At 70.5% G+C, this 56,543-nt stretch carries 55 protein-coding genes, 1 tRNA gene and 1 pseudogene (2 of these 57 only partly in view); 39 read left to right on the top strand and 18 right to left on the bottom strand.

Annotated elements, in window-relative coordinates:
- From galU to ACWC09_RS06435, 7 genes are all read left to right on the top strand, one after another.
- On the top strand, positions 1 to 782 hold the 3' portion of the coding sequence (gene galU / locus ACWC09_RS06465) for a UTP--glucose-1-phosphate uridylyltransferase GalU (RefSeq protein WP_450849092.1). Its footprint begins 121 nt before the window's first position; 782 of the gene's 903 nt are visible here — the last part of the coding sequence; its start codon lies off the left edge, out of view; the stop codon is at positions 780 to 782.
- Between the two features lie 5 nt (positions 783 to 787).
- Positions 788 to 2,110 (top strand): molybdotransferase-like divisome protein Glp, encoded by a 1,323-nt coding sequence (glp, locus tag ACWC09_RS06460; RefSeq protein ID WP_450849090.1) that lies wholly within the window; start codon positions 788 to 790, stop codon positions 2,108 to 2,110.
- A gap of 130 nt (positions 2,111 to 2,240) precedes the next feature.
- Complete coding sequence (gene moaC, locus ACWC09_RS06455) at positions 2,241 to 2,753, top strand: cyclic pyranopterin monophosphate synthase MoaC (RefSeq protein ID WP_450849088.1); 513 nt, start codon at positions 2,241 to 2,243, stop codon at positions 2,751 to 2,753.
- Positions 2,738 to 3,286 carry a MogA/MoaB family molybdenum cofactor biosynthesis protein gene (locus ACWC09_RS06450; RefSeq protein WP_450849133.1) on the top strand — a complete coding sequence of 183 codons (549 nt, stop codon included), beginning with the start codon at positions 2,738 to 2,740 and terminating at the stop codon, positions 3,284 to 3,286. Before moaC ends, ACWC09_RS06450 begins: the two co-directional genes overlap by 16 nt.
- A gap of 20 nt (positions 3,287 to 3,306) precedes the next feature.
- Positions 3,307 to 3,963, top strand: a complete 657-nt coding sequence (locus ACWC09_RS06445) for a GNAT family N-acetyltransferase (RefSeq protein ID WP_450849086.1) — start codon at positions 3,307 to 3,309, stop codon at positions 3,961 to 3,963.
- 196 nt (positions 3,964 to 4,159) lie between these two features.
- Positions 4,160 to 5,422 (top strand): divisome protein SepX/GlpR, encoded by a 1,263-nt coding sequence (gene sepX / locus ACWC09_RS06440; RefSeq protein ID WP_450849084.1) that lies wholly within the window; start codon positions 4,160 to 4,162, stop codon positions 5,420 to 5,422.
- Between the two features lie 97 nt (positions 5,423 to 5,519).
- Positions 5,520 to 5,593 (top strand) — tRNA-Ala (locus tag ACWC09_RS06435).
- Positions 5,594 to 5,698: 105 nt separating this feature from the next.
- On the opposite strand, the gene ACWC09_RS06430 is transcribed toward ACWC09_RS06435, so the two are convergent.
- Positions 5,699 to 6,175 carry a GNAT family N-acetyltransferase gene (locus tag ACWC09_RS06430; RefSeq protein ID WP_450849083.1) on the bottom strand — a complete coding sequence of 159 codons (477 nt, stop codon included), beginning with the start codon at positions 6,173 to 6,175 and terminating at the stop codon, positions 5,699 to 5,701.
- A gap of 67 nt (positions 6,176 to 6,242) precedes the next feature.
- Between ACWC09_RS06430 and ACWC09_RS06425 the strand changes: the two genes are divergently transcribed.
- Complete coding sequence (locus ACWC09_RS06425; RefSeq protein WP_450849081.1) at positions 6,243 to 7,046, top strand: exodeoxyribonuclease III; 804 nt, start codon at positions 6,243 to 6,245, stop codon at positions 7,044 to 7,046.
- 55 nt (positions 7,047 to 7,101) lie between these two features.
- On the opposite strand, the gene ACWC09_RS06420 is transcribed toward ACWC09_RS06425, so the two are convergent.
- Positions 7,102 to 7,737 (bottom strand): DUF6518 family protein, encoded by a 636-nt coding sequence (locus tag ACWC09_RS06420; protein ID WP_450849079.1) that lies wholly within the window; start codon positions 7,735 to 7,737, stop codon positions 7,102 to 7,104.
- Positions 7,738 to 7,889: 152 nt separating this feature from the next.
- Complete coding sequence (locus ACWC09_RS06415) at positions 7,890 to 8,534, bottom strand: MerR family transcriptional regulator (RefSeq protein ID WP_450849077.1); 645 nt, start codon at positions 8,532 to 8,534, stop codon at positions 7,890 to 7,892.
- A 150-nt stretch (positions 8,535 to 8,684) separates the two neighbouring features.
- Between ACWC09_RS06415 and ACWC09_RS06410 the strand changes: the two genes are divergently transcribed.
- From ACWC09_RS06410 to ACWC09_RS06395, 4 genes are all read left to right on the top strand, one after another.
- On the top strand, positions 8,685 to 10,217 hold the full coding sequence (locus ACWC09_RS06410; RefSeq protein ID WP_450849075.1) for a flavin-containing monooxygenase: 1,533 nt from the start codon (positions 8,685 to 8,687) through the stop codon (positions 10,215 to 10,217).
- Entirely contained in the window at positions 10,214 to 11,131 is a 918-nt protein-coding gene (locus ACWC09_RS06405; RefSeq protein WP_450849073.1) for an alpha/beta fold hydrolase, read from the top strand. The genes ACWC09_RS06410 and ACWC09_RS06405 overlap by 4 nt, the downstream gene beginning before the upstream one ends.
- Entirely contained in the window at positions 11,128 to 12,012 is an 885-nt protein-coding gene (locus ACWC09_RS06400; RefSeq protein WP_450849072.1) for an SDR family oxidoreductase, read from the top strand. Before ACWC09_RS06405 ends, ACWC09_RS06400 begins: the two co-directional genes overlap by 4 nt.
- Positions 12,013 to 12,099: 87 nt before the next feature.
- The gene (locus ACWC09_RS06395; protein ID WP_450849070.1) at positions 12,100 to 12,294 is read left to right on the top strand and encodes a hypothetical protein; all 195 of its coding nucleotides are present in this window, start codon (positions 12,100 to 12,102) and stop codon (positions 12,292 to 12,294) included.
- Between the two features lie 148 nt (positions 12,295 to 12,442).
- On the opposite strand, the gene ACWC09_RS06390 is transcribed toward ACWC09_RS06395, so the two are convergent.
- Positions 12,443 to 15,712 (bottom strand): S41 family peptidase, encoded by a 3,270-nt coding sequence (locus ACWC09_RS06390; protein WP_450849068.1) that lies wholly within the window; start codon positions 15,710 to 15,712, stop codon positions 12,443 to 12,445.
- Between the two features lie 168 nt (positions 15,713 to 15,880).
- Here ACWC09_RS06390 and ACWC09_RS06385 point away from each other — a divergent pair, with 168 nt between their 5' ends.
- From ACWC09_RS06385 to ACWC09_RS06345, 9 genes are all read left to right on the top strand, one after another.
- Complete coding sequence (locus ACWC09_RS06385; RefSeq protein WP_450849066.1) at positions 15,881 to 16,471, top strand: TetR/AcrR family transcriptional regulator; 591 nt, start codon at positions 15,881 to 15,883, stop codon at positions 16,469 to 16,471.
- A 131-nt stretch (positions 16,472 to 16,602) separates the two neighbouring features.
- A complete protein-coding gene (locus ACWC09_RS06380; RefSeq protein ID WP_450849064.1) occupies positions 16,603 to 18,825 on the top strand; it encodes an MMPL family transporter in 2,223 nt (740 codons plus the stop codon).
- Positions 18,826 to 19,018: 193 nt separating this feature from the next.
- Positions 19,019 to 19,447, top strand: a complete 429-nt coding sequence (locus ACWC09_RS06375; protein ID WP_450849063.1) for a hypothetical protein — start codon at positions 19,019 to 19,021, stop codon at positions 19,445 to 19,447.
- 10 nt (positions 19,448 to 19,457) lie between these two features.
- On the top strand, positions 19,458 to 20,012 hold the full coding sequence (locus tag ACWC09_RS06370; RefSeq protein WP_450849061.1) for an isochorismatase family protein: 555 nt from the start codon (positions 19,458 to 19,460) through the stop codon (positions 20,010 to 20,012).
- A gap of 366 nt (positions 20,013 to 20,378) precedes the next feature.
- The gene (locus ACWC09_RS06365) at positions 20,379 to 20,888 is read left to right on the top strand and encodes a YbaK/EbsC family protein (protein WP_450849059.1); all 510 of its coding nucleotides are present in this window, start codon (positions 20,379 to 20,381) and stop codon (positions 20,886 to 20,888) included.
- Positions 20,885 to 21,730, top strand: a complete 846-nt coding sequence (locus ACWC09_RS06360) for an EamA family transporter (protein ID WP_450849057.1) — start codon at positions 20,885 to 20,887, stop codon at positions 21,728 to 21,730. The genes ACWC09_RS06365 and ACWC09_RS06360 overlap by 4 nt, the downstream gene beginning before the upstream one ends.
- Positions 21,731 to 21,863: 133 nt before the next feature.
- The gene (locus tag ACWC09_RS06355; RefSeq protein ID WP_450849055.1) at positions 21,864 to 22,493 is read left to right on the top strand and encodes a DUF3887 domain-containing protein; all 630 of its coding nucleotides are present in this window, start codon (positions 21,864 to 21,866) and stop codon (positions 22,491 to 22,493) included.
- Positions 22,490 to 22,681, top strand: a complete 192-nt coding sequence (locus ACWC09_RS06350; RefSeq protein ID WP_450849053.1) for a PLDc N-terminal domain-containing protein — start codon at positions 22,490 to 22,492, stop codon at positions 22,679 to 22,681. Before ACWC09_RS06355 ends, ACWC09_RS06350 begins: the two co-directional genes overlap by 4 nt.
- A 92-nt stretch (positions 22,682 to 22,773) precedes the next feature.
- Positions 22,774 to 23,049, top strand: a complete 276-nt coding sequence (locus ACWC09_RS06345) for a DUF1876 domain-containing protein (protein ID WP_450849051.1) — start codon at positions 22,774 to 22,776, stop codon at positions 23,047 to 23,049.
- 45 nt (positions 23,050 to 23,094) lie between these two features.
- Here ACWC09_RS06345 and ACWC09_RS06340 read toward each other — a convergent pair whose 3' ends face one another.
- From ACWC09_RS06340 to ACWC09_RS06315, 6 genes are all read right to left on the bottom strand, one after another.
- Positions 23,095 to 24,261: a serine hydrolase domain-containing protein gene (locus tag ACWC09_RS06340; protein ID WP_450849049.1), complete on the bottom strand. Its 1,167-nt coding sequence runs from the start codon at positions 24,259 to 24,261 to the stop codon at positions 23,095 to 23,097.
- A gap of 34 nt (positions 24,262 to 24,295) precedes the next feature.
- The gene (locus tag ACWC09_RS06335) at positions 24,296 to 24,763 is read right to left on the bottom strand and encodes an organic hydroperoxide resistance protein (protein WP_450849047.1); all 468 of its coding nucleotides are present in this window, start codon (positions 24,761 to 24,763) and stop codon (positions 24,296 to 24,298) included.
- Positions 24,764 to 24,954: 191 nt separating this feature from the next.
- Positions 24,955 to 25,425 (bottom strand): MarR family winged helix-turn-helix transcriptional regulator, encoded by a 471-nt coding sequence (locus ACWC09_RS06330; RefSeq protein ID WP_450849045.1) that lies wholly within the window; start codon positions 25,423 to 25,425, stop codon positions 24,955 to 24,957.
- A 10-nt stretch (positions 25,426 to 25,435) separates the two neighbouring features.
- Complete coding sequence (locus ACWC09_RS06325; RefSeq protein ID WP_450849043.1) at positions 25,436 to 26,212, bottom strand: energy-coupling factor ABC transporter ATP-binding protein; 777 nt, start codon at positions 26,210 to 26,212, stop codon at positions 25,436 to 25,438.
- The gene (gene cbiQ, locus ACWC09_RS06320) at positions 26,200 to 26,961 is read right to left on the bottom strand and encodes a cobalt ECF transporter T component CbiQ (RefSeq protein ID WP_450849041.1); all 762 of its coding nucleotides are present in this window, start codon (positions 26,959 to 26,961) and stop codon (positions 26,200 to 26,202) included. Before cbiQ ends, ACWC09_RS06325 begins: the two co-directional genes overlap by 13 nt.
- Position 26,962: 1 nt before the next feature.
- On the bottom strand, positions 26,963 to 28,021 hold the full coding sequence (locus tag ACWC09_RS06315; RefSeq protein ID WP_450849039.1) for an energy-coupling factor ABC transporter permease: 1,059 nt from the start codon (positions 28,019 to 28,021) through the stop codon (positions 26,963 to 26,965).
- Positions 28,022 to 28,190: 169 nt separating this feature from the next.
- On the opposite strand from ACWC09_RS06315, the gene ACWC09_RS06310 reads away from it, so the two are divergent.
- Complete coding sequence (locus tag ACWC09_RS06310) at positions 28,191 to 28,538, top strand: SsgA family sporulation/cell division regulator (protein ID WP_450849037.1); 348 nt, start codon at positions 28,191 to 28,193, stop codon at positions 28,536 to 28,538.
- A gap of 6 nt (positions 28,539 to 28,544) precedes the next feature.
- Here ACWC09_RS06310 and ACWC09_RS06305 read toward each other — a convergent pair whose 3' ends face one another.
- From ACWC09_RS06305 to ACWC09_RS06295, 3 genes are all read right to left on the bottom strand, one after another.
- Positions 28,545 to 30,221, bottom strand: a complete 1,677-nt coding sequence (locus tag ACWC09_RS06305; RefSeq protein ID WP_450849035.1) for a penicillin-binding transpeptidase domain-containing protein — start codon at positions 30,219 to 30,221, stop codon at positions 28,545 to 28,547.
- Between the two features lie 95 nt (positions 30,222 to 30,316).
- Entirely contained in the window at positions 30,317 to 31,936 is a 1,620-nt protein-coding gene (locus tag ACWC09_RS06300; RefSeq protein WP_450849034.1) for a penicillin-binding transpeptidase domain-containing protein, read from the bottom strand.
- 108 nt (positions 31,937 to 32,044) lie between these two features.
- A complete protein-coding gene (locus ACWC09_RS06295; RefSeq protein WP_450849032.1) occupies positions 32,045 to 33,778 on the bottom strand; it encodes a dolichyl-phosphate-mannose--protein mannosyltransferase in 1,734 nt (577 codons plus the stop codon).
- A 108-nt stretch (positions 33,779 to 33,886) separates the two neighbouring features.
- On the opposite strand from ACWC09_RS06295, the gene rsmI reads away from it, so the two are divergent.
- From rsmI to ACWC09_RS06265, 6 genes are all read left to right on the top strand, one after another.
- On the top strand, positions 33,887 to 34,747 hold the full coding sequence (gene rsmI, locus ACWC09_RS06290; RefSeq protein ID WP_450849030.1) for a 16S rRNA (cytidine(1402)-2'-O)-methyltransferase: 861 nt from the start codon (positions 33,887 to 33,889) through the stop codon (positions 34,745 to 34,747).
- Between the two features lie 246 nt (positions 34,748 to 34,993).
- On the top strand, positions 34,994 to 35,413 hold the full coding sequence (locus ACWC09_RS06285) for a hypothetical protein (protein WP_450849028.1): 420 nt from the start codon (positions 34,994 to 34,996) through the stop codon (positions 35,411 to 35,413).
- 46 nt (positions 35,414 to 35,459) lie between these two features.
- Complete coding sequence (locus tag ACWC09_RS06280) at positions 35,460 to 36,380, top strand: TatD family hydrolase (protein WP_450849026.1); 921 nt, start codon at positions 35,460 to 35,462, stop codon at positions 36,378 to 36,380.
- Positions 36,381 to 36,497: 117 nt separating this feature from the next.
- Positions 36,498 to 37,919, top strand: coding sequence for a ubiquitin-like domain-containing protein (locus ACWC09_RS06275; protein WP_450849024.1), 1,422 nt, complete (start codon positions 36,498 to 36,500; stop codon positions 37,917 to 37,919).
- A 77-nt stretch (positions 37,920 to 37,996) separates the two neighbouring features.
- Positions 37,997 to 38,872 (top strand): 16S rRNA (adenine(1518)-N(6)/adenine(1519)-N(6))-dimethyltransferase RsmA, encoded by an 876-nt coding sequence (rsmA, locus tag ACWC09_RS06270; RefSeq protein ID WP_450849023.1) that lies wholly within the window; start codon positions 37,997 to 37,999, stop codon positions 38,870 to 38,872.
- Positions 38,869 to 39,768 carry a 4-(cytidine 5'-diphospho)-2-C-methyl-D-erythritol kinase gene (locus ACWC09_RS06265; RefSeq protein WP_450849021.1) on the top strand — a complete coding sequence of 300 codons (900 nt, stop codon included), beginning with the start codon at positions 38,869 to 38,871 and terminating at the stop codon, positions 39,766 to 39,768. Before rsmA ends, ACWC09_RS06265 begins: the two co-directional genes overlap by 4 nt.
- A 91-nt stretch (positions 39,769 to 39,859) precedes the next feature.
- Here the strand turns inward: ACWC09_RS06265 and ACWC09_RS06260 are convergent, their stop codons facing one another.
- Positions 39,860 to 40,075 (bottom strand): hypothetical protein, encoded by a 216-nt coding sequence (locus ACWC09_RS06260; RefSeq protein WP_450849019.1) that lies wholly within the window; start codon positions 40,073 to 40,075, stop codon positions 39,860 to 39,862.
- Here ACWC09_RS06260 and ACWC09_RS06255 point away from each other — a divergent pair.
- From ACWC09_RS06255 to ACWC09_RS06230, 6 genes and pseudogenes are all read left to right on the top strand, one after another.
- Positions 39,990 to 40,232, top strand: a pseudogene (locus ACWC09_RS06255) (ATP-binding protein); the annotation flags it as partial. The gene ACWC09_RS06260 and the pseudogene ACWC09_RS06255 overlap by 86 nt on opposite strands.
- Positions 40,233 to 40,554: 322 nt before the next feature.
- A complete protein-coding gene (locus tag ACWC09_RS06250) occupies positions 40,555 to 41,670 on the top strand; it encodes a peptidoglycan recognition protein family protein (protein WP_450849017.1) in 1,116 nt (371 codons plus the stop codon).
- 97 nt (positions 41,671 to 41,767) lie between these two features.
- Positions 41,768 to 43,585 (top strand): ABC-F family ATP-binding cassette domain-containing protein, encoded by a 1,818-nt coding sequence (locus ACWC09_RS06245; protein ID WP_450849015.1) that lies wholly within the window; start codon positions 41,768 to 41,770, stop codon positions 43,583 to 43,585.
- Positions 43,586 to 43,788: 203 nt separating this feature from the next.
- The gene (locus ACWC09_RS06240) at positions 43,789 to 45,621 is read left to right on the top strand and encodes an outer membrane protein assembly factor BamB family protein (protein WP_450849014.1); all 1,833 of its coding nucleotides are present in this window, start codon (positions 43,789 to 43,791) and stop codon (positions 45,619 to 45,621) included.
- Between the two features lie 106 nt (positions 45,622 to 45,727).
- The gene (locus ACWC09_RS06235) at positions 45,728 to 47,515 is read left to right on the top strand and encodes an outer membrane protein assembly factor BamB family protein (protein WP_450849012.1); all 1,788 of its coding nucleotides are present in this window, start codon (positions 45,728 to 45,730) and stop codon (positions 47,513 to 47,515) included.
- Between the two features lie 254 nt (positions 47,516 to 47,769).
- Entirely contained in the window at positions 47,770 to 48,471 is a 702-nt protein-coding gene (locus tag ACWC09_RS06230; RefSeq protein WP_450849010.1) for a helix-turn-helix transcriptional regulator, read from the top strand.
- 89 nt (positions 48,472 to 48,560) lie between these two features.
- Here ACWC09_RS06230 and ACWC09_RS06225 read toward each other — a convergent pair whose 3' ends face one another.
- Complete coding sequence (locus ACWC09_RS06225) at positions 48,561 to 48,908, bottom strand: hypothetical protein (protein WP_450849008.1); 348 nt, start codon at positions 48,906 to 48,908, stop codon at positions 48,561 to 48,563.
- A 21-nt stretch (positions 48,909 to 48,929) separates the two neighbouring features.
- Entirely contained in the window at positions 48,930 to 50,609 is a 1,680-nt protein-coding gene (locus ACWC09_RS06220) for a sodium:solute symporter family protein (RefSeq protein WP_450849006.1), read from the bottom strand.
- A gap of 148 nt (positions 50,610 to 50,757) precedes the next feature.
- On the opposite strand from ACWC09_RS06220, the gene galT reads away from it, so the two are divergent.
- The 3 genes from galT to galK are packed head-to-tail and all read left to right on the top strand — an operon-like array spanning position 50,758 to position 53,957.
- Positions 50,758 to 51,840, top strand: a complete 1,083-nt coding sequence (gene galT / locus ACWC09_RS06215) for a galactose-1-phosphate uridylyltransferase (RefSeq protein ID WP_450849004.1) — start codon at positions 50,758 to 50,760, stop codon at positions 51,838 to 51,840.
- Complete coding sequence (gene galE, locus ACWC09_RS06210; RefSeq protein WP_450849002.1) at positions 51,840 to 52,802, top strand: UDP-glucose 4-epimerase GalE; 963 nt, start codon at positions 51,840 to 51,842, stop codon at positions 52,800 to 52,802. The genes galT and galE overlap by 1 nt, the downstream gene beginning before the upstream one ends.
- The gene (galK, locus tag ACWC09_RS06205) at positions 52,803 to 53,957 is read left to right on the top strand and encodes a galactokinase (RefSeq protein WP_450849000.1); all 1,155 of its coding nucleotides are present in this window, start codon (positions 52,803 to 52,805) and stop codon (positions 53,955 to 53,957) included.
- On the opposite strand, the gene ACWC09_RS06200 is transcribed toward galK, so the two are convergent.
- Entirely contained in the window at positions 53,950 to 54,405 is a 456-nt protein-coding gene (locus ACWC09_RS06200; protein ID WP_450849131.1) for a GNAT family N-acetyltransferase, read from the bottom strand. The two genes, galK and ACWC09_RS06200, sit on opposite strands and share 8 nt — an antisense overlap.
- A gap of 255 nt (positions 54,406 to 54,660) precedes the next feature.
- On the opposite strand from ACWC09_RS06200, the gene ACWC09_RS06195 reads away from it, so the two are divergent.
- Entirely contained in the window at positions 54,661 to 55,428 is a 768-nt protein-coding gene (locus ACWC09_RS06195; RefSeq protein ID WP_450848998.1) for a LuxR C-terminal-related transcriptional regulator, read from the top strand.
- On the opposite strand, the gene tamR is transcribed toward ACWC09_RS06195, so the two are convergent.
- Positions 55,387 to 55,884 carry a MarR family transcriptional regulator TamR gene (gene tamR / locus ACWC09_RS06190; protein ID WP_450848996.1) on the bottom strand — a complete coding sequence of 166 codons (498 nt, stop codon included), beginning with the start codon at positions 55,882 to 55,884 and terminating at the stop codon, positions 55,387 to 55,389. The two genes, ACWC09_RS06195 and tamR, sit on opposite strands and share 42 nt — an antisense overlap.
- Positions 55,885 to 55,973: 89 nt before the next feature.
- On the opposite strand from tamR, the gene ACWC09_RS06185 reads away from it, so the two are divergent.
- Positions 55,974 to 56,543, top strand: the 5' portion of a protein-coding gene (locus tag ACWC09_RS06185; RefSeq protein WP_450848994.1) for a trans-aconitate 2-methyltransferase. It continues 255 nt past the right edge of the window; 570 of the gene's 825 nt are visible here — the first part of the coding sequence; the start codon lies at positions 55,974 to 55,976; its stop codon lies off the right edge, out of view.

The following is a 56,543-nucleotide window of genomic DNA, read 5'->3' as shown; positions in this document are numbered from 1 at the left end:
CGATCCAGTACGTGGTCGAGGAGGCCGTCTCCGCCGGCCTCGACGACGTCCTCATGATCACAGGCCGCAACAAGCGCCCCCTCGAGGACCACTTCGACCGCAACTACGAGCTCGAGTCCGCCCTCCAGAAGAAGGGCGACGCGGGCCGGCTCGCCAAGGTCCAGGAGTCCAGCGACCTCGCCACCATGCACTACGTGCGCCAGGGCGACCCCAAGGGGCTCGGTCACGCCGTGCTGTGCGCCGCCCCGCACGTGGGGCATGAGCCCTTCGCCGTTCTGCTCGGCGACGACCTGATCGACCCGCGCGACCCGCTGCTCGCGCGCATGGTCGAGGTCCAGGAGCAGCACGGCGGCAGCGTCATCGCTCTGATGGAGGTCGCGCCGGAGCAGATCCACCTCTACGGATGTGCGGCCGTGGAGACCACCGAGGCCGGCGACGTCGTCAAGGTGACCGGCCTGGTGGAGAAGCCCGACGAGGCGGACGCGCCGTCGCACTACGCGGTCATCGGCCGTTATGTCCTCGACCCGCACATCTTCGACATACTGCGCAAGACCGAGCCGGGCCGCGGCGGCGAGATCCAGCTCACCGACGCCCTCCAGCAGCTCGCGCAGGACGAGAAGGTCGGCGGCCCCGTGCACGGCGTCGTCTTCAAGGGCCGCCGCTATGACACCGGTGACCGCGGCGACTACCTGCGTGCCATTGTCAGACTCGCGTGCGAACGTGAAGACCTGGGCCCGGACTTCCGGACCTGGCTTCGCAGTTACGTAGCCGAGGAGATGTAGCAACGTTGAGCAGCGCCGCGCCCCGCACCACCGGCCCGGACCATCTGTGGTCGGTGGACGAACACCTGGAGGACATCCTCGCGACCGTCCGCCCCCTGGAACCCATCGAGCTGCAACTCCTCGACGCACAGGGCTGCGTCCTGGTCGAGGACGTCACGGTGCCGGTCTCACTGCCGCCGTTCGACAACAGCTCCATGGACGGGTACGCGGTGCGGGTCGCGGATGTCGCGGGCGCGAGCGAGGAGTTCCCCGCCGTCCTGGACGTCGTCGGGGACGTCGCGGCGGGCCAGGCCGAGCTGCTCCACGTGGGCCCCGGCCAGGCCGCCCGCATCATGACCGGAGCCCCGCTGCCGCCCGGCGCCGAGACCGTCGTACCCGTGGAGTGGACCGACGGGGGCCTCGGCGAGGGCCCGGTGACCGGGATGCGCGCCCGCAGCCTCGCGCCCGAGGGCGCCGAAGGGCATGTGCACGTGTACCGGTCGGCCGAGGCACGCGCGCATGTGCGCGCGAAGGGCAGCGACGTGAAGGCCGGGGACCGGGCCCTCGACGCCGGTACGGTCCTCGGGCCGTCGCAGATCGCGCTGCTGGCCGCGATCGGACGCGGCACGGTACGCGTGCGCCCGCGCCCGCGCGTGGTCGTCATGTCCACCGGCAGCGAGCTCGTCCAGCCCGACGAGAAGCTGGGCAGCGGCCAGATCTACGACTCCAACAGCTTCGCCCTCACCGCCTGCGCCCGGGACGCCGGCGCCATCGCCTACCGGGTGGGCGCCGTGGCCGACGACGCCCAGACGCTCCGCTCCACCATCGAGGACCAGCTCGTCCGTGCCGACCTCCTGGTCACCACGGGAGGCGTGAGCGTCGGGGCGTACGACGTGGTCAAGGAAGCCCTGTCCTACGTCGGCGACGAGGACGAGGCGGGCAGCGGCATCGACTTCCGCAAGCTCGCCATGCAGCCCGGCAAGCCCCAGGGCTTCGGCTCCATCGGCCCCGACCACACCCCGCTGCTCGCGCTCCCGGGCAACCCGGTGTCGTCGTACGTCTCCTTCGAGCTGTTCGTCCGCCCGGCGATCCGCACCCTCATGGGGCTCGACGACGTCCACCGGCCGCGCACGCGCGCGACCCTCACCACCGGCAAGGCGCTGACCTCGCCGAAGGGCCGCCGGCAGTTCCTGCGCGGGAGGTACGCCGACGGCGCTGTCACCCCGGTCGGCGGCGCCGGATCGCACCTGGTCGCCGCCCTCGCGCAGGCCGACGCGCTGATCGTCGTCCCCGAGGACGTGGAGTCCGTCGAACCCGGCACCGAGGTCGAGGTCGTCCTGCTCGGCTGAGTCCACGCGCGCGGAGCGGTTCGTGGGGCGGTCCTGGTCAGTTGTTTGCGCCGACTTGGGGGTACCGTGTCGCGCACAACAGGCCCACGCGCCGCACCGCGAGGGGCCCGGACCGGGAGCGCCACACAGCATGACTGTTCCTTCCCGGGGGAATCCCCCCGGACCCCCTGCGCAGGACCGACTGACGCACATCGACGAGGCGGGCGCCGCCCGCATGGTCGACGTGTCCGAGAAGGACGTGACCGCGCGCACGGCGCGCGCCAGCGGACGTGTCCTCGTCTCACCGCGCGTGGTCGAGCTGCTGCGCGGCGAGGGGGTTCCCAAGGGCGACGCCCTCGCCACCGCGCGCATCGCGGGCATCATGGGTGCCAAGCGCACCCCGGACCTCATTCCGCTCTGTCACCCGTTGTCGGTGTCCGGTGTGAGACTGGATCTGTCGGTCGCGGACGACGCCGTGGAGATCCGGGCCACCGTGAAGACCACGGACCGCACGGGCGTCGAGATGGAGGCCCTCACCGCGGTCTCCGTCGCCGCGCTCACCGTGATCGACATGGTCAAGGCGGTCGACAAGGGAGCGGTCATCACGGACGTGCGCGTGGAGGAGAAGACGGGCGGCAAGTCCGGCGACTGGAGCCGGGCGTGAGCGCCGGGGCGCACGCCGAGAACCGCGCGCCGTACCGCGCGCTGGTCGTGACCGCCTCCAACCGCGCCGCCGCCGGTGTCTACGAGGACAGAGGCGGTCCACTGATCGCCGCGGGCCTCGCAGGCTTCGGCTTCGCCGTCGAAGGCCCGCAGGTCGTCCCCGACGGCGACCCGGTGGAGACCGCGCTGCTGGTCGGCGCCGAGGCCGGGTACGACGTGATCGTGACCACCGGCGGCACCGGAATCTCCCCCACCGACCGCACACCCGAGGCCACGCGCGCGGTGATCGACTACGAGGTGCCGGGCATCGCGGAGGCCATCCGGGCGTTCGGACGGGAGAAGGTGCCGACCGCCGCGCTGTCCCGGGGACTGGCCGGAGTCGCGGGGCGAACGCTCATCGTCAATCTGCCGGGTTCCACCGGCGGGGTGAAGGACGGACTGGCCGTCCTGGAGCCCCTCCTGGTCCACGCCGTCGACCAGATCCGCGGCGGCGACCACCCCAGACCCGGCGCCACCAGTGGGGGTGCGAGCTGAACAGCCCATCCTGGCCCGTCGTGCTGGCGGACGGCGACATCGTCCTCCGGCCGATAAAACTGCGCGACCAGCGGGCGTGGCGCGAGGTCAACCGGCGCAACCGGGACTGGCTGCGCCCCTGGGAGGCGACCATTCCGCCCCCCACGCCCAGCGGGCCGATCGCGCACCGGCCGACCTACCGGCAGATGGTCCGCCATCTCAGGTCCGAGGCGAACGCGGGCCGGATGCTGCCGTTCGTCATCGAGTACCAGGGGCGGCTCGTCGGGCAGTTGACGGTCGCGGGAATCACCTGGGGCTCGATGTGCTCGGGGCACATCGGCTACTGGGTGGACGAGTCGGTGGCCGGCCGCGGTGTGATGCCGACGTCCGTGGCGCTCGTCGTGGACCACTGTTTCCGCGCCGTCGGTCTGCACCGCATCGAGGTCTGCATTCGCCCGGAGAACGGGCCCAGCCGCCGGGTCGTGGAGAAACTCGGATTCCGCGAGGAGGGCCTCAGGCCGCGTTATCTCCACATCGACGGAGCCTGGCGCGACCACCTCGTGTTCGCACTCACCGCGGAAGAGGTTCCCGACGGGTTGCTCAACCGTTGGCAGCGGGCACGCTCTCAGCAGGCCTCGCACGACGCGCCGCGCACCACCCCGCGGAACCCGCAGAACACGCCGGGGAATCCCGGATAGCCGTCTCAAGGTCCAGGAAATTGAATAAGTGTTCGAAATTGATCGATCGGTGACCGGCTCAAGCCATTAAATTCGCGGCCTCGGCGGGCTGCTGATCGCATCGGTCACAAAAAAAGTTCGAAATATCAGCCAGATCGTGCGACACACCGGCTCAATTGGCAGATGGCCTCACGCAAACCCCTCTACCGTGTGAGGCGTGAGCAGCAGCGGCCTCATCTACGCAGTCATTGTCGGGGCCTGGGCCGCCTACTTGGTGCCGATGTGGCTCCGTAGGCAGGACGAGCTGAACGAGGCCCGTCCGACGGAACGCTTCAGCACCGCCATCCGGCTACTGTCCGGACGGGCGGGCATGGAGCGCCGGTACGCCAAGGACCTGCGCGCGCGCTCCACCGACGAGGGGGAGTCCAGCGCCGACGACCCGGACGCGGTCACCGACTCGGTGGACGTCCGGGCCTTCGCCATGCCTCCGACGCGCCCGCAGGCGCGCGCGGAGGTGCAGGCGCCGGTGCCTGGGCGTGCGCAACCGGCGCGCGAACAGGCGGAAGCGCCGGCGCCCGCGCCCAGTTCCAAGCCCGCACCCTCATCCGGATCCGCTCCCGCGCGCACATCGGCCCCCGCGCCGGCGCGCAAGCGCGTCCCGGCCGCGCGGCGCACGCCCTCGGAGGAAGCCGCCGCGGCGCGCGCCCGGCGTACGAAGGCGCTCGCGCGCCGTCGGCGCACAACCGCCATGCTCTTCTTCGCCTTCACGCTCGGCGCGATCGTCGCCGCGGTCGGGGGGCTCGCGTTCCTGTGGGCGCCCGGCGTGCCCGCCGTGCTGCTCAGCGCGTACATCGCCCATCTGCGCTCCCAGGAACGCAGGCGCTTCGCCTATCAGATGGACCGGCGCCGGGCCGAGGCCGCCGCGCAGCGGCTGCGGGAGCGGGCGCGTCAGCCGCGTCGGCGTGCGACCGCGGAGGCGGATGCCGACGAGCCGGACGAGGGACCAGAGACCGAGACCGACACCGGGTTGTCCGCGCTGGCCGCCGACCGGCGGGCCCTGGTCGAGCAGACCGACCATGCCGAGTGGGTGGACCAGCAGCGTGAGCGGCAGCGGCGGCCCGGGCACGGGGACAGCTGGGATCCGGTTCCGGTGCCGTTGCCGACGTACGTGACGGCGCCGGTTGCTCCGCGGGCCACCGCGGACGTGGATCTCGGGGCGCCGGACGCGTGGAGTTCGGCGCGGTCGAGTTCCGTCGCGCGGGAGCAGGAGGCGCAGGCCGGCTCCGGTGGCGAGAGGCGGGAGGAGGCGGCGTCGGAAGAGGCCGCCTCCGAGGATGACCCCGCGGAGGCGAAGGCGGACGACGACGGGCGCAGTGACGCCCGCCGGGCGGCTTCCGCACGGCGGGCGCGGGAGCGTGGGCGTACGCCGTTGTTCGACCAGTACGAGGACGGCGAGCGGCCGCGGGCCGCCAACGAGTAGCGCGCCCACCCGCCCCACCTGTGCTGCTGCCGTCTACCGGGCCGGGAACGGATTTCCAAGCACGCGGATCGGGGTGCTAGAGTTTCACTCGTTGCAAGGGCCTGTGGCGCAGTCCGGTAGCGCACCTCGTTCGCATCGAGGGGGCCAGGGGTTCAAATCCCCTCAGGTCCACCGCAACAACTGACCAGGGAAACCTGAGGCAGTTGACGAGATCCCGTCCGATCGGAAGATCGGGCGGGATCTTTGCTGTGGCTGACGCCTTGTCAGAGCGGACTGTCACAGCTCCTTCGCGAAGCAGCAGCTGTCCTCGTGGTGGCGGTAGTAGCCGAACTTCGCGCACGGCTCGTACCCGCTGGACGTGTAGAGGGCGATGGCCTCGGGCTGCTTGGTGCCGGTCTCCAGGACCATCCGGACCCGGCCCGCCAGGCGGGCATCCTCCTCCAGGGCGGCCAGGACGCGCCGGGCGAGACCGCGCCCTCGGGCCGGCGCCACCACGAACATCCGCTTGAGCTCGGCGTCGCCGTCGAGGTTGCCCTCGTCGTTCAGGTCCTGGGCGCGCCAGCCGCCGGTGGCGACCGGGGCGTCGTTCTCGTCGTAGACGATCAGGTACACGCCGTTCGGCGGATCGAAGTCCGTCGGGTCGAGGGCGGTGGCGTCTCCGCCGTCGCCGTAGCGGACGTGGTATTCGGCCTGGACCTCGTCGTTCAGCTTGACGGCGTCCGGGTGGTCGAAGGAGACGCGTCGTATATTCATGTCGAAGATCGTACACCTATGCATGCGGAGGAATCGGTCTTCACCAGTGTGCCGGTATCGTTCCCGCGTGCTCACTGTGACCTCCGCCAATGTGAACGGACTGCGCGCCGCCGCGAAGAAGGGCTTCGTGGAGTGGCTCGCCGAGACCTCCGCCGACGTCCTCTGCCTGCAGGAGGTGCGTGCCGAGCCGCAGCAGCTGCCCGAGGACGTGCGTACGCCCGAGGGGTGGCATGTCGTGCACGCGCCCGCCGCCGCGAAGGGCCGCGCCGGCGTCTCCCTCTACACCCGCCGCGAGCCCGACCGTATCCAGGTCGGCTTCGGATCGGACGAGTTCGACGGCAGTGGGCGCTACGTCGAGGCCGATCTGCCGGGTGTGACGGTCGCCTCCCTCTACCTCCCCTCCGGCGAGGTCGGCACCGAGCGGCAGGACGAGAAGATCCGCTTCATGGGTGAGTTCCTCGCCCACCTCAAGGGGTTGCGCGAGCGTGCCGCCGCGGACGGGCGCGAGGTTGTCGTCTGCGGCGACTGGAACATCGCCCACCAGCCCGCCGACCTCAAGAACTGGCGCGCCAACCAGAAGAACTCAGGGTTCCTGCCGGAGGAGCGGGCGTGGCTGAGCCAGGTCTTCGACCCGGAGGACGGGGGGTACGTCGATGTCGTACGCGCCCTGCAACCGGACGTGGAGGGGCCGTACTCGTGGTGGTCGTACCGCGGGCGGGCCTTCGACAACGACGCCGGCTGGCGCATCGACTACCAGGTCGCGACCCCCGGGCTCGCCGCCCGGGCCGTCAAGGCGGTCGTGGAGCGGGCGGCCACTCACGCGGAGCGGTGGTCGGACCATGCTCCCGTGACCGTGACCTTCGAGAGGTGAGGCCTCGTCGGCCTCAGTGGCCTCGGCCGCCCTCACGCCGAGATTCTCGGCAGCCTCACGCCGACACGTGCTGCAACGGCAGTTCGACGACGACGTAGGCGACCACCGACAGGGGCAGCGCCACGAGCAGCGTCAGTGCGCGCTCGCTGTGCCCACGCGCCATCACCAGCGGGATGAGGACGAGCAGCGCCGCGCAGGTCCAGGCCTGTCCCGCGTAGTGCAGCACCTGTCCGGCCAGGATGGCCTCCGTCCCGAACACGCCCGCGAGCGCGGCCAGTCCGACGACCCGACGGCGTGCGGTGTGCCCACGTCGCCACCATGCCCCCGCGGCACCGAACAGCGGTCCGCTGACGAGAGCCATCACCAGCCACACCGCCGGCCAGAACGGGCCGCCCATGCCGCTGCGGCCGAACTCCGCGCAGCCGTAGTAGCCGACGACCAGGCCGATCGTCGTGCCCAGGCCGGCCAGCACCGACTTGCGCAGGGCCAGGTGCCCGGCGGCCGCCAGCGCGCCGGCCGTGAACGCCGGTACGCACCACACCGCACCGGAGTTGGCGATCTGGTTCGAGGCGCCGGGGAGTCCGCCCTGGGCGAGGTTGGTGAGAACACCGAGCGCGATTCCCGCCACCGGCGCGGAGATCCACCACCGGTTGAGCCCCGGGACCGAGCCGATGGCTGTGCCGATCGTCATGCGGGTGACTATACGCATCGGCTATACATGCTGTCTATACATGTCGTCTATACGTGCTGTGTATAGCAGCGTATGGCCCTGCGCGGTCGTGTGTAGCCGCGTGCAGCCGTGTGTGACTCTCGTTGGGGGCAGGGAGAGGTCCCGGGAGTGCCCTACCCCTGCTTCCGCAACCGTCGATCCAGCGCCAGCGACAGCTCCGCCTCCACCACGCTCCGCGCCAGCGGGCGCAGTCGCTGCAGGTCATCGTCCGTGCCGTGGCGGAGGACCAGTTCGGCGAACATCTCGGCCATGTCGTCGACGTGTTCGCGGACTCGTTTGCCGGCCGCCAGGACCTCGGCCAGCGGGATGCCCTCGCGGACCAGGGCCGAGGAGACGTCCAGGAGGCGGCGGCTGATGTGGACGATCTCCTCGCCGTCGGTGCCGAGGTAGCCGAGATCGAGGGCGGCGGCGAGGTTCTCCGTGGTGACCTGGCCCTCGAAGCGGGCGGCGAGTTCCTCGGGCGTGAGACGGACCGGCTCCTCCTCGGTGGGCGGAGTGACGCCCAGGAGGTCGGCGACGTCGCGGCCGTGATCCAGGGCCTCCGCCAGCTCCGCGATGCCGGTGAGGGTGTGGCCGCGTTCCAGGAGTGCCGCGATGGTGCGCAGACGGGCCAGGTGGTGGTCGTCGTACCAGGCGATACGGCCCTCGCGGCGGGGTGGCGGGATCAGCTTGCGTTCGCGGTAGAAGCGCAGGGTGCGCACCGTGATGCCGGCCAGGCGGGCCAGTTCCTCCATGCGGTACTCGCGCTTCTCGGTCACCACCGCACCTTATGTCGTACCGCCGGTACCCGCGGCGGAGCCGCCGGTGCGAACGCCTTCCCCTCGCCCTCTACCCATCGGTACGGACCTGCTCTACGCTCCCATTGCGCCAGTGTTCACTGGCGCGGTCGCGCGAGGAAGGGCGTCGGCATGGCTGAACGGGAGCATGTGCGGGTGGCGGTGATCGGGTCCGGGTTCGGCGGACTCGGGGCCGCCGTACGGCTGCGGCGCGAGGGCGTCACCGACTTCGTCGTCCTCGAACGCGCCGACAGTGTGGGCGGGACCTGGCGGGACAACAGTTACCCCGGGTGCGCCTGTGACGTGCCTTCCCATCTCTACTCCTTCTCCTTCGCGCCCAACCCCGACTGGCCCCGCACGTTCTCCGGGCAGGAGCACATCCGCGCCTATCTGGAGCATGTGGCGGACGTCTTCCGCCTCCGCCCCCACATCCGCTTCAACTCCGAAGTGAAGATGATGACCTGGGACGTGGAGAAGCTTCGCTGGGACATCGAGACCAGTGGCGGGAGGCTTTCGGCGGACATCGTCGTGTCCGCCACCGGGCCCCTCTCCGATCCCAAGATCCCCGACATTCCGGGGCTCGACTCCTTCCCCGGCAAGGTCTTCCACTCCGCCCGCTGGGATCACGACTACGACCTGCGCGGCAAGCGCGTCGCCATGGTGGGGACGGGTGCGTCCGCCATTCAGATCGTGCCCGCCATCCAGAAGCAGGTCGGCCGCCTCACCGTCTTCCAGCGCACGCCGGCCTGGGTCATGCCCCGAGTCGACCGTGCCATCAGCGGCGCCGAGCGGGCGCTGCACCGGACCCTGCCCTTCACCGCGCAGGCCCGGCGCGGACTGCTGTGGGGCATCAGGGAGTTGCAGGTCCAGGCGTTCACGAAGCACCCCGACGAGCTCGGTTTCGTCGAGCAGTTGGCCAAGCGGAACATGGCTCGGGCCATCAAGGACCCGGCGCTGAGGGCCAAGTTGACCCCCGACTACCGCATCGGCTGCAAGCGGATCCTGCTGAGCAGCGCGTACTACCCGGCGCTCGTCCAGCCCAATGTCGATGTCGTGGCCAGTGGGTTGGGTGAGATCCGGGGGTCCACCGTGGTCGCGGCCGACGGGAGTGAGGCCGAGGTCGACGCCATCATCTTCGGTACGGGCTTCCACGTCACCGACATGCCCATCGCCGAGCGGGTCGTGGGCGCGGAGGGGAAGACCCTGGCCGAGGCCTGGGAGGGCGGTATGGAGGCGCTGCGCGGCGCGTCCGCGGCCGGGTTCCCCAACTGGATGACGATCATCGGACCCAACACCGGGCTCGGGAACTCCTCGATGATCCTGATGATCGAGTCCCAGCTCAACTACATGGCCGACTTCGTACGGCAGTTGGGGGTCCTCGGCGGTCGTGCCGCCCTGGACGCCCGGACGAGCGCCGTCGCCGCCTGGAACCGGCGCGTCCAGAAGCGCATGGAGCGGACGGTGTGGAACACCGGCGGCTGCACCAGCTGGTACCTCGACGCGAGCGGTCGTAACACCACCATCTGGCCCGGCACGACCACGGAGTTCCGGCGGGCGACACGGCGCGTGGACCTGAGCGAGTACGAACTCCTGCGCGCACCCGCCGAGGAGAAGACCGCGGCGAAGGCGGAGGCAAAGGAGGAGGCGGAGGTGGTGGACGCGTGAGTCGTCTGATGCACGTCAGGACCGGGCCCTACGCGCCCCCCGCCCCCGCCCGCGAACTCGTCGCCGTCTCCGCCGACGGCGCCCGGCTGCACGTCGAGATCCACGGCGCCGAGGGCGCCCCCGCCGTCGTCCTCGCCCACGGCTGGACCTGCTCGACCGCCTTCTGGGCGGCGCAGATACGCGACCTCGCCGTCGACCACCGGGTCATCGCCTACGACCAGCGCGGCCATGGACGCAGCCCGGCGAGCCCGGCATGCAGTACGCGGGCCCTCGCCGACGACCTCGAAGCCGTACTGGAAGCGACCCTCGCGCCCGGTGAGAAGGCCGTGATCGCCGGTCACTCCATGGGCGGTATGACGGTGATGGCGGCGGCCGAGCGGCCCGCGTTCCGGGAGCACGCGGTCGCCGTCCTGCTGTGCAGCACCGGTTCGTCGCGGCTGGTCGCCGAGTCGACCGTCGTACCGATCCGGCCGGGGCGTCTGCGGACCTGGCTGACCGAGCAGATCCTCGGGGCGCGGGCGCCGCTCGGGCCGGTCACGCCGATCGCCCGCCGAATCCTCAAGTACGGGACGATGGGGCCGGGTTCGGCTCCGCACATGGTGGAGGCGTGCGCGCGGATCGTGCACGCGTGTCCGCGCAAGGTGCGGTATGCCTGGTCGCAGGTGCTGGCTCTGCTCGATCTCGACCACGGCGTACGGGAGTTGAGGGTGCCGACGGCCGTTGTCGTCGGTACGGCGGACCGGCTCTCGCCGCCCGTGCACGCGCGGGCGTTGGTCGCCGCGCTGCCGAACTGCGTGGGCTCGACCGAGCTGCCGGGCGTCGGCCACATGAGCCCGGTGGAGGCGCCCGAGCTGGTGAGCAGCCGGATCCGGGAGCTTGTGACGACGTACGCAACGATCAAGGAGGGCGCATGAGCAAGGTCAGCCTCGAAGGACAGGTCGCCGTCGTCACGGGCGCCGCGCGCGGTGTGGGCGAGCTGCTCGCGCGGAAGCTGTCGGCGCGGGGGGCGAAGGTGGCGCTGGTGGGGCTGGAGCCGGATGCGCTGAAGCAGGTGTCCGAGCGGCTGCACGGCGACAGCGATCACTGGTACGCCGACGTGACCGATCACGAGGCGATGGCGCGGGTGGCGGGGGAGGTGAAGGAGCGCTTCGGGAAGGTGGACATCGTGGTCGCGAACGCCGGTGTCGCCACCGGAGGGCCGTTCGTGGACTCCGATCCGGAGGCATGGCGGCGGGTGATCGAGGTGAACCTGATCGGGTCCGCCGTGACCGCCCGTGCGTTTCTGCCTGTTCTGATGGAGAGCAGGGGATATCTGCTGCAGATCGCGTCGCTGGCCGCCATGACGCCCGCGCCGATGATGACCGCGTACTGCGCGTCCAAGGCGGGGGTCGAGGCGTACGCGCACAGTCTGCGGGCCGAGGTCGGGTACAAGGGCGTGCGGGTCGGGGTCGGGTATCTGTCGTGGACCGACACGGACATGGTGCGCGGGGCCGACCAGGACGAGGTCATGCGGGAGCTGCGGCAGCGGCTGCCCTGGCCGGCCAACAGGACGTATCCGCTGGGGCCGGCGGTGGACCGGATCGTGGCCGGGATCGAGCGGCGGGCCGGCCATGTGTACGGGCAGGGGTGGCTGCGCGGGATGCAGGGCGTGCGGGGCTATCTGCCGGGGCTCATCGGGACGGTCGGGCAGCGGGAGATGCGGCGGTTCGGGGCACGGTTGGAGGGCATGCGGTCGGGGCTCGTCGGTGCAGGTGGGGCGGCTGATGAGGCGGCTCGGGCTACGCACCGTAACTGATCGAAATGCGCGCATTGTTCCGACGTGTGAATCTGGTCGAGGCCCCGAACAGGGGCTCTTCCCCCACCCCCACGGGAGTGAACCCACATGGGTATGAAGGACAAGTTCCAGGACCAGTCGGAGCAGTGGCAGCAGCAGGCCAAGCAGAAGGCCCAGCAGGGCAAGGAGCAGGGCCAGCAGCGCGGCCGACAGGGCCAGGACCGCGACCGTATGCGTGACGAGGAGCCGGAGCGACTCCAGCGGGAGGAGCAGGACCGGTTCGACGAGGACTACGACGCGTAGCCGGTGCACTTGGCTTTGGCCGAGTTGACGTGGGGCGCCCTGTGTTTTGGGGCGCCCCACGTTCGGTTGAGGCAAGAGGCAAGAAGCAAGAAGCAAGAAGCAATAAGCAAGAGGCAAGAGGCAAGAGGCAAGAGACTGCTGGGCGCCCTCAGGGAGTGGTGCGGGGCGGTAGCTTCGGCCTCGACCGGTCCGGCACATTGCTGTAGTCCGGTGGCGTCGCCGGAGGGTTCGTTTCCAGTAGGTCCACCGCCAACCGCACCGCGTCGTCCAGTTGGGCGTGTCTGCCCTCCGCCCAGTCCAGGGGGGTGCGGAGGATTTCCAGGTCCGGGGTCACCCCTCTGTTCTCCACGCCCCAGCCGTACGCGTCGAACCACGCCGCGTTCATCGGCACCGTGATCACCGTGCCGTCGCCCAGACGGTGGCGGCCGGTCATGCCGACCACTCCGCCCCAGGTGCGCTGGCCGATGACCGGGCCCAGTCCGAGGAGCTTGAAGGCTGCGGTGATCATGTCGCCGTCGGAGGACGTTGCCTCGTCCGCGAGAGCGACCACCGGGCCGCGTGGGGCGTTCGAGGCGTACGACACCGGCTGAGCGTTTCTCGTCAGGTCCCAGCCGAGGATCGTGCGGGTGAGCTTCTCCACCACCAGTTCGCTGATGTGGCCGCCCGCGTTGCCGCGTACGTCCACGATCAGGGCGGGGCGCGAGACCTCCATGCGCAGGTCCCTGTTGAACTGGGCCCAGCCCGAACCGCCCATGTCCGGGATGTGCAGATAGCCGCAGCGGCCGCCGCTCAACTCTCGTACGACCGCACGGCGTTTGGCCACCCAGTCCTGGTAGCGGAGGGGACGTTCGTCGATCAGGGGGACCACCGCCACGCGGCGTGAGCGGCCTGCCCCGCCCTCGGCGGGGGTGAAGGTGAGCTCCACCGTTGTGCCGCCCGCGCCGGCCAGCAGAGGGTACGGGCCCGTCAACACGTCCACCGGGCGGCCGTCCACATGGGTCAGGACGGCGCCCTCGCGGATTCCCGTGCCCGCCAGTGGTGATCGTGCCTTCGAGTCCGACGAGTCGCCCGGGAGGATCCGCTTGACCACCCAACCCTCCTCCCTGCGCACGAAGTTGGCGCCCAACAGGCCCTGCCGGCGCTGGTAGTGGGGTGGGCCCTCGTCGCGGCGGGCCGCGGTGACGTAGGCGTGGGAGGTGCCCAGTTCGCCCAGGACCTCGCGGAGCAGGTCCGCGAACTCGTCGGGGGAGGCGACCCGTTCGACCAGCGGGCGGTACTGGTCCAGCACCGCGTCCCAGTCGACCCCGCACATCCCCGGGTCCCAGAAGTACGCCCGGATCAGCCGGCCCGCCTCCTCGTACGACTGGCGCCACTCCGCCGCCGGATCGACCTCGTGCAGGATGCGGCGCAGGTCGATCCAGACCGTCGTGTCGCCGTCTCCGGATTCGGCGGAGGGGACCGCGCGGAGGTCGTCCTCGTCGACCACCACCAGCCTGGTGCCGTCGCCGCTCACCGCGAACCAGTCCAGGTGGTCCACGAGTTCGGACTTCTTCGCCTTGCTGATGTTGAAGTACTCCAGCGTCGGCCGGCCGCTGGTGTCGTCCGGGTTGGCGAACGTCTCGCCGAGCGCGCCCGAGATGGGCCAGCGCAGCCAGACCAGACCGCCGCCCGCCACCGGGTACAGCGCCGAGTACTTGGAGGCGGTGACCGGGAAGGGGGTGACCCGGTTCTCCAGGCCCTCGATCTCGACGGTCACCGCGCCGTCGCCCTCCTCTTCCTCCACCGGGTCCAGGCCTCCGGCGGCCGGCCGGCCCTCCGGCGTCAGCGCGAAGGGGGAGGGCGTGGCCGAGGACAGGGGGACGAGGTACGGGCGGCAGCCCAGCGGGAAGGACAGGTCGCCGGTGTGGACGTCGTAGACGGGATCGAAGCCGCGCCACGACAGGAACGCCAGGTAGCGGCCGTCCCGTGTGAACACCGGATTCTCGTCCTCGAAGCGGCCGTTGGTCACGTCCACGATCAACCGGTCCTTTATGCGGGCCATCTTGATCTGGCGCAGGGAGCGGCCGATCCCCGGGTGCGACCATGTCAGCCATGCCCCGTCCGGCGAGAACGCCAGGTCCCGTACCGGGCCGTTGATCGAGCGGATGAGCTCGGTGACCTCGCCGCTGGAGTCCTCCGTGCCCGCGGCGGCAGCCGCATCGTCGGACACAGTGATCAGAAGCACCCGTCCGTCGTGCGCGGCGATGGCGATGCGCTCGCCCTGCGGGTCGGAGACCAGCTCCAGCACCCGGCCCAGTTCGCCGGAGGCCAGGCGGCGAGGCTCCCGGTCGCCGGTCGCGCGGGGCAGGTGGGCGATCTCGACCGCGTCCTCGCCCTCCGCGTCGGTCACGTACGCGACCTGGCCGACCGAGCCGAGCATCTCGGGGAGCCGGACCCGTACCCCGGGAGTGTCCGTGATCGTACGAGCGGGTCCGTCGCGGTGGGTCAGCCAGTACAGGCTGCCGCGTACGACGACGGCGCTCGCACGGCCCGTCTCGTCGACCGAGATGCCGTCCACGTGCTGGGCGGCCGGGACCTGGTACGGCCGGCGTCCCGCGCGCGGACCGCTCGGCCGTACGTCGAGCTTCCGTGCCTCGGCGGTCAGGTCGTCGACGATCCACAGGTCGCCGGCGCACTGGTAGATCACCCGGGTACCGTCGCTCGCGGCGTGCCGGGCGTAGAAGGCGTCGTGGTCGGTGTGGCGGCGCAGGTCGGAGCCGTCGTGGGCGCAGGAGTAGAGGTTGCCGACGCCCTCGTGGTCGGAGAGGAAGGCGATCCGGCCGCCCACGAACATGGGGGAGTGGAGGTGCCCTTCGAGGTCGGGGAGGAGGCGGTCGCCGTGCAGCCAGAGTCTGCCCATCGCGCCGCCGCGGTAGCGCTTCCAGGCGGCCGGTTCGTGGGGCGGGGTGCCGGTGAGCAGGAGGGTTCTGCGCTCGCCGTCGATCTCGGCGACCTGGATGTCGGAGACCGGGCCCCAGGGCAGCTTGCGGCCGGGGTCGCCGTCGGGGGAGACCTTGTAGGCCCAGGTGAAGTAGGAGAAGGGCTCTCCGTGGGAGGCGACGGCGAGGATGGTGCCGCCCCTGCCTCCCTGAGCCGGGGTCCAGCCGCAGACCTGGGTGTCGGCCGACCCCCAGTGTGTGAGCTGTCTGCTCGGGCCGCCGTCCACCGGGACGACGTGGATCTCGGGGACCAGGCTTCGCCAGCTCGTGTACGCGATCGTGCCGCCGTCCGGCGAGAAGCGCGGGTGGCCGATCTTCGTACGGTCGACGGTGAGGCGCCAGGCACGGTCCGGGCTGTCCAGACGGGCCAGCCAGAGGTCGTCCTCGGCCACGAAGCACAGCAGGTCGCCGCTCAGGTGCGGCAGGCGCAGATAGCTCACCTCACCATGCTTTTCCGGCACATGGAGCCGGGCAACTTGTGCACGCTTCTTATGTGCGCTTCACGATCGTGAGACAGCACACGTACGAAACGGTTTCGTTTCGCTTGGTCTCGGGGTATGTTCATGGTGGTACGAAGAAGGAATGTCCCGAGCGGGAAGGTGAGTCGCATGACTGAGGTCGCAACGGCGCGTCGCAGTCGGATCACGCCCGAGCGTGAGGCCGAGTTGTACGAGGCCGTGCTCGACCTGCTCCGGGAGGTCGGCTACGACGCCCTCACCATGGACGCCGTGGCGGCCCGCACCAAGTCCAGCAAGGCGACGCTCTACCGCCAGTGGGGCGGCAAGGCCGAGCTGGTCGCCAAGGCGGTGCGGCACAACAAGCCGGGCTCGTCGGAGGCCGTGGACACCGGGTCGCTCCGCGGTGACCTGCACGCCCTCACCCTGCGGTCGGACGACTGCGAGATGGAGGCCAACTCCGCCCTGATGCGGGGCCTGGCCATGGCGATCCACAGCAACGAGGATCTCCTGAGGGCGTTCAAGGAGCACCTGATGGAGCCGGAGATGGCGGAGTTCCGTACCGTCCTGCAACGGGCGGTCGCCCGGGGCGAGGTCCGCGCGGACAACCCGGCGATCGACTTCATGGTGCACATGATGATCGGGGCGTTCGCCGCCCGCGGAATGATCGACGAGCAGCCGCCGACCCAGTCCTTCCTGATCTCGTACATCGACGCGGTGGTCCTACCCGCCCTCCGCGCCTGACACCTCCCCACCCCTCTCCCCTTTTCACCTGACGTCACCGCTCAAGTCGTCGGGACGGTCACCCCTGCCTCCCCGCCGGGCTGATCACCCCTGTCCTCCATGCCCACGACCTGACCGGGAGTCACGTCTCCATGGCCACGTTCCTCTATAAACTCGGCCGCTTCGCCTTCCGGCGACGGCACTTCGTCGCCCTGTTCTGGGTGGCGCTGCTGACCCTCGCGGGGGCCGGCGCGGCCAGCGCCCCCGCCGCCGGCTCCACCTCCTTCTCGATCCCCGGCACGGAAGCACAGAAAGCTTTCGACCTGCTGGAACAGCGCTTCCCCGGCTCCAGCGCCGACGGCGCGACCGGCCGGATCGTCTTCAAGGCGCCCTCCGGCGAGAAGATGACCGACGCCGACAACAAGGCGATCGTCGAGAAGACGGTGAAGGAGCTGTCCGACGGCTCCGAGGTGACCTCCGTCGCCGATCCCTACACGTCGAACGCCGTCAGCAAGAACGGCACCGTCGCCTACGCGTCCGTCCGCTACGACGTCTCCGGCATGGAGCTCAAGGACGTCTCCCGAAACGCCCTGAACGAGGCCGCGCAGGACGCACGGGACGCCGGGCTGACCGTCGAGATCGGCGGCGACGCGCTGCAGGCCGGCGCCGAACCCGGGGCGGTCGGCGAGATCGTCGGCCTCGCCCTCGCGGCCGTCGTCCTGGTCATCACCCTGGGCTCCCTGGTCGCGGCCGGACTGCCCCTGCTCACCGCGATCATCGGCGTGGGCATCGGCGTCTCCACCATCACGGCACTGGCCAAGACACTCGACCTCGGTGACACGACGTCCACCCTGGCGCTGATGATCGGCCTGGCGGTCGGCATCGACTACGCGCTGTTCATCGTCTCCCGCTACCGCGGCGAGCTGGCCGAGGGCCGCTCCCGCGAGGAGGCGGTCGGCCGCGCCACCGGCACGGCGGGCTCGGCGGTGGTCTTCGCGGGCCTGACGGTCGTGATCGCACTCGCGGGCCTCGCGGTCGTCAACGTACCCATGCTGACCAAGATGGGTCTCGCGGCGGCGGGCACGGTCGTGGTGGCCGTCCTCATCGCGCTCACCATGATCCCGGCGATGCTCGGATACGCGGGCCGGAAGGTCAGGCCGGCGGGCGAGAAGCGCCGCAAGAGCAAGGCCGACGCCCCGAAGAAGCCCGGTCTGGGCGAGCGCTGGGCCAGCTTCGTGGTCCGCCGCCCGGCCGCCGTACTGCTGCTCGGCGTGGTGGGCCTGGGCACGATCGCGGTCCCCGCCACCCAACTCGAACTGGGCCTGCCCGACGACGGCTCCCAGCCCACCTCCACCACCCAGCGCAGGGCGTACGACCTGTTGTCGGAGGGCTTCGGCCCCGGCTTCAACGGCCCCCTGATGATCGTGGTCGACGCCAAGGGCAGCGCCGACCCCAAGGCGGCGGCCACGAAGGTGTGCGACGACATCAAGGGCCTCAAGGACGTCGTGACGGTGACCCCGGCGGTCTTCAACAAGGCCGGCGACACCGCGACGATCACCGTCATCCCTGCGTCCAAGCCGTCCTCGACCCAGACCGAGGACCTGGTGCACACGATCCGCGACAAGGGCGCGGACATCACGTCGGCCACCGACGCGAAGGTCCTCGTCACCGGCACCACGGCGATGAACATCGACTTCTCGCAGAAGCTGAACGACGCGCTGATCCCGTACCTGGCCCTGGTGGTGGGCCTGGCCTTCTTGCTGCTGATCGCCGTCTTCCGCTCGATCCTCGTCCCCCTGAAGGCGGCGCTCGGCTTCCTGCTCAGCGTGCTCGCCGCGCTCGGCGCGGTGGTCGCGGTCTTCCAGTGGGGCTGGCTCGGCGGCCTGCTGGGCGTCGAGCAGACCGGCCCGATCATGTCGATGATGCCGATCTTCATGGTGGGCGTGGTCTTCGGTCTCGCGATGGACTACGAGGTGTTCCTCGTGACGCGGATGCGCGAGGCGTACGTCCACGGCGAGTCCCCCGGCCAGGCGGTGGTGACCGGCTTCCGGCACAGCGCACGGGTCGTGGGCGCCGCCGCGGTCATCATGATGGCGGTCTTCGGAGGCTTCATCTCCTCCAGCGAGTCCATGATCAAGATGATCGGCTTCGGCCTCGCGATCGCCGTCTTCTTCGACGCGTTCGTGGTCCGCATGGCGATCGTCCCGGCGGTGCTGGCGCTGCTCGGGCGGCGTGCCTGGTGGCTGCCGAAGTGGCTGGACCGGGCGCTGCCCAACGTGGACGTCGAGGGTGAGGGCCTGAAGGACCTGGGCGACGGCGACGCGAAGGGGAAGGACGCGGACGAGGACGAGGACCGGGAGCTGGTGCGCGCGTGACGGCCTGAGGGCCTGAGACGCTGAGGGCCTGAGGGCCTGAGGGCCTGAGGCTCGCCGGATTCCGGGCGGCCTTCCGAGCTGAGGGGGTGTAGCGGGCTACACCCCCTGTTCGGGAGGCCGCTCCCTCGTTGCGGAGGGCCGTCGCCGGGATCGTGGATCACGTAGCCGGATCCCCCTTTGGAAGGCCCCTCCCGTGAAGCACGCCAAGCCCGTGAAGCCCGTCAACTCCTCCCCCCTCGCCCGCGTTAAGCGGTTCGTCGCCGACCTCGTCCTCTGGCAGCTCTTCGTGGTCGGTCTGGCCGCGAGCACGGGTGCGGGTGCCGTCATCGACGGCCACACCCAGAAGAACATCGTCACCGCCGTCGGCGCGGTGGTCGCGCTGCTCGCGGGTTCGCAGATCGCGAAGAAGCCGAAGATCAAGGCGTTCCTGGGCCGACCCGGGACGCTGTGGTTCCTGTTCCTCTTCAACGGCGCGACCGCGGCGGCCATGTACGTCACCATGGACGGCATCAAGGGCATCCTCGGCGCCGCGATGATGGGCCTTGTGTCGCTGGGGGCGGCCGGTGGGCTGGTGGCGGGCCGCCGGAAGCGGGCGGAGGCGACTGTCAGTGGTGGGGTCTAGCCTGCCGGGCATGACCACACTTCCCGCACGACCCCACACCGCCCTGCTGGTGATCGACGTCCAGCAGGGCGTCGTGGCGTCCGCGCACGAACGGGACGCGGTAGTCGCCAACATCGCGGCGCTCGTCGACAAGGCCCGCGTGGAGGAGGTTCCGGTCGTCTGGGTCCAGCACTCCGACGAAGGCCTGCCGAAGGACAGCGAGGACTGGCAGTACGTCCCCGAGCTGCCGCGCCGCGCATCGGAGCCCCTGATCCACAAGAACTACGGCGACTCCTTCGAGGGCACGGACCTGGAGGAGGCCCTGGCCGCTGCGGCAGTCGGCCACCTGGTGGTGACCGGCGCGGAGACGGACGCGTGCATCCGCTCCACGATCCACGGCGCGTTCGTACGGGGCTACGACGTGACCCTGGTCGCCGACGCGCACACGACGAACGACAACAGCGAGTGGGGCGCGCCGACGCCGGACCAGGTCATCGCCCACACGAACCTGTACTGGCGCTGGCAGGGGGCGCCGGGCCGGACGGCGGCCGTCACCGAGACAAAGGCGGTGACCTTCGGCGACTGAGCACCTCACCGGGGCGACGTCCCAGGACCCCGGACCTCGACCGCCGGCTCCGCCCGGTCGATCCGCGAGCTCGATGCCGGCTCCCGGGGTGACACAGCGCGGCGGTGAGGAGCTCAAGCGGTTCCGCGTCCGGCACGACGGCTGCTTCGTGGAGGACGACGAGGACTTCGAGCGGTGGTCGGGCGGGTGTCGGTGAGCTCGGCACGGAGGGTGCGGGCCCACGACGTGGCTGGGGGCGCGAACGCGCCTCGCAGGGCGTGACGAGTCGCTGGCCGGTGGTGGGATGTGCGGGCGTGGGACGGAGGTGCGGCCGGCCCGTGGGAACTCGGTCGCGTGCCCCGTACACCGGCCGCTAGCGTGCCGTGCATGACGACCGCCGACATCACCGACAGCTCCGGAGCCCATCCCCGGTTCGCGGACGCCCTGCGCGCACTGGGTCTGGACGACCTGCACAGCCGTATCCGCCGCTTCCCGGACGCGACCCGCACCGCCGCCGAGGCCGCCGCGGCGATCGGTTGCGAGCTGAGCGCGATCTGCAAGTCGCTGATCTTCGCGGCGGACGGCGTCCCGGTGCTGGTGCTCATGGACGGAGCCTCGCGGGTGGACGTCGAGCGGGTGCGGCAGGAACTCGGCGCCGAGAAGGTGACGCGGGCCAAGGCGGACGTCGTACGGGAGACGACCGGGTACGCCATCGGCGGGGTGCCGCCCTTCGGGCACCGTACGAAGACACGGGTGTTCGCCGATCGGTCGCTGCTTGAGCACGAGGTGGTGTGGGCCGCGGCCGGAAATCCGCACGCCGTGTTCCCGATGGAGCCCAAGGACCTGGTCGCCCACGCCGGAGCCACCCTGGTGGACGTGCGCGAGCGCACCTCGTGACTCCGCTGGTCGCCGCGGCCGTCCTGTTCGCCGCGGTCACCCACGCCAGCTGGAACGCGATCGCCCACCAGATCACCGACAAGCTGGTCGGCTTCACGCTGATCGCGGGCGGCGGCATGCTCATCGGGCTGGTGATGGCACCGTTCGTGGCGTTCCCGGCGGCCGCGGCATGGCCGTATCTCCTGGTCTCCGCGGTCATCCACGTCGCCTACTTCGCCCTGCTCATGCGGTCCTTCCGGCTCGGCGACTTCGGGCAGGCGTACCCGATCGCCCGAGGCACCGCGCCCCTGGTGGTCACCCTCCTCGCCGCCGTCTTCGCCCACGAGGTGCCGAACGGCTGGGCGGCCGCCGGTATCGCCCTGTCCTGCGCGGGCCTGACCGGCGTCGCGGTGTGGGGGCTGCGCGGAAGCCGGCCGAACTGGGCGGCGATCGGCGCGGCACTCGCCACCGGCCTGACCATCGCCGGCTACACGGTCGTGGACGGACTGGGCGTACGGGCCTCCGGCTCCTCCCTCGGGTACATCGCCTGGCTGATGGCGGTGGAGGGGGTCGTGATCCCGTCGTACGCGCTCTACCGCTGGCGCGGTCAATTCACCGCTCTGCTACGGCCGTTCGCAGCCGTCGGCCTGCTCGGCGCCGCCTTGTCCGTGGCGGCGTACGGCCTGGTCCTGTGGGCCCAGACGAAGGCCGAGCTCGCGCCGATCGCGGCCCTGCGCGAGTCGTCGATCATCGTGGGCGCGGCGATCGGGGCGGTGTTCTTCAAGGAGCGGTTCGGGGCGCCGCGGATCGCTGCTGCGGGGCTGCTGGTGGTGGGGATCGGGCTGATGCTGCGGGCCGGGTAGGCGGCTGGTTGCTGGTGGCTTGCGGTCTGCGGCCTGCGGTCTGCCGCCTGTGGCTTGTGGCTTGTGGCTTGTGGCTTGTGATGGTTGTAAAGGATGCCTTGACGGCGATGGCCTGTAAAGGCATCCTTTACGTATGGCCGAACCCTCGCCGTCCCTCTCCGAGTTGAGCGCCCTGCTGGCCGAGCGGACCTCGGTCCTGGCCGGGGCGCTGGGCAGCCCGCTGGCGCCGCCGGCCTATCTCGACCTGGTCCGGCGCTCCAGGGACGTCGACGACATGGCGGAGCAGGTGCTCCGGCTCTGCGTGCAGCAGGCCCGGGACGCCGGACACACCTGGCAGGAGATCGGGGACCTGCTGGGCGTCACCCGCCAGGCCGCCTTCCAGAGGTTCGGCAAGCCCATCGATCCCCGGACGGGAGCACCCATGGACAAGACGGTGTACATGACCGACGCCGCCGAACGCGCCGTCGCCATCGTCACGGACGTCCTGGACGGCCGCATGGACCGGGCCCGGCAGTCCTTCAACGACGAGGTCCTGGCCGCGTTCACCGACGAGGTGAGGGGCAGCGGCCTCGCCACGGTCGCCGGACTGGTCGGCGCCTTCGAGGGGTTCGGCGAGGCCGAGCCGTTCGTCCGGCGCATCGGCGACCACACGGTCGTCGACGTCCCGCTGCGTTACGAGGCCGGTGACATGAAGGCGCGGGTCGCCTTCGGTACGGACGAGAAGGTCGCCGGCATCTTCATCCTCGCGCCGGAGACACCGTGACACTCTCGATCTGGGCGGCCGTCGTGCCGTTGGTGGCGGTGGTTCCGGCCGTCCTCTGCATGGTCGACATCGCCCGGCACCCGGACACCCGGACCCTGACACCGCAGGCCTGGCTGGCCATCTGCGCGTTCGGGAACGTCTTCGGTCTCGTCGCCTATCTGAAGTACGGCCGCGACGAGGGCCGGTAGAGCGAAGAGAGCCGAGAGCCGGTCGTCCGTCAGTGGTGCGTACGGGCCCGCCGAGGAGCACCCTGGAAGCAGGTGTTCCGGAGGTGATCGTCATGATGCACACCACTGTGGGATGGCACATCGAGCTGGAGTTCCGGGAGGACGAGCAGCACACGGAAGCGGTCGCGTTGGTCCGGCTGCCCGACGGGACCGAGGTACGGGCACACGGACACGCGGCCCGCCACCACACCGACTCCAATCAGCCCAGGGTGGGCGAGGAGATCGCCGGCGCTCGGGCGCTCAACGAGATCGCGATGCAGCTGCTGACCAAGGCGCACGGGGAGATCGACTCGGCGTCGGGGCGGACGTCGCACCCGATCAACGTGTAGTGCACAGTGTTATGTCACATATCACATGTCACATAGCACTGAGCTCTACGGTGTCACCACGCCCCGTACCGCCCGCACCAGCGCCTGCGCCCGCGGGTCCGCCGTCACGCTCTTCCTGAATCCGTTGGTCACATAGCCGAAGGCGATGCCCGACTCGGGGTCGGCGAAGCCGAGCGCGCCGCCGCGGCCCGGGTGGCCGAAGGAGGTGGGGGCGAGGAGTGGTGAGGCCGCTCCGTGCAGCATGTAGCCGAGGCCGAACCGGGTGTGCACCACCAGTACACGGTCCGGCCCGGCGCTGCGCTCGGTGCGGGCCAGCTCGACCGTCTCCGGCGTGAACAGGCGTGTCCCGCCGTCCACTTCGCCGACGAGGGACGCGTAGAAACGGGCCAGGCCGTCCGCCGTCGCGATGCCGTTGGACGCGGGGAGCGCGGCGGCACGGTACGCCGGGTCGTTCTCGTCGGGGAGCGGCGTGATCGCGGCGAAGGCGCGGCGGGTGAGGGAGGCGGGGTCGGCGTAGGCCTCGGAGACGGCGCGCTTGGGGCGGGTGCGCAGGCCGTTCGGGTCCACCGGCGGGTCGTCGAGCTGGGCGACCCGGCCGACACGCGCCTGCTCGGCGTACGGCAGCCCGAGCCAGAAGTCCGCCCGGACCGGGCTCGCGATCTCGTCCGCGATCCACTCACCGATCTCGCGCCCGGTGATCCGCCGCACCAGCTCGCCGGTCAGCCAGCTGTACGTCTGCGCGTGATACCCGTGGTCCGTCCCCGGCTCCCACACAGGCGTCTGCGCGGCGACCGCCTCGGCGCCGAGATCGGGGTCGGCCGCCTGGGCGGGCGTGAGCGGGGTGTCCAGTACGGGCACGCCGGTCCGGTGTGCGAGCAGATGCCACACCCGCGTCCGCTCCTTGCCGGCCGCCTTGAACTCCGGCCAGTACTCACCGACCGGCGCGTCCAGGTCCAGCTCTCCACGCTGGTGCAGCAGCAGGAGTACGGCGGCTGCGACGCCCTTGGTCGCCGAGCGCACGATCTGCGCGGTGCCGTGCTGCCAGGGCTCGATGCCGTCGACGTCCTTGGTGCCGCCCCACAGGTCGACGACCTTGTGCCCTTCCCGGTAGACGGCGACCGCCGCGCCCCGGTCCTCGAGTTCCGCGAAGTTCCGTACGAACGCTTCCCTGACCGGTTCGAAGCCCTCGGCGACCGCCCCGTTCACGTCCACGTCCGTGCTCCTCCTGCCTGCGAGTACTCCCTACTCACCCAAGCAGAATCGTCACGTCGATGTTCCCGCGGGTCGCGTTCGAGTACGGGCAGACCTCGTGGGCGGCATCCACCAGCTTCGCCGCCACGTCCTGGTCGAGGACCGGGAGCGAGACACTCAGGGCGACCGCGAGGCCGTAGCCGCGCTGCTTGTTGGGGCCGATGCCGACCTTCGCGGCGACCGTGGAGCCGGTCAGGTCGTAGCCGGAGCGGCGGCCGACCAGGACCAGCGCGTTGTGGAAGCAGGAGCTGTAGCCGGCCGCGAACAGCTGCTCGGGGTTGGTGCCGTTGCCGTCGCCGCCCAGTTCCGGCGGCATCGCGACCGTCAGCTCGAGCAGCCCGTCCTGACTGGTGACATAGCCGTCCCGGCCACCGTGTGCGGTCGCCTCGGCGACGTACATGATCTTCGTGGGTCTGGTGTCCGGGCGGGTGTCGACAGCGAGGTCGTCGCTCGTGGCGCTCATGGCTGGCCCCCCATAAGGAATGCGCGCGAGTACATCGTGCACAAGGTACTGGCCGGTAGGTAGGTCGGGAATTACCGGGGGGTAGCAACCGGGGGTAACAGGAGGTCGCAGGGGTGCGCGGACGGGGCGTGCGCGCCGTCGGTAGGGGTGTGCGGCGTTGACGGGGGCGCGCGGCGGTCTCGTGCGCGCCGTCAGTGGGAGCGCTCGGCTGCCTCGTGTGCCCTCTCTGCGAGCTTCCGCAACTCCTCGCGCAACCTCGCGACCTCCTCGCCGCCGAGGCCGGTCGCGGACAGGAGCGCGCCGGGGACGCACGCCGCGCGCTCCCTCAGTTCCTCTCCGCGCCCCGTGCACGCGACGAGCACCGAGCGCTCGTCGTGAGCCGCGCGCTCCCGGCGCACAACTCCGGCGCTCTCCAGCCGCTTGAGCAACGGGGAGACCGTGCCGTAGTCCAGCCGCAGGGCCCCCGCCAGTTCCTTCACCGTGGTCTCGCCGCGCTCCCACAGGACGAGGAGTACGAGGTACTGCGGGTAGGTGAGGCCGAGTTCCTCCAGCACCGGACGGTACGCGGCCGTTACCGCGCGCTGGGCCGCGTAGAGCGCGAAGCACAGCTGGTCGTCGAGCAGGAGCGAGCCCTCGGCCGCCGTATGGTCCTCGTTCGTCACGCGCCCATTGTCACGGACGGGACGTGTCCGCCGTCACCGAACGGGGATCGAAGCCGAACGGCAGCTCCAGCCGGTGGGCGCGCATCAGGGCGTCCTCGGAGAGGAGTTCGGCCGTCCTGCCGTCCGCGGCGATGACGCCCTCGCTGAGGATCAGGGAGCGCGGGCACAGTTCCAGGGCGTAGGGGAGGTCGTGGGTGACCATCAGGACCGTCACGTCCAAGGAGCGCAGAATGTCGGCCAGTTCGCGGCGGGAGGCGGGGTCGAGGTTGGAGGAGGGCTCGTCGAGGACGAGGATCTCCGGCTCCATGGCGAGGACCGTCGCGACGGCGACCCGGCGGCGCTGGCCGAAGGAGAGGTGGTGCGGGGGACGGTCCTTGAACTCGCCCATGCCGACCTGCGCCAGCGCCCGGTCGACCCGCGCCTCCAGCTCCGCGCCCTTCACGCCGGCCGCGGCCGGCCCGAACGCCACGTCCTCGCGGACCGTCGGCATGAACAGCTGGTCGTCCGGGTCCTGGAAGACGATGCCGACCCGGCGCCGGATCTCGGCCATGTGCCGCTTGCCGACGGGCAGTCCGGCGACGATCACCGTGCCCGCACCGCCGGTCAGGATGCCGTTGAGATGGAGTACGAGGGTCGTCTTGCCGGCGCCGTTCGGACCGAGCAGCGCGACCCGTTCGCCGCGCTCGATGCGGAAGTCGACGCCGAACAGGGCCTGGTGGCCGTCGGGGTAGGCGAAGGCGAGGCCGGAGACCTCGAGAGAAGCGGCGGCAGTACTCACAGGGTCCATCCCAGCAGGCAGACGACGAGGGCGGCGACGGGGAGCGCGAGGGCGTACGACCACTGCGCGCGGGATGCGGTCACCTCGTCGATGACCGGCATCGAACCGGCGTATCCACGGCTGACCATGGCCAGGTGCACGCGCTCCCCGCGCTCGTAGGAGCGGATGAAGAGGGCGCCCGCGCTCTTCGCGAGCACCCCCCAGTGCTTCACGCCGCGCGCCTCGAAACCGCGCGACTCCCGCGCGATCCGCATGCGCCGCATCTCGTCGGTGATGACATCGCCGTAGCGGATCATGAAGGACGCGATCTGGACGAGGAGGGGCGGGAGCTTCAACCGCTGCAGTCCGAGGAGCAGTTCGCGCAGCTCGGTGGTGGAGGCCAGCAACACCGACGCGGCGACGCCGAGCGTGCCCTTGGCGAGGACGTTCCACGCGCCCCACAGGCCGTTCACGCTCAGGGACAGCCCCAGGACGTCCACCCGCGCGCCCTCCGCCACGAACGGCATCAGCACCGCGAACGCCACGAACGGCACCTCGATCAGCAGCCGTTTGAGGACGAACCCGGCGGGCACGCGCGCGTGGTACGCGACGACGCCCAGGAGGACGGCGTACAGGCCGAACGCCCACATCGCCTCCCGGGGCGTCGACACCACGACCACCACGAAGGCGAAGGTGGCCGCCAGCTTGGTGTGGGGCGGCAGGGCGTGCACGGGGGAGTGCCCGTGCCGGTAGAGCCGGTGTGCGTGTCCCGCGCCCATCTCAGACGGCGCTCGTGCTGGTGGGGGAGACGTCGGGCGTACGCCTCTGGCGTACGGCCCAGAAGACCGCGCTCCCCGCGACCACCGTCACGCCCACGCCGATCACGCCCGCCAGCCCCCCGGACAGGCGGGCGTTCTCGACGTCCTTGACCCCGTAGTCGGCGAGCGGGGAGTCGGCCGACGCGTGCTGCTCGGTCTTGCTGTCGATGCCCTTGTCGCGGGCGACCTTCTCCAGGCCGTCGGGGTCGGCGGAGGCATAGAAGCTGACGAAGCCCGCGAGGAGCAGGGAGGTCGCGAGGCCGGTGATCCACAGCGCGCGTCGCGAGGTGCGCGCCGCGACGGGCGTCGCGCGCGCCTCATCGGGCGCCGGTACGTCCACGAGCACGCCGTTCACACGCAACTTGAGTTTCTGCGCCAGACCACGCGCCCCGTGCACGAGATCCGGGCGCACGGCGATCACCGCGCCCACCGTCAGCGCCGTGATCGCCGCCTCCCCGATCCCGATCAGGACGTGCACGCCGATCATCGCGGTGGCGACCTTGCCGATGGAGACGTCGGTGGTGCCGCCCACGGCGTAGATGAAGGTGAACGCGACCGAGGCGGCCGGCACCGACACCAGCGCGGCGACGAAGGAGGCCACGGTGATCGAGCGGCGTCCCCGCGGCAGCACCTTCACCAGGACGCGGAAGACGGCGTACCCGACGACCGTCGTGACGATCGCCATGTCGGTGATGTTCACGCCGAGCGCGGTCAGGCCGCCGTCCGCGAAGAGAATCCCCTGCATGAGCAGGACGACGGACACGCACAGCACACCCGTACAGGGGCCGACGAGGATCGCCGCGAGCGCGCCACCCAGCAGATGGCCGCTGGTCCCGGCGGCCACCGGGAAGTTCAGCATCTGCACGGCGAAGAGGAACGCCGCCACCAGTCCGGCCAGCGGCGCCGTCCGCTCGTCGAGCTCCCGGCGCGCGCCGCGCAGGCTCACGGCGACGGCGGCTGCGGCGACCACGCCGGTCGCGGCGGAGGTGGGCGCGTCGATGAATCCGTCAGGCACATGCACCGTTCGATGATAGACGCTTATTGCGAATACTTTGCAAGAGCTAGACAGTTGTCGGCTCTGTCTGCGAGTCGTCCCACCCCAAGGGGCGCGACCCGGAAAATGTGCGACATTGGAGAGGGGTGGACGCACAGCTTCCACACAGGTCACGCAGCGTGAGAGGGCCGTCACGATGTCTGTAGTCGAACAGTACGCACGAGCCCACATCGTCACGGATGCCGCGATACCGGAGGACGAGACGATCCCTGTCGTCCTGCGCTACGACTCCGAGGCCGACCCACGTTCGGTACGGGTCGACCTGCCCGGGACGCACGAGTGGACCTTCTCGCGCTCGCTCCTTGAACAGGGCCTGCGTGCCCCGGTCGGCAGCGGAGAGGTCCGTGTCTGGCCGTGCGGCCGGGTGCAGGCCGTGGTCGAGTTCCATGGAGCGCAGGGCGTCTCGGTGGTGCAGTTCGAGACGAAGGCCCTGCTCAGGTTCCTGCGGAGGACGTACATGGCCACCGCATCCGTGACCCGCTGAAGCCGATCAGCCCATCTTGAGCAGCGCGGCCACGATCGGCCCCGCGGTGTCACCGCCGTGACCGCCCGCCTGCACCACGCCCGCCGCCACGAGGTCGCCCCGGTACGCGGTGAACCAGCCGTTCGGTTTCTTCTGGCCGTCGACCTCGGCCGAGCCCGTCTTGGCGCCGACGTCGCCGGTGACCCCGGACATCGCCTTGGACGCCGTGCCGTATCCGGCCGTGTACCGCATGACCTCCTTCAGCCAGCCCTGGGTCTGGGACGACATGGTGCGCGAGGCCTTGGCCAGCGTGCGCTTGTCCACGTCGGGGGAGACCAGGTACGGCTGACGGAAGACGCCCGACTCGACCGTGGCCGACACCGAGGCCATGTTCAGCGGGTTCATGCGCACCCCGCCCTGCCCGATCAGCGAGGCACCCATCTGGGCGCCGCTCTGCACCGGGACGGAGCCGTCGAAGGTCGGGACGCCGATGGCCCAGTTGTTCATGCCGAGGCCGTAGACCTGCTGGGCCTCCTGCGTCAGATCGCTGTTGGAGAGCTTCGGGGCGAAGTTGATGAAGGCGTTGTTGCAGGAGGCGCCGAAGCTCAGCATGAAGCTGCCCTGCTTGATCTCGGAGTCGTCGTCGTTGTGGAAGGTCCACCCGGCGAGCTTGTACGTCTTGGGGCAGGGGTGCGACGAGCTCGGAGTGACGAGCTTCTTCTCGAACAGCATCGTCGACGTGATGATCTTCATCGTGGAGCCGGGGGCGAGGGAGCCCTGGAAGGCCACGTTGAAGGTGCGGCTGTTGTTCGCCACGGCCAGGATCTCGCCGGTCGACGGACGCATGACGACGACCGAGGAGCGGGCCTTCGCGGCGACCTGACGCTCGGCCGCCGCCTGGAAGGTCGGGCTCAGCGTCGTCTTCACCTTGCCGGGCGTGCCCTTGGTCAGGGTCAGCAGCGTCTTGTCGGAGAGCTTGGCCTTCTGCGACGCCTTGCCGCGCACCACGTCCAGCTCGACGCCCGCCCTGCCGCCGGCGATCTTGCCGTACTTCTCGCGCAGGCCGTCCAGGACCGGGCCCAGCGACGGGTACTTGGCGGTCGTCAGCTCGCCGCCGTCACGGTCGTAGGCCTTGACCGGGGGCGTGCCCGACTCGCCCGTGACCAGCGTGTCGCCGTCCTTGAGGTCCGGGTGGACGACGGCGGAGTGCCAGTCGACCTGCGGCTTGCCGGTCTCCTTGTTCCGCACGACCGTGAGTGAACTCTCGTACGCGAGCGGCTTGCTGTCGCCCTTGTAGGAGACCGTGCCCTTCACGGAGAAGGGGACCTTGTCGCCGGTGCGGGTGCCCGGGGTGAGGGTGACGCCCGTGACGTGGGCGTCCTTGGTGTAGCCGGTGAGGAGGGTGGTGGCGGCCGTGGTGTCGTTCGTGACGGCCGCCGCCTGGGCCACCTTGCCGGTCTGCCAGCCGGTGAGGAACTTCGTGGCCGTCGTCTGGACCTCGGTCGCCGACAGCGGGCCGGTCTTGACGTGCTTGTGGTCGGCCGAAGAGGACGCCGTGCCGGCCCGGTCGTCGGCCGATGCCCCGCCGCCGTACAGCGCGTAGGCGCCGAAGCCGGCGCCGCCGACGACCACCACGGCGATCATCCCGCCGAGCACGGCGGGCTTGGTCTTCCGTCGCTCGGCGACGCGCCTTCTGTTGCCCACAGCTTTCGTTCCTCCGCGTGTTCCCCAGGGTCCCCGTTGCCCTCATTCATCCCAACGACGGCAACAGCCTAGAGTCCCGTCCTCGGCCGGTGACGTCAGCCTCCGGTTCGTAGCACAGCTGCGACAATCGGGCCCGCCGCGTCGATGCCGTGGCCGCCGTCCTGGGTCATGGCCGCGGCCGCGATGTCATTGCGGTAACCGGTGAACCAGCTGTTGGACTTGGACTGTCCGTCCACCTCGGCGGAACCGGTCTTCGCGCCGATGCTGCCGCCCAGGTCGGCCATCACGCCGGCCGCGGTGCCACTGGTCGCGGTGCGGTTCATCATCGCGCGCAGCTGCTGGACCGTACTCGCGGACAGACCCTGGGCGGTGGCGATCTCGCGGTCGTCGAGCTTCGGCGACACGATGATCGGCTGGCGGAAGCGGCCCGTCATCGCGGTCGCCGTCACGGACGCCATGTTCAGCGGACTCATCTGCACCTGGCCCTGGCCGATCATGTTCGCCGCCGTGTCGGGGCCGCCGGAGGCGGGGACCGAGCCGTCGAAGGACGGGATGCCGGTCTTCCAGTTGTCGCGGCCGAGCCCGAAGCGGTTCTGCGCCTCATAGGTGAGGGAGTCGACCTTCACCTCGTCCGCGTACTTCACGAAGGCCGTGTTGCAGGAGCGGGCGAAGCTGTCGGCGAGGGTGGCCTTCTCGTTCGGGGCCATGCCCTTGAGGTTGTGGAAGGTCTGGCTCTGCCACACCGCCTCGTTCGGACAGGGCGCCGGGCCGTTCATGCTGGTGATGCCGTTGTCGATGAGCGTGGCCGCGCTGATGATCTTCATCGTTGAGCCGGGGGCCAGCCGGCCCAGGAAAGCCGCGTTGAAGCCGTCGTCGCGGTGGTTGGCGACCGCCAGGACCTCGCCGGTGCTGGGCTTGACGGCCACGACGGACGACTCGGCGTACTTCGCCACCGCCTTCTCGGCCGCCGCCTGCGCGCCCGCGCTGAGCGTGGTGTGCAGCTTGCCCGCCCTGCCCTCGGCGAGCGTCAGCAGGGAGGTGTCGGCCGTGCCCTGCGCCTCGTGGTGGATCGACAGCTCGATGCCGGGCGTACCGCCCGCCTGGTCGCCGTACTTGGCACGCAGCTCGTCCAGGATCGGCCCCAGGGAGGGGTACTTGTCCTTCGTCAGTGCGACACCATTGCGGTCGACGGCCTCGATCGGCGCGCTCGCCGCCTCGCCCGTGACCAGCGTGTCGCCCTTCTTGAGCTGCGGATGGACGACCGACGGCTGCCAGTCGACCAGCGCCCGGCCGGTGGTCTTTCCGCGTACGACGGTCAACTCGCTCCTGTACGACAGGGGCTTGGACTTCCCGTCGTACGACACCGTCGCCTTGACCGTGTAAGGCACCGTCGCCCCGCTCGCCGTGCCCGGCGTGATCTTCACGTCCTTGATGTGCGCGGTGTTGCCATAGGACGTCAGCAGCGGTTCGGCGGTCGCGGCGTCGTTCGTGTACGTCGCCGCCCGGGCGCCGTCGCCCTTCGACCAGGCCGCGAAGAACTTCGCCGACGTCTCCTTGATCTCGTCCTTGCTCGGCGGCCCGGTCTTCACGGATGTGCCGTTCGAACCGCCGTCGCCGTTCAGCGCGGACACCACGTTGTACGCGCCGTACCCGGCGCCGCCCACCATCACAGCGAAGACGCTGCCTATGACGGCGGCCTTGACCCCCTTGCCCATGAAGGGCCCCCTCCCCGTTACCCCGTTGGTCCTCGCACTGTATGTGGCCCAAGGGGGAGCTGTGAGGAGAGTTTCGGCAGTTGTCCGTTCGAGGGCGCGGAAGGTCCGCTATACCCAGGTATCGATCCACATACGTGAACGCCAGTCGTCGATCGGGATCGCCGTGCCGGTGTACAGGGGCCAGAAGTAGATGAAGTTCCAGGCGATCAGCAGGACGAGCACCCCCGCGCCCGTCGCCCCGGCCACCCGCCGTGTGTCGCTCGACCCCGGCGGCCCGATGATCGCGCCCAGCAGCATCGCCACGGCCAGGCACAGGAACGGCACGAAGACGACGGCGTAGAAGAAGAAGATCGTCCGCTCCTGGTACAGGAACCAGGGCAGATACCCGGCCGCGATGCCGCAGGCGATGGCGCCGGCCCGCCAGTCGCGGCGGAACAGCCAGCGCCACAGGACGTACAGGATCGCGAAGCAGGCCACCCACCACAGCAGCGGTGTGCCGATCGCCAGGACCTCGCGGGCGCACTTCTGGCCGGCGTCGGCGGGGCAGCCGTCGGAGCCGGGCGAGGGCGACTCGTAGAAGAACGAGACCGGGCGGCCGTCGACGATCCAGCTCCAGGGGTTGGACATGTACGTGTGCGGCGAGTGCAGGTTGACGTGGAACTCGTAGACCTCGTGCTCGTAGTGCCACAGGCTGCGCAGCCAGTCGGGCAGGAAGGTCCAGCTGCCGCCCTTGCCGTCGGTGGCGGCCCAGTTGCGGAAGTAACCGCCCGAGCCGTTGGCGGGGGAGAGGATCCAGCCGGTCCAGGAGGCGAGGTAGACGACGGCCGCGACCGGGATCATGGCCGCCGCGATCAGGGTGGCGGGCAGCGCCGCCAGGTACGGGCGCCGGGCCCCCGCCACCTTGCGGGAGCCGACGTCCCACAGGACCGTCAGCACGCAGAACGCGGCCAGGATGTAGAGGGCGTTCCACTTGGTGCCGATGGCCAGGCCCAGCATCAGGCCCGCCAGCCAGCGCCAGGGACGCCACCCCAGGCGGGTCTTCTCGGCGATGTGGGCGTCCGGTCGGACGAACCCGTCGGCGTCCGGCGGCAGCGCGGCCGCGAGTTTCTCGCGCGCCTTGTCGCGGTCGATCACCAGACAGCCGAAGGCGGCCAGCACGAAGAACATCAGCACCCCGTCGAGCAGTGAGGTGCGGCTCATCACGAAGTGCAGCCCGTCCACCGCCATCAGCCCGCCCGCGAGGCAGCCCAGGAAGGTCGAGCGGAAGATACGGCGGCCGATCCGGCACAGCATCAGCACGGACAGCGTGCCGAGCAGCGCCGTCATGAACCGCCAGCCGAACGGGTTGAACCCGAAGACCAGCTCGCCCAGCCCGATCACGTACTTGCCGACCGGCGGGTGCACGACATAGGCCGCGTCCGCCGGAAGGGTGACGTGTCCGTGCGAGTTGATGATCAAGTCATTGACGTTCTTGTCCCAGTTGACCTCGAAGCCCCGGTGGACGAGCGCCCAGGAGTCCTTCGCGTAGTACGTCTCGTCGAATATCACCGAGTCCGGGCTGCCGAGGTGCCAGAACCGCATCACGCCCGCCATCAGTGTCACCAGCAGCGGACCGACCCAGCCCGACCAGCGCGCGATCCGCTCGGCCAGTGCCCGTGGCACGCCCAGGATCTGCCACATCCGCGGACTCGGCCGGACATACGGCGGCACCAGGCGCTCGCGGACGTCGCTTCTGGGCTCGGCCGTGTATCCGAAACGGCGCAGCCGCTGCTGCCACGACGGCCGCTGGTCTTCGAGTGCCTGGCCTGGCCGGGTGTCCGGGGAGGACGCGGTACTGGTCACCGCGCCATCGTAGGGAACCGTTCTGTGTGAGTCCCGTGCATGGCAGGTAAGGGTTGCGATGCGTTCCCTTGTGCACGCCCCCGTGTCCGCCCCTGGGAGGATGGGGGCGTGACTGGAACCCTTGTCCTGGCAGGTACCCCCATCGGCGACATCGCGGACGCGCCGCCCCGGCTCGCCGAGGAGCTCGCGGGGGCGGACGTCGTCGCCGCCGAGGACACGCGCCGGCTGCGGCGGCTGACGCAGGCGCTGGGCGTCACGCCCAAGGGGCGCGTGGTGTCGTACTTCGAGGGCAACGAGACCGCCCGTACGCCAGAACTGGTCGAGGAACTCGTGAACGGCGCACGGGTCCTGCTCGTCACCGACGCCGGCATGCCGTCCGTGTCCGACCCCGGCTACCGGCTGGTCGCGGCGGCGGTGGAGAAGGACATCCGGGTCACGGCCGTCCCGGGTCCGTCCGCCGTGCTCACCGCACTCGCGCTGTCCGGGCTGCCCGTGGACCGGTTCTGCTTCGAGGGCTTCCTGCCGAGGAAGGCGGGCGAGCGGCTGACGCGGTTGCGCGAGGCCGCCGAGGAGCGGCGCACGCTCGTCTACTTCGAGGCCCCGCACCGGCTCGACGACACCCTCGCCGCGATGGCCGAGGTGTTCGGCGCCGAGCGGCGGGCGGCCGTCTGCCGGGAGCTGACCAAGACGTACGAGGAGGTCAGGCGGGGTCCGCTGGAGGAGCTGGCCGCGTGGGCCGCCGAAGGCGTACGGGGTGAGATCACCGTCGTCGTCGAGGGGGCGCCCGAGAAGGGGCCCGGAGAGCTGGACGCCGCCGAGCTGGTGCGACGGGTACGCGTGCGTGAGGAAGCGGGGGAGCGGCGCAAGGAGGCCATCGCGGCCGTCGCGGCGGAGGCCGGGCTGCCCAAACGGGAGGTGTTCGACGCGGTTGTGGCCGCGAAGAACGACGCTTCCGCGGGTGGTTCGTGAGGCTTTCGTGAAGTGCGCCACACCCCCTCTGAGCAGGGCGCATCTCTCCTGAGCGCGCGCCCCACGGGACGGCAAAGGGCTGTCGTGGAAAGCAAAGCCCTGACCGCTTTCCCGGGGGTGGTATGGCAAGGAAAGTCCAAATCGGATCCAACAGTCGACAGCCCTGATGCGCTCGCGAGGCCGGAAGCGTCTTACTGGACGAAGGGACGCACCGGTCCCTTTGTCCAGCAGCTAAGAGGAGCTGGCATGAGCGAGATCGCAGGGCAGACCGGCCTCCGTGGTGCGGCGACCGCAGTCGTGCACGAGTCGTATTCCTTCGCCTGCATGCGTTGCGGCAGCGGCTGGGAGCAGTCGTACGAGATAGAGCACCACAGGGACGCCGAGGGCCACGAGTTCGTGATGTACGTGGCCGGCGGCCAGGTCGTCCCGTCTCCGCTGTCCAGGCCGACGTGCCAGAACTGCGACAGCCACGTCGTACGGATCATGCGGCCGGGGCAGGTCTCCTCGGCGCACGACGCGGCGCACGGACCCCAGCGGCACGCCCCGCAGGCCGGACCCGCCCAGGCGCCGGAGGGCGCCGGGGGTGCGGAGGCCGGGGCGGTCAAGGAACCTCACCACTGGCACCTCTCCGATCTTCTGCACCCCTTCCACCGCAAGGCGAGCTGACAGCTCCGCGAGCCGGGACGGCGTGCCCCTTTCGTAGGATCGGGGCATGCCCTCCTCCAGCTCCAGCAGCGCCGGCGGTTCCCGCGCATCCGGCGCCTCGCGTGACAAGAACGCGGCGCCGCCGCTCCCGGAACCCCTCCGGGTGCCCGTCGCGGACTCCCACACCCACCTCGACATGCAGTCCGGCACGGTGGAGGAGGCGCTCGCCAAGGCCGCGTCAGTGGGTGTGACGACCGTCGTCCAGGTCGGCTGCGACATACGTGGCTCCCGGTGGGCCGCCGAGACCGCCGCCGCCTTCGAGAGCGTCCACGCGACCGTCGCCCTCCACCCGAACGAGGCCCCGCGCATCGTCCACGGAGACCCCGACGGCTGGTCCCGCCAGGGCGCGCGGCAACCGGGGGGCGCGGGGGCGCTCGACGAGGCGCTCGCCGAGATCGATCGCCTGGCCGCACTCCCGCAGGTCAAGGGCGTCGGCGAGACCGGCCTCGACTACTTCCGCACCGGGCCCGAGGGCAAGGAGGCGCAGGAGCGCTCCTTCCGCGCCCACATCGAGATGGCCAAGCGCCATGGCAAGGCGCTGGTCATCCACGACCGCGAGGCACACGCGGACGTGCTGCGCGTCCTCAAGGAAGAGGGCGCCCCGGAGCGCACCGTCTTCCACTGCTACTCCGGCGACGCCGGGATGGCGGAGATCTGCGCCCGCGCCGGATACTTCATGTCCTTCGCCGGCAATGTCACCTTCAAGAACGCCCAGAACCTGCGGGACGCCGTGGCGGTGGCGCCCCTGGAGCTGCTTCTGGTGGAGACCGACGCGCCCTTCCTGACGCCCGCGCCGTACCGCGGACGGCCCAACGCCCCGTATCTCGTTCCGGTCACGGTGCGCGCCATGGCCGCCGTGCGGGGTATCGACGAGGACGCGCTGGCGACAGCTCTCGCCATGAACACGGCCCGCGCTTTCGGTTACTGACCCATAACGCACTACTGTGCGTAGCCGCGTCGCTTTGGAGAGTGACGGACGCTCCGCTAGGTTCTGTGGCTCGATCCGGACCCCTCTGGACCCCTACGGCCCCTGGAGCGTGTCGGCGTGAGCAGCTCGCAGTACGAGACGTATGAGGAGTACGCCCGCCCCGCGGCGGAAGCGGCGGAAGCGGCTGGACACCGGCCGCCCGTGTACGACGGTTTCGACGTGCACAGTGCGCGGACGGTGGCCTTCGGGATGTCGGGGGCGTACGACGACACGTATGCGCCTGCGTATGAGGTGCGAGGTGTCCATGAGGCGCGCGCGACGCCCGAGGCGGCGCTTCCGCGCCAGGCGGGGCGCGCGGTGAGCAAGGGGGCGCTCGATGGTGGTGCGCGCGCCGGGGTGAGTGGGCGGGGCGCGCGTCGGCGCAAGCTGTGGAGCACCGGGCGTGCGGACAGTTCCGTGCGCCGTCTGCTGCCGCAGGCGCTGGTCGTCGCGTTCCTGGCCGGCGGTACCACCGCGTTCGTCGCCAAGGACAAGGCGATCGAGCTGACGGTCGACGGCAAGCCGCGCACCCTGCACACCTTCGCGGACGACGTGGACGAGCTGCTCGCGCAGCAGGGCGTGGACGTAGGGGCGCACGACGTGGTGGCGCCCGCCCCCGGTTCGGCGCTCGCCAGCGGCGACGACGTGGCGGTGCACTACGGGCGCCCCGTGCGGCTCACGCTCGACGGGCGCCGGCACGAGGTGTGGACGACGGCGCACACGGTGCAAGGGGCGCTGGTCCAGCTGGGGGTGCGTGTGGAGGGGGCGTACATGTCCGTCTCGCGCTCCCAGCCCATCGGACGCGCCGGGCTCGCGCTGGACGTGCGCACCGAGCGTTCCGTGACGGTCATGGCCGACGGGCGGGCGCGGACCGTGCGGACGAACGCGGCGACCGTGCGGGAGGTGGTCGAGGAGTCCGGCATCACCCTGCACGGGGAGGACACGACGTCCGTACCGGGCGACAGCTTCCCGCGCGACGGACAGACGGTGACCGTGCTGCGGGTGACCGGCGCGGAGGAGATCCGTGAGGAGCCCATCCCGTTCGAGACGGAGCGGACCGACGACCCGACCCTCTTCAAGGGGACGGAGGCCGTCCAGCAGGCGGGCCAGGTGGGGCTCAGGCGGGACACCTACGCCCTGCGGACCGTCAACGGGGTCGGGCAGAAGCCGCGCAGGACCGGTTCCGAGGTGGTGCGCAAGCCGCGGAAGCAGATCGTGAAGGTGGGGACGAAGCCCCTGCCGACGTCCGTGCAGGGCGCGGACGGGCTGAACTGGCACGCGCTCGCGGCGTGCGAGTCGGGCGGGCGGCCGAACGCGGTCGATCCCTCGGGGACGTACGGCGGGCTGTACCAGTTCGACACCCGCACCTGGCACAGCCTCGGGGGCAGCGGCCGCCCGCAGGACGCGACGCCGGAGGAACAGACGCTTCGCGCGAAGAAGCTGTATGTGCGGCGCGGGGCGAGTGCCTGGCCGCACTGCGGGACGCGGTTGCGCGGGTGAGGGTGCGGCGCGCGGGCCGCTGATGGGCGCCGCTGTCCGCAGCAGGACCGGCCGGTCCCGCCCCGTACCCTTGTCCCGTGAGCAGCAACCCCGCCCCAGACGCCCTCCTCGGGCCCGCCGACGTCCGTGAACTCGCGGCCGCGCTCGGCGTGCGTCCCACCAAGCAGCGCGGTCAGAACTTCGTGATCGACGCGAACACGGTCCGCCGTATCGTCCGCACCGCGGAGGTGCGGCCGGACGACGTGGTGGTGGAGGTCGGCCCGGGGCTCGGTTCGCTCACGCTGGCGCTGCTGGAGGCCGCCGAGCGCGTCACCGCGGTCGAGATCGACGACGTACTGGCCGGCGCGCTGCCCGCGACCATCGCGGCCCGCATGCCGGAGCGCGCCGAGCGTTTCGCGCTGGTCCACTCCGACGCGATGCACGTCACCGAGCTGCCGGGCCCGCCCCCGACCGCGCTGGTGGCGAACCTTCCGTACAACGTCGCCGTCCCCGTCCTCCTCCATATGCTCGACACCTTCCCGAGCATCGAGCGCACCCTCGTCATGGTCCAGTCGGAGGTCGCCGACCGCCTCGCCGCCCCGCCCGGCTCGAAGGTGTACGGCGTCCCGTCCGTGAAGGCCAACTGGTACGCCGAGGTCAAGCGGGCCGGCGCGATCGGACGCACCGTCTTCTGGCCTGCCCCGAACGTGGACAGCGGCCTCGTCGCGCTGGTCCGCAGGGCCGAGCCGATCAAGACCACCGCCTCGAAGCGCGAGGTGTTCGCCGTGGTCGACGCGGCCTTCGCCCAGCGGCGCAAGACACTGCGCGCGGCACTCGCCGGCTGGGCGGGGTCGGCCGCGGCGGCGGAGACGGCCCTGGTCGCCGCGGGGGTGTCGCCACAGGCGCGCGGCGAGTCCCTGACCGTCGAGGAGTTCGCGCGCATCGCAGAGCACAAGGAGCCCGGTCCCCAGTGAGTGTCACCGTCCGTGTCCCGGCCAAGGTCAATGTGCAGCTCGCGGTCGGTGCCGCCCGGGCCGACGGGTTTCATGAACTGGCCAATGTGTTTCTCGCGGTCGGGCTCTACGACCACGTGACCGTGACGGCGGCCGACGAGCTGCGCGTCACCTGCGAGGGGGCCGACGCCGGCCAGGTGCCTCTCGACCGTACGAACCTCGCGGCGCGGGCCGCGATCGCGCTCGCCGGGCGGCGCGGTATCGAGCCCGCCGTGCACATCCACATCGCCAAGGACATCCCGGTCGCCGGCGGTATGGCGGGTGGCAGCGCGGACGGCGCGGGTGCGCTGCTGGCCTGCAACACGCTGTGGGGGGCGGGCGCCTCCCAGGCCGAACTGCTCGCCATCTGCGGGGAGTTGGGCAGCGACGTGCCGTTCAGTCTGGTCGGCGGGGCGGCGCTGGGCACCGGGCGCGGCGAGCAGCTGCGCACGCTCGAAGTGGGCGGCACCTTCCACTGGGTGTTCGCGATGGCCGAGCGGGGGCTGTCGACGCCGGCCGTGTTCCGGGAGTTCGACCGGCTCGCGGAGGCGCGGGACGTCCCCGAGCCCGTGGCCTCGCGGCCGCTGCTGGACGCCCTCGCGAAGGGCGACCCGGACGCGCTCGCCGCCGCCGTCTCCAACGACCTTCAGCCCGCGGCCCTCTCGCTCTTCCCGGAACTCGCCGACACCCTCGAAGCGGGCCGCACCGCGGGCGCCCTCGCGGCGCTGGTCTCCGGCTCGGGCCCGACGACGGCTTTCCTCGTACGGGACACGGAATCGGCGCTCAAAGTGGCGGAGGCGCTGGGGAGTTCGCGTACGTGCCGGTCGGTACGGACGACTTCGGGACCGGCACCCGGCGCGACCGTGCTCGACGCCTGACCGATCCAACTCCTCGACAGCGGAACCCAGTTGCTCACAACCGGCGTCCGGCGTCCCTCTGGAACCCATCTGACCTGCATAAATATGCATGTCAGGTGTAACCTGCGCCAATCCCGCCGGCGGACGTGCTGTGCGCGGCCGTCGTCGAGGTCGACAACGCGCACCGGGTGCAGATCTGGGTGGTGCCGAAGGTCTCCGTGGTCGGCGGCTCGGTCGCCGACGTGATCCATCTGCTGGCCGAACTGGTCGAGAACGCGGCCGCGTTCTCCCCGCCGAGCACCAAGGTGCAGCTGTGCGCGGCACGCATGCGTGACGGTGTTCTCATCGAGGTCGAGGACAGCGGCTTCGGCATGAACGAGGAGGCCCTCGCCGAAGCCAACCGCAAGATCCAGTCCGACAAGGTCGACCTCCTCGACGCCAAGCAGATCGGCCTGTTCGTGGTCAACCGGCTGCGCGAGCGGCAGGGAGTCAGGGTCGAGCTGCGTGCCTCGCCGAACGGCGGGGTGACGGCGGCCGTGTTCCTCCAGGGAGAACCTGGTGCGCGACGACATGCCGGTGGCCGAACACGCGGTCGGCGGACGCGGGTTGGCCCCCGCGGCGGCGCTGATCACACGGCGGCGGACGGGCGGGGCCGGGAGCGCGCCGGCGTAGGGATCTTCGCCCGATCTCCACACGGATGTACTGCAACCGCAGTACGGGTGGGACGGGTGGGACGGATAAGGTCCATTGATACTTCAAGCGCTTGCTGTTGCGCGTACGACCTCTGCACAGCCGAAGGATCACCTCGTGCCCCAGTCCGAACCCCCCACCCCCACCCACCGTCGCAAGCGGTCCCTGTCCCGTCGTGGCGCGATCGGCGCCGGCGCGGCCGTGGCCGGCGCCGCGGCCCTGACCCCGGCGGTCTTCGCGGCGACCGACTCCGGCTCCGACAGTTCCGGCAGCTCCGGCAGCGCCGACTCCGGTACGACGCCGGAGCAGTTCCCGGCGACCCGCTCGGCCGCCGCCACCGGTACCGGTACTGCCACCACCTCCTTCGCCGCCTCCTACGTCGGCCTGCGCTGGAGCGGCGCCCAGGACGGCGCCGCCATCCGCTTCCCGGGCGACTCCGCCTTCCAGCAGCTGAGCGGCGGCTGCGCGACCGTCGACGGCGGTGGTACGGCCCTGGTGGCGGCCGGCAACGCCAAGACGTACGAGGTGAAGGCCGACAGCGGCACGACGGACGTGCGTTCGCTCGCGATCGACCCCGCTCGCGGCCCCGGCCGCACCTTCCAGGTGCCGTCGGAGCCGACACGCGTGCGTGGCGTGCGCTATCTGTCGCGGCCCGCCTGGGGTGCCGACGAGTCGAAGCGGTACAAGAACGGGCAGGTCAACTCGCCCGAGAAGTACTACGCGTTGCAGACGATCACCGTCCACCACACGGACACCCCGAACAGCGACCCGGACCCTGCGTCGACCGTCCGCGGGATCTACGAGTACCACGCGGTCACCCTGGACTGGGGCGACATCGGCTACCACTTCCTCATCGACGAGGTCGGCACCGTCTACGAGGGCCGCTACTCCGGCGACGACCCGATCCCCGCCTTCGACACCGACGGCGACCTGGTCACCGCCTTCCACACCGCCGGCTTCAACTCCGGCAACCTCGGCATCGCCCTCATAGGCACCCTCGTCGACCAGGGCCCGACGGACGCGGCCAAGACCTCGCTGATCCGACTGATCAAGGTGATCTCCCGCTTCAAGGGCCTGGACCCCGCGGGAAAGACGACCTTCGTGAACCCGGTCAACGGCGTCACCAAGGACGTGAACACGGTCAGCGGCCACCGCGACTGGCTGCAGACCGACTGTCCCGGCCAGACGATGTACGACCTCCTGGGCGAGGTCCGGACGGCCGCGGCCCGCTGATCCGGGAGTTGTCCACAGGCTGACCTGCTCGGGGATCGGTCACCGACCGGCGCGCATTAGGCTGGGAGGCTGATCGACCCCCCTGGGCAGGAGAGTAATGGCCGTCAATCTGGTCAATGTCGAGAACGTCAGCAAGGTGTACGGCACTCGTGCCCTCCTCGACGGCGTGTCCCTCGGCGTCTCCGAAGGCGACCGGATCGGGGTGGTGGGTCGCAACGGCGACGGCAAGACCACCCTCATCCGGATGCTGGCCAAGCTGGAGGACACCGACACCGGGCGCGTCACGCACTCCGGCGGGCTGCGCCTCGGGGTGCTCACCCAGCACGACTCCCTGGACCCGACCGCCACCGTGCGGCACGAGGTCATCCGGGACATGGCCGACCACGAGTGGGCGGGCAACGCCAAGATCCGTGATGTGCTGACCGGGCTGTTCGGCGGGCTCGACCTCCCCGGCTTCCCACAGGGCCTGGACACGGTCATCGCGCCCCTCTCCGGTGGCGAGCGGCGCCGTATCGCGCTGGCCAAGCTGCTCATCGAGGAACAGGACCTGATCGTCCTGGACGAGCCGACGAACCACCTCGACGTCGAGGGCATCTCCTGGCTCGCCCGGCATCTGCGCGAGCGCCGCTCCGCGCTCGTCTGCGTCACACACGACCGCTGGTTCCTGGACCAGGTGTGCACGCGCATGTGGGACGTGCAGAAGGGCGACGTCTACGAGTACGAGGGCGGCTACTCGGACTACGTCTTCGCGCGTGCCGAGCGCGAGCGCATCGCCGCGACCGAGGAGGTCAAGCGGCAGAACCTCGTCCGCAAGGAGCTGGCCTGGCTGCGGCGCGGGGCACCCGCGCGTACGTCCAAGCCGCGCTTCCGCGTCGAGGCCGCCAACGAGCTCATCAAGGACGTACCGCCGCCGCGGGACAGCTCCGAGCTGATGAAGTTCGCGTCCTCCCGGCTGGGCAAGACGGTCTTCGACCTGGAGGACGTGACCGTCCAGGCCGGTCCCAAGGTGCTGCTCAAGCACGTCACCTGGCAGCTCGGCCCCGGCGACCGCATCGGCCTGGTCGGCGTCAACGGCGCCGGCAAGACCTCGCTGCTGCGGGCGATGGCGGAGGCGGCCCGGACCGAGGGCGAGAAGCAGCCCGTCGGCGGGCGCGTCAGCGTCGGCAAGACGGTCAAGCTGGCCTATCTCTCCCAGGAGGTCGCCGAGCTGAACCCGAACCTGCGGGTCCTGGAAGCAGTCCAGCAGGTGCGGGAGCGCGTCGACCTCGGCAAGGGGCGCGAGATGACCGCCGGGCAGCTGTGCGAGACGTTCGGCTTCAACAAGGAGAAGCAGTGGACGCCGGTCGGCGACCTGTCGGGCGGTGAGCGCCGCCGACTCCAGCTGCTGCGGCTGTTGATGGACGAACCGAACGTCCTCTTCCTCGACGAGCCCACCAACGACCTCGACATCGAGACCCTGACCCAGCTGGAGGACGTCCTCGACGGCTGGCCCGGCTCGATGATCGTCATCTCCCACGACCGGTTCTTCGTCGAACGCACCACCGACCGGGTGTTCGCCCTGCTCGGTGACGCCACCCTGCGGATGCTGCCGCGTGGCATCGACGAGTACCTGGAGCGGCGCCGGCGGATGGAGGAGGCGGTCGCCGCTTCCTCGCCGGTCGCGGTGAAGGCCGTGCCCGAGGACGGCGTCCCGCAGAGGAACGCCGCCGACCAGCGCGCCGCCAAGAAGGAACTCCAGAAGATCGAGCGGCAGTTGGACAAGGTCTCCGAGCGGGAGACCAAGCTGCACGCCCAGATCGCGGAGAACGCCACGGACTTCGCGAAGGTGGCCGAACTGGACGCCGAACTGCGGGACTTGGCCGGTCAGCGCGAGGAGCTGGAGCTGCGCTGGCTGGAACTCGCCGAGGACGCGTGACGGGCGAGTGCAGGCGCGCACGGGGCGCGTAACGACGGCATCACGGGCCGGTCGTCCCTTGGGAACAGGGGGCGGTCCGGCCCGGTGCGTTGTCGGTCCCGAGTGATAGAAAGGGCCGCCTGAGAACTTTCTGAGTGCGACTCCGGGTCATCACGCACCTCGGGGCGTGGCTAGAAAACGGTCATCGAACGGGGGAAACGCGGATGACACAGCCACCCGACCAACCGCCGCCGGGGGGCTTCGGCGCGCCGCAAGGCCCACCGCAGGGCGGTTTCGGCGCCCCGCCGCCACCCCCGGGCCCGCCCCGGATGCCGCCGCCTCCACAGGTCCCGCCGCAGCAGGGTCACGGCTACCCGCAGCCGTCCCAAGCCCCGCAGATACCGCAGCCGCCCCAAGCTCCGCAGCCGCCCCGGACGCCGCAGCAGCCGGGAGCGTACCCCCAACAGCCGGGCGCCTATGGCCGACCCGGCGGCCCCTACGCCCAGCCGCAGCCCGGTGCTTATGGCCAACCCGGCCCGTACGGGCAGCCGCAGCAGCCGGGGCCGTACGGGCAGCAGCCCGTTTACGGCTACCCGCCGCAGCCCCAGTACCCCGGTGCGCCCGGCACCCCGCCCTCCGGCTCCGGCAACCCCTTCAAGGGCAGGCCCGGTCTGGTCGTCGCCGCGGTGGTCGCCGCGCTGGCCGTCATCGGCGGCACCGTCTACGCGGTGACCGGCGGGGACGACGGCAAGAAGCCGGTCGCCCGGCAGAGCGACGACCCCAAGCCCACCGCGTCCGGCACCTCGGGCGGCTCCGGCGGTGGCGGTTCCGACCCGGAGAACCTCAACTCGGGCCGCCGGCCGGGCGAGGCCAAGGTGCTCTGGTACAAGTCGCCGCCGGACGCGCCCGGTGCCGGTGCCGACGCGCCCGGCATGTGGATCACCGACAAGACGGCGGTGAAGGCGGCGTACAAGCAGGTCTTCGCCTTCGACGTGGCCGACGGCGAGCCGACCTGGGACGCCGTCAGGTTCCCGCAGAAGATCTGCTCGGTCACCCCGCGGAAGTCGGCCGACGACAAGATCGTGGTGGCCTACGAGAGCGGCAGCAGCCAGAACGCCAAGTGCAACATGCTCCAGCAACTCGACCTGAACACGGGCGAGAAGGGCTGGAGCCTCAAGCTCGCCGACGGCGCGCTGTTCGACAACACCGTCACCGTGTCCCTGACGGTCACCGGGAAGACGGTGGTGGCGGGGCGGGCGCAGTCCGGGGTGGCGTACGACATCGACAGCGGGAAGAAGCTGTTCGAGAAGACCAAGTACGGCAAGGCCTGTTTCCCGACCGCGTTCGCGGGCGGCGACAAGCTGGTCTCCGTCGCGTCCTGCGAGGCCGGCGAGACGAACGAGCACGACGAGATCCAGGAGCTCGACCCGACGACCGGCAAGGCCCGGTGGACGCAGAAGTTCGACAAGGGCTGGAAGGTCGCGCGCACCTACTCCGTCGACCCGCTCGTCGTCTACAGCACGAACGAGGACAAGAAGGCCTGGAACATCTCCACCTTCGACGCCAAGGGCGACTTCCGTTCCCAGGTCGGCTTCGACGAGAACTTCGCGCCCCAGTGCGGGTGGGCCATCCTCGCACGTGATCTGCAGGGCTGCGAGGGCGTGGCGGCCGACGCGAACACGCTGTATCTGCCGACCCAGGCCACCACCGGGCCGAACGAGATCGTCGCGATCAACCTCGCCAACGGCAAGGAGAAGTGGCGCGTCAAGTCCCCGGCGGACGAGTCGATGCTGCCGATCAAGGTGGAGGGCGGCAAGCTCGTCGCCTATGTGGAGCCGTCGTACGACGCGGGCGGCCAGGTGGTGGCGATCGCGACGAGCGGTTCCAGCCACACCCCGGCCAAGCTGCTGCAGAACCCGTCCACGACCGCGGACCTGGAGAGCGGCCTGTTCTCCAAGGCCTTCGACTGGGTCGACGGACGCTTCTACCTCTCGACCACCCGGGTCAGCGGCAACGACGACTCGAAGGGAAAGCTGATGCTCGCCTTCGGCAAGTGACGCCTTCCACGTGACCGTTCCCAAGTGACCTTTCCGTACAGGCACTTCACGCCGCCGCCCCGCCCCGACGGCCGTCCCCGCCCTCCGCTCACGAGGTACCCAAGCCATGACCCAGCCCCCACCGCCCCACCAGCCCCCACAGCAGGGCGGCTTCGGCCCACCCCAGGGCCGGCAGCCACCCCAACAGCCGGGCTACGGCGCCCCGCAGCAGCCCGCACAGCCGGGGTACGGCTACCCGCAGGCGCCCCCGCCACCACAGCAGCCGGGCTACGGCGCCCCCCAAGCCCAGCCGCCCCAGTCCCCGCAGCCGCCCTACGGCTACCCGGGGCAGCAGCCCGCCCCCTACGGCCAGCCCGCCGCGCCCTTCGGGCAGCAGCCCAACCCCTATGGGCAGCAGGCCGGTTACGGCTACCCGCAGGGCCCCGTTCCGCCGTACCCGCCCGCCGGGCAGCCCGGGGGCGCGGGGAAGAGCAAGGTGCCGGTGATCATCGTCGCCGCGGTCGCCGCCCTCGCCCTGGTCGCCGGTGGGGTCTGGTTCGCCACCTCCGGCTCGGACGGCGACAAGAAGGACGACACCGCCAGTTCCAGCGGCGGTACCGGCGGCAGCGAGGACACCGGCGGTGGGGGCGCCGACGGCAAGGGCGAGGAGAAGGTGCCCTCCGATCCCAGTGCCCGGCAGCTGTTCAAGCTGGCGTCGCCCAAGGTCGCCGGGACCACCGTCGTGTCCGGGTCATGGCTCACCGACAAGGCGTATGTGAAGAGCGGTGTCGCCGAGATCGACGGCTACGACCCCGACAAGGGCACCAGGCTGTGGACGATCAAGCTGCCCGGCCCGGTCTGCGAGGCCAGCGCCCACACCACCGACGACAACCGGACGGCCGTCCTCTTCCAGCCGAAGATGCCGGCGAAGAACAGCTCGGCCGGCTGCACCCAGGTCGCGGCGATCGACCTCGCCGCGGGCAGGAAGCTGTGGACGAAGACCGTCGACTACGACGGCCAGCCGATGAACTTCAGCAACGTGACCGTCAGCGCGAACACCGTCGCCGTCGGCGGCCTCACCGGCGGCGCCGCCTTCGACGTCGCCACCGGCAAGGCGCTGTGGGCCCCGAAGCCGGACGACAGCTGCCGCGACGCCGGATACGGCGGCGGCGAGAAGCTGGTCGCGGTCCTCAAGTGCGGCCAGTACGGCCAGCGTCAACTGCACATCCAGACCATCGACCCGGAATCCGGCGAGGTGATCTCGGAGTACAAGATGGCCAAGGGCATCGAGTACGCCGCCGTCGTCTCGACGAACCCCCTGGTCGTGGCGGCCGACGCCGGTGACACCGCGGGCGACGGCAGCGAGATCTCGGACTTCTACTCGATCGACGACAAGACCGGCAAGCTGATCACCCACATCTCGGCGCCGGGCAAGCAGTACGCGGCCCGCTGCGACTCCATCTCGGAGATCGAGGCGTGCACCGGACTCGCCGTCGGCAACGACCGGCTGTACATCCCGACGGAGGAGCACGACGGCACCGGGTACAGCCAGACCAACGAGATCGTCTCCTTCGACCTGGCCACCGGCAAGCAGACCGGACAGCGTGCCGACGCCGGCGACGGCTACACGATCACTCCGCTGCGCATGGACAAGGGCAACCTGATCGCGTACAAGCGGCCGCCCTACAACAAGGGTGGCCAGATCGTCAGCATCGACGGCGGCTCCTTCAAGGAGACCAAGCTGCTGGAGAACCCGGCGACGGGCTCGGCGCGGGCCGCGGAGGCCACCATGTCCCCGGACTACTCCGAGATCCTCTACGCGCAGGGCCACCTCTACATGGCCTCGCACTACGCCGACAAGGCGTCCAGCACAGGGGAGAAGTACCTGGCGCTCGCCTTCGGCACCGGCGGATGAGCGGCAGCGAGGGGTGCATCACCGACGGGTCAATCTTCAACGGTTGAATCACCCTTGAATGCGAGGAAAGCAAGATATTCCGTCGATCCGGGGCACTTCTCACCAGTAGGGGGAGCGTAACGTCGAACAAGCGTGTAGCTTCCGGGGGCATGAAGAGCGGGGGAGCCGGGAGGGGGCTCCTGTCCGCGCGGACCAGTGGGCATCCATAGTGGGGCATCGATGGAGATCCATTGGGGGGACTGGGGGGTTGCTCGATGGGAGTGCGGCTCATGGTGGTCGACGACCACCGACTGCTCGCCGAGGCGTTGGCCTCGGCGTTGAAGCTGCGGGGGCACCGGGTGCTCGCCGCGGCTGCGCCGGCCGCGGGTGCGGCGGAGCTGGTGATCACCCGCGCGCCGGAGGTGTGCCTGCTGGGGACGGCGACACCGGCCGAGCCGGGGATCTTCGACCCGGTGGTGAGGATCAAGCGGGAGCGTCCGCAGGTGGCGGTCCTGGTGCTGGGCCCGGTGCCCAGCCCACGCGGCATAGCCGCCGCCTTCGCCGCGGGCGCCTCCGGCTACGTACGTCATGACGAGCGCATCGAGGGTGTCGAGCGGGCCATCATGAAGGCGCGAGCCGGGGAGGCCGCGGTCGCCCCGCAGCTCCTCCAAGGAGCCTTCAGCGAGCTCCTCAACCCGGCCGCCCAGCCCGACGACGAGGGTCAGCGGCTGCTCCAGATGCTCACCCCGCGCGAGGTCGAGGTCCTGGTCCGGGTCGCCGACGGCGAGGACACCCGTCTGATAGCGGCCGGCATGGGGATCGCCCCGTCGACCGCCCGCACCCACGTCCAGCGCGTCCTGATGAAACTGGGCGTCGGCTCCCGCCTGGAGGCGGCGGCCCTGGCGGCCCGGACGGGCCTGCTGGACCGGGCGGGCCCGGTACCGCACGCGGTGCCGTCGGACGGCGCGGAGGCATAGGGCGCCCGCGGGGGCGAAAGGGGCGCGGGGAACTGCGCGAGCAGCCCCCACGCCCCCGCACCCGGCAGACTTCCGCAAGCGCAACGGCGCTACTCCGCCTCTTCCTCCTCCGGAGGAAGAGGCGGAGGCGTGGGCCGCAACTTCAGCCAGACCAGGAAGAACACGCCGAGCAGCAGCATCGCGATGCCGGTCCACAGGTTGATGTTGATGCCCTGCGCCTTGTCGATGGCGGCCTGGTCGTCGGTGATGCCGGCGATGGTGACGATGACGCCGTAGACGACGAACAGGCCGCCGATGATGCGCCGCAGGTCGAAGATGCGGGCCGCGGTGGTGGACTGCTTCTGGAGTTCGGTGACCTCGCGCTGGACGTCCTGCTCGGAGTATCCGGAGTGCTCGGAGTGCTCGGAGTGCTCGGGGCGGTCGGAAAAGTCGGACATGGTCTCTCCATCCTCCCGCGGTCAGAACGAGAACGGGATGTAGCAGGCGGCGGCGATGATCACCGCACCCCAGCCCAGCAGGGCCGGCCTGCGATACCAGGCGTCGTCGCCGGCGGCGGGGGGCTCGGTCATGCCGGGGGAGACGGTGCCGTAGACCAGGCCCTGGAGGTCCTCGGCCGGCTTGGGCCGGGTGAAGAGGGACACGGCGACCATCACCACCGCACCCGCCACGAAGCCCACGATCGCGGAGACGAAGTTGGCGCCCTGGTCGGTGGGGATGTCGATGATGCCGTGCTTGTAGATCCAGAAGTAGTTGACCATCGCCGAGACGGTGCCGGCGAGCAGGCCCCAGAAGCCGGACTTGACGGACGCGCGCTTCCAGAACATGCCGACGATGAAGACGACGAACATCGGCACGTTGAAGAAGGAGAACAGCGTCTGGAGGTAGCTCATGATGTTCGAGAAGGACGAGGCGAGGAACGCCGTGCCGACCGAGGCGGCGACGCCGAGCACCGTGATCAGGCGGCCGAAGCGGACGTAGTACGCGTCCTCGCGGCCCCTGACCACGTACCGGGACCAGATGTCGTTGGTGAACACCGTGTTGAAGGACGACACGTTCGCCGCCATGCCCGCCATGAAGGCGGCCAGCAGACCGGTCACGGCGATGCCCAGGACACCGTTGGGCAGCAGCTTCTGCATCAGGTACGGGATGGCGTGGTTGTACTGGTAGCCCGACTTGGCGGTGCCGAAGCCGGGGACCAGGGCGGCGGCCACCAGCCCCGGGATCATCACCAGGAAGACGATGAAGATCTTCGGGTACGCGGCGATCAGCGGGGTGCGCTGGGCCGCGGACAGGTTCTTCGCGGACAGTGCGCGCTGCACCTCGGCGAAGTTGGTCGTCCAGTAGCCGAAGGAGAGCACGAAGCCCAGGCCCAGGACGATGGTCAGCCAGTTGGCGCCCAGCGGGTTCGCGCTGCCGATGCCCGTGCCGCCCCACGCGGTGGTGAAGTTCGCGCCGTGGGTGGCGGTGAGCTTGTCGGTCAGGCCGCCCCAGCCGCCGACCTTCTTCAGGCCCAGCACGACGATCGGGATCAGCGCCGCCAGGATCACGAAGAACTGCAGCACCTCGTTGTAGATCGCCGACGACAGACCACCCAGGGTGATGTACGCCAGCACGAAGGCGCCGGCCACCACGATCGCCACCCACTGCGGCCAGCCCAGCAGCGCCTCGACGACGATCGCGAGGGCGTAGAGGTTCACCCCGGCGATCAGGATGGCCGCGAACGCGAACAGTGCCGAACTCAGCAGGTGCGCCCACGTGTCGAAGCGCAGCAGCAGCATCTCGGGGACCGAGCGCACCTTGCTGCCGTAGTAGAAAGGCATCATCACCAGGCCGAGGAAGACCATGGCCGGGATGGCGCCGATCCAGTACCAGTGGACGGTGTACGCGCCGTACTGCGCGCTGTTGGCGGCCATGCCGAGGATCTCGGTGGCGGCCAGGTTGGCGGAGATGAAGGCGAGTCCGGTGATCCAGGCCGGCAGCGAGCGTCCCGAGAGGAAGAAGTCGAGGCTGGTCTTCACCGATCTGCGGGCGGCGAAACCGATGCCCAGGACCACGGCGAAGTAGATGCCGAGGATCGTGTAGTCGAGTCCGTTCGTGGGGAGACGGAGCTCTGCAGCCAGATGGGTGGGGGTTTGCATGCACGTATCTATGCCCTCCCCATGGAACATACGCCTGCTCACACCGTGCGACTTACTCGTCACAGGCTCCTGACCATTGACGTCACTGTTGCCTTGTGGTTTATTATGTTTAGTTCTGTTGAGGGTTGCGTAAGTGAGGAGCCGTGGCGTGAAGAAGACCTCGACCTCGTTGGCCGACGGTCGCGAGCTCATCTACTACGACCTGAGGGACGACACCGTGCGCGACGCGGTGGACAAGCGTCCGCTGGAGCGGACCGTCACCACCTCGGAGATCCGCCGCGACCCACTGCTCGGCGACTCGGTCGCCATCGCCTCGCACCGCCAGGGCCGCACTTACCACCCCCCGGCCGACGAGTGCCCCCTGTGCCCCTCCCAGGGCGACCGGCTGAGCGAGATCCCGGACTCGTCGTACGACGTCGTCGTCTTCGAGAACCGCTTCCCCTCGCTGGCCGGCGACTCGGGCCGCTGCGAGGTCGTCTGCTTCACCTCCGACCACAACGCGTCCTTCGCCGACCTCACGGAGGAGCAGGTCGCACTGGTCCTGGAGGCGTGGACGGACCGGACGTCCGAGCTGTCGCACCTGCCCTCGGTCGAGCAGGTGTTCTGCTTCGAGAACCGCGGCGCCGAGATCGGCGTGACCCTGGGCCACCCGCACGGCCAGATCTACGCGTACCCCTTCACCACCCCGCGCACCTCCCTGATGCTGCGCCAGCTGGCCCAGCACAAGGAGATGACCGGCGGGGAGAACCTCTTCGACGCCGTCCTGGAGCGTGAACTCGCCGACGAGCGGGTCGTCCTGGAGAGTGAGCACTGGCTGGCCTTCGTGCCGTACGCGGCGCACTGGCCGTACGAGGTGCACCTGTACCCGAAGCGCCGCGTCCCCGATCTGCTCGGGCTCGACGAAAGCGCGCGCACAGAGTTCCCCAAGGTGTATCTGGAACTCTTGAGGCGCTTCGACCGGATCTTCGACGGGCGGGACGGAGGGAAAGAAGGGGCAGGTGAACCGCCCACGCCCTACATCGCGGCCTGGCACCAGGCCCCGTTCGGCGCGCTGGAGGAGTTCGAGGGCGTCAACCGTGACGACTTCGCGCTCCACCTCGAGTTTTTCACCATCCGCCGAACCTCCGGCAAGCTGAAGTTCCTCGCGGGTTCCGAGTCCGGCATGAGCGTGTTCATCAACGACATCCGGCCGGAGGCCGCGGCCGAGCGACTGCGAGAGGTAGCGAGTTGATGAAGTACCTGGTGACGGGTGGCGCGGGTTACGTCGGCAGTGTCGTCGCCCAGCACCTGCTGGAGGCCGGCCACGAGGTGGTCGTGCTCGACAACCTCTCGACGGGTTTCCGGGAGGGCGTCCCCGCCGGCGCGACCTTCGTCGAGGGCGACATCCGCGACGCCGCGAAGTGGCTGGACCCCTCCTTCGAGGCCGTGCTGCACTTCGCCGCGTCGTCACAGGTCGGCGAGTCGGTCGTCAAGCCCGAGAAGTACTGGGACAACAACGTCGGCGGCACGATGGCGCTGCTCGGCGCGATGCGCGAGGCCGGTGTCCGCAAGCTCGTCTTCTCCTCCACGGCCGCCACGTACGGCGAGCCGAAGGAGGTGCCGATCGTCGAGACGGCGGAGACCGCCCCGACCAACCCGTACGGCGCCACGAAGCTCGCCGTCGACCACATGATCACGGGTGAGGCGGCGGCCCATGGGCTCGGTGCCGTCTCCCTCCGCTACTTCAACGTGGCGGGCGCGTACGGCGCACAGGGCGAGCGCCACGACCCCGAGTCGCACCTGATCCCCCTGGTCCTCCAGGTCGCCCAGGGCAGGCGGGACGCCATCTCCGTCTTCGGCGACGACTACCCGACCCCCGACGGCACCTGCATCCGCGACTACATCCACGTCGCGGACCTGGCCGAGGCCCATCTGCTCGCCGTCGCGGCCGCCACCCCCGGCGAGCACCTGATCTGCAACCTCGGCAACGGCGAGGGCTTCTCGGTCCGCGAGGTCATCGAGACGGTCCGCAAGGTCACCGGCCACCCGATCCCCGAGGTCGTGGCCCCGCGCCGGGGCGGTGACCCGGCGGTCCTGGTGGCATCGGCCGCCGCGGCCCGCGAGAAGCTGGGCTGGAACCCGTCCCGCGCGGACCTCGCGGGGATCGTCGCGGACGCGTGGGAGTTCGCTCAGCACATCGCAAGGGAGCAGTAAGTGGGCGCAGAGCAGGTGCGGGCCGGTTTCGTGGAGCTCTACGGAACCGAGCCCGAGGGCGTCTGGTCGGCGCCCGGCCGCGTCAACCTCATCGGTGAGCACACCGACTACAACGACGGCTTCGTGATGCCCTTCGCGCTGCCGCACACGGCGGTCGCGGCGGTCGCGCGCCGCGAGGACGGCGTACTGCGCCTGCACTCGGCGGACGTCGAGGGCGGCGTCGTGGAGCTGCGACTGGACGCTCTGCAGCCGGAGTCGGACAGGAGCTGGACGGCGTACCCGGCGGGCGTGGTCTGGGCCCTGCGCGAGGCCGGCCACCCGGTGACCGGCGCGGACGTCCACCTGGCCTCGACGGTGCCTTCGGGTGCGGGCCTGTCGTCGTCGGCGGCCCTGGAGGTCGTGGTCGCCCTGGCCCTCAACGACCTCTACGAACTCGGTCTGCAGCGCTGGCAGTTGGCACGCCTGTGCCAGCGCGCCGAGAACGTCTACGTCGGCGCCCCCACCGGCATCATGGACCAGACGGCGTCGGCCTGCTGCGAGGAGGGCCACGCCCTGTTCCTCGACACCCGGGACCTCTCCCAGAAGCAGATCCCCTTCGACCTGGCCGCCGAGGGCATGCGCCTGCTGGTGGTGGACACCCGCGTCAAGCACGCCCACAACGAGGGCGAGTACGGCAAGCGGCGCGCGGGCTGCGAGCGGGGCGCGGCGCTGCTGGGCGTGGACGCGCTCAGGGATGTCGCCTATGAGGACCTCGACGCGGCACTCTCCCGTCTCGGCGACGACGAGGAGGCGGTCCGCCTGGTCCGCCACGTCGTCACGGAGGACGAGCGGGTGGAGAAGGTGGTCGCCCTGCTGGAGTCGGGCGAGACACGGGCGATCGGCCCGGTCCTGGTGGCGGGCCACGCCTCGCTCCGGGACGACTTCCGCATCTCCTGCCCCGAGCTGGACCTGGTGGTGGACACGGCCCTGGCCTCCGGCGCCCTCGGCGCCCGCATGACGGGCGGCGGCTTCGGCGGCTCGGCGATCGTCCTCGCCGAGGCGACCGACGTGGACACGATCACCAAGGCCGTCGAAGAGGCCTTCACGACGGCCGGCTTCACCGCGCCGAGGGTGTTCGAGGCGGTGCCGGCGGCGGGGGCGCGCAGGCTCAGCTGAGCCGCTTCGTCAGTGTGTACTCCGTGATCCCCGGCGGATAGTCGGGGATCACGCAGACCACCTCGTAACCCTGCTTCCGGTAGAAGCCCGGTGCCTGGAAGTCCCATGTCTCCAGGCGCGCGGAGGTGCAGCCCCGCTCGTACCGGGCGATGTGCTCCGCCTTCGCAAGCAGTTGCGAACCCAGGCCGGTGCCGCGGTGGCGTTCGTCGACCCACAGGTAGGTCACGTGGAGCCAGCTCGTCCAGGTGTGGCCCACCAGGCCTGCCGCCAGGTCGTCGGAGGCGTCCAACGCCCAGACGTGGAGGGGAAGTTCGCGCTCACCTGGGGTTCCGCGCAGGGCGCGCAGGACGGGGGAGGCGGCTGTGTTGTTGTCTCTCAGCCGCGTTCGGAGAAGATCGCGCCGGGCCTTGTCGACTTCTGTCTCAAGACGAAACATGCGGCTCACGATAAACGCGTCGGACAGCCAGTTCTGCAAATTACCTTCCGCTCCTGGCCCCCGGCCGTACCCTGATGAACAGCACCGGTGGGGGCCGGTGCTGATCAGGGGGCGAGACAGTCGGGTACGACGCCCGAAGTGGGGGTAGCAGTTCGTGCACGGCGGCGGCCGTGCGGCCATCGCGCTTCGGGCGTCGTATCTGCGCCCGTTCCGTCTCCCGACACAAAGGGGTCCCCTGCTCTTCAGGAGCTTGGGGAAGGGGGTTTCGTGGTTCGCATCCGAGTCCTGGTCGTCGACGACCATCGCATCTTCGCCGAGTCGCTCGCCGCAGCCCTGGCGGCCGAGCCCGACGTCGACGTCTCCGCCGCCGGCAGCGGTCCCGCCGCGCTGCGCAGCCTGGAGCGCGCGGCCGCCGAGGGGCGCCGCTTCGACGTGCTGCTCGTCGACGCCGACCTGGGCGGCAACCTGCCCGGCGTACGGCCCGCCGTGCCCGTGCACGACAACAACGAGGACGGTCTCGTCGACGGGATCTCGCTGGTCGCCGGAGTGCGTTCCGGGCAGCCGGGCGTACGGATCGTCGTGCTCGCCGAGAAGGACGACCCGCGCCGCGCCGCGCTCGCCCTGCAGGCCGGGGCCTCCGGCTGGGTGGCCAAGGACTGCTCGCTGTCCCGGCTGCTCAATGTCATCCGGGGCGTGCTGCGGGACGAGACGCATCTGCCGCCCGCCCTGCTGACGGGGGTGCTCAGGGAGCTCACCGCGGCGCGCAAGCACCGCACCGAGAGCGAGCGGCTCGTCGAGTCCCTCACGCCGAGGGAACGGGAAGTGCTCAGGTGCATGGTCGCCGGGCTGGGCAGGAAGGCCGTCGCCGAGCGGTTGTTCCTCTCGCCCCACACCGTGCGTACGCATATGCAGAACGTCCTCGGCAAGCTGGGCGTGCACTCCACCCTGGCCGCCGTCGCCCTCGCCCGTCGCGCCGGCGTCGGGCCCGTCGACCTAGCCGGGGATGTTGTCGAACGGGGCGGTCAGCTGGCGTAGCAGCCCCGCCAGTTCGCCCCGCTGGGCGCGGGAGAGTTCCGCGAGGATCGCCCGCTCCTGGTCCAGCAGTCCCGCGAGGGCCTGGTCCGCGCGGTCCCGGCCCTCGTCCGTCAGCCGCACCAGCACACCACGCCGGTCGCTCGGATCGGGCAACCGCTCCACCAGGCCCTTCTTCGCCAGCCGGTCGATGCGGTTCGTCATCGTGCCGGAGGTGACCAGGGTCTGGGTGAGGAGCTGTCCCGGGGAGAGCTGATACGGCGATCCCGCGCGCCGCAGCGCCGTCAGGACGTCGAACTCCCAGGGCTCCAGGCTGTGCTCGGCGAATGCCAGACGCCGCGCCCGGTCCAGATGCCGGGCCAGTCTGCTCACCCGGCTGAGCACCTCGAGCGGTTCCACGTCGAGGTCCGGGCGCTCCCGGCGCCACGCAGTGACCAGCCGATCGACCTCGTCCTCCATGACGATCAGTGTAGTGGTTGTGTCGATGTGAAGTCTCTTGATGTCGACTCTCTTGACGTCAAGATAAATATCCGGGGAAGGTGGGAGTCATGAATGCCGCCATGAACGCCCCTGCCTGGGACCCCGCCCAGTACCTCCGTCACGCCGGTCACCGCGCCCGTCCCTTCGTCGACCTGCTCGCCCGCATCCCCGAGCTGCCCTCCGAGCGGCCGGCCGTCGCCGACCTCGGCTGCGGCCCCGGCAACGTCACCGTCCTCCTCGCCGACCGCTGGCCCACCGCCCGCATCACCGGCTACGACAACTCGCCCGAGATGCTCGACCAGGCGCACGTCGAGCACGAGGGCCCGACCTCGGGCGGCGGCCGGCTCGCCTTCGCCCACGCGGACGTACGGACCTGGGCGCCCGGGACGCCGTACGACCTCATCGTCAGCAACGCCACCCTGCAGTGGGTCCCCGGGCACGCCGAGCGGTTCGGGGAGTGGATCGCGGGACTCGTCCCCGGCGGCGCCTTCGCCTTCCAGGTGCCCGGCAACTTCTCCGCCCCCAGCCATCAGCTGATGCGCGAGATCGCCCACTCCGCACGCTGGAAGGACCGCCTCGCCGAGACCCTCCGGCACGACGACGCGGTGCTGGAGCCGACCGCCTACCTGCAGCGCCTC

This window comes from Streptomyces sp. NPDC001617, from assembly GCF_053596855.1.
This window is presented reverse-complemented; position numbering and strand designations above follow the sequence as displayed.

Coding starts and splice junctions, on each gene's coding strand:
- ACWC09_RS06260 (WP_450849019.1), bottom strand. CDS start 40,075: ATGCGTGCCGCGCACAGCTGCACCTTGGTGCTCGGCGGGGAGAACGCG.
- ACWC09_RS06370 (WP_450849061.1), top strand. CDS start 19,458: ATGACCACACTTCCCGCACGACCCCACACCGCCCTGCTGGTGATCGAC.
- ACWC09_RS06420 (WP_450849079.1), bottom strand. CDS start 7,737: ATGACGATCGGCACAGCCATCGGCTCGGTCCCGGGGCTCAACCGGTGG.
- ACWC09_RS06285 (WP_450849028.1), top strand. CDS start 34,994: ATGAGCGAGATCGCAGGGCAGACCGGCCTCCGTGGTGCGGCGACCGCA.
- ACWC09_RS06385 (WP_450849066.1), top strand. CDS start 15,881: ATGACTGAGGTCGCAACGGCGCGTCGCAGTCGGATCACGCCCGAGCGT.
- ACWC09_RS06245 (WP_450849015.1), top strand. CDS start 41,768: ATGGCCGTCAATCTGGTCAATGTCGAGAACGTCAGCAAGGTGTACGGC.
- ACWC09_RS06280 (WP_450849026.1), top strand. CDS start 35,460: ATGCCCTCCTCCAGCTCCAGCAGCGCCGGCGGTTCCCGCGCATCCGGC.
- cbiQ (WP_450849041.1), bottom strand. CDS start 26,961: ATGGGCGCGGGACACGCACACCGGCTCTACCGGCACGGGCACTCCCCC.
- ACWC09_RS06410 (WP_450849075.1), top strand. CDS start 8,685: ATGGCTGAACGGGAGCATGTGCGGGTGGCGGTGATCGGGTCCGGGTTC.
- galE (WP_450849002.1), top strand. CDS start 51,840: ATGAAGTACCTGGTGACGGGTGGCGCGGGTTACGTCGGCAGTGTCGTC.
- ACWC09_RS06240 (WP_450849014.1), top strand. CDS start 43,789: ATGACACAGCCACCCGACCAACCGCCGCCGGGGGGCTTCGGCGCGCCG.
- tamR (WP_450848996.1), bottom strand. CDS start 55,884: ATGGAGGACGAGGTCGATCGGCTGGTCACTGCGTGGCGCCGGGAGCGC.
- ACWC09_RS06310 (WP_450849037.1), top strand. CDS start 28,191: ATGTCTGTAGTCGAACAGTACGCACGAGCCCACATCGTCACGGATGCC.
- ACWC09_RS06355 (WP_450849055.1), top strand. CDS start 21,864: ATGGCCGAACCCTCGCCGTCCCTCTCCGAGTTGAGCGCCCTGCTGGCC.
- ACWC09_RS06400 (WP_450849072.1), top strand. CDS start 11,128: ATGAGCAAGGTCAGCCTCGAAGGACAGGTCGCCGTCGTCACGGGCGCC.
- ACWC09_RS06345 (WP_450849051.1), top strand. CDS start 22,774: ATGATGCACACCACTGTGGGATGGCACATCGAGCTGGAGTTCCGGGAG.
- ACWC09_RS06395 (WP_450849070.1), top strand. CDS start 12,100: ATGGGTATGAAGGACAAGTTCCAGGACCAGTCGGAGCAGTGGCAGCAG.
- ACWC09_RS06380 (WP_450849064.1), top strand. CDS start 16,603: ATGGCCACGTTCCTCTATAAACTCGGCCGCTTCGCCTTCCGGCGACGG.
- ACWC09_RS06325 (WP_450849043.1), bottom strand. CDS start 26,212: ATGGACCCTGTGAGTACTGCCGCCGCTTCTCTCGAGGTCTCCGGCCTC.
- moaC (WP_450849088.1), top strand. CDS start 2,241: ATGACTGTTCCTTCCCGGGGGAATCCCCCCGGACCCCCTGCGCAGGAC.
- ACWC09_RS06365 (WP_450849059.1), top strand. CDS start 20,379: ATGACGACCGCCGACATCACCGACAGCTCCGGAGCCCATCCCCGGTTC.
- ACWC09_RS06230 (WP_450849010.1), top strand. CDS start 47,770: ATGGGAGTGCGGCTCATGGTGGTCGACGACCACCGACTGCTCGCCGAG.
- ACWC09_RS06235 (WP_450849012.1), top strand. CDS start 45,728: ATGACCCAGCCCCCACCGCCCCACCAGCCCCCACAGCAGGGCGGCTTC.
- ACWC09_RS06335 (WP_450849047.1), bottom strand. CDS start 24,763: ATGAGCGCCACGAGCGACGACCTCGCTGTCGACACCCGCCCGGACACC.
- ACWC09_RS06300 (WP_450849034.1), bottom strand. CDS start 31,936: ATGGGCAAGGGGGTCAAGGCCGCCGTCATAGGCAGCGTCTTCGCTGTG.
- ACWC09_RS06220 (WP_450849006.1), bottom strand. CDS start 50,609: ATGCAAACCCCCACCCATCTGGCTGCAGAGCTCCGTCTCCCCACGAAC.
- ACWC09_RS06225 (WP_450849008.1), bottom strand. CDS start 48,908: ATGTCCGACTTTTCCGACCGCCCCGAGCACTCCGAGCACTCCGAGCAC.
- ACWC09_RS06430 (WP_450849083.1), bottom strand. CDS start 6,175: ATGAATATACGACGCGTCTCCTTCGACCACCCGGACGCCGTCAAGCTG.